63 protein-coding genes (2 of these 63 running past the window's edge) are annotated in these 53,283 nt (G+C 64.4%); 51 read left to right on the top strand and 12 right to left on the bottom strand.

Annotation, left to right across the window (positions count from 1 at the left end; translation table 11 throughout):
• On the bottom strand, nt 1-455 hold the start of the coding sequence (gene hemE, locus AC2TC0_RS02430) for a uroporphyrinogen decarboxylase (RefSeq protein WP_484715896.1). The gene continues 568 nt to the left of window position 1, outside the view; only the first 455 of its 1,023 coding nucleotides appear in the window; the start codon lies at nt 453-455; the stop codon falls past the left edge of the window.
• 329 nt (nt 456-784) lie between these two features.
• Here hemE and AC2TC0_RS02425 point away from each other — a divergent pair, with 329 nt between their 5' ends.
• The 12 genes from AC2TC0_RS02425 to AC2TC0_RS02370 all read left to right on the top strand — a co-directional run bounded on the left by AC2TC0_RS02425 (nt 785) and on the right by AC2TC0_RS02370 (nt 9,039).
• Entirely contained in the window at nt 785-1,603 is an 819-nt protein-coding gene (locus AC2TC0_RS02425) for a pyruvate, water dikinase regulatory protein (RefSeq protein WP_484716460.1), read from the top strand.
• A complete protein-coding gene (locus AC2TC0_RS02420; protein ID WP_484715895.1) occupies nt 1,600-2,199 on the top strand; it encodes a Maf family protein in 600 nt (199 codons plus the stop codon). The genes AC2TC0_RS02425 and AC2TC0_RS02420 overlap by 4 nt, the downstream gene beginning before the upstream one ends.
• Nucleotides 2,196-3,014, top strand: a complete 819-nt coding sequence (locus AC2TC0_RS02415; protein ID WP_484715894.1) for a shikimate dehydrogenase family protein — start codon at nt 2,196-2,198, stop codon at nt 3,012-3,014. Before AC2TC0_RS02420 ends, AC2TC0_RS02415 begins: the two co-directional genes overlap by 4 nt.
• On the top strand, nt 3,014-3,631 hold the full coding sequence (coaE, locus tag AC2TC0_RS02410; protein ID WP_484715893.1) for a dephospho-CoA kinase: 618 nt from the start codon (nt 3,014-3,016) through the stop codon (nt 3,629-3,631). Before AC2TC0_RS02415 ends, coaE begins: the two co-directional genes overlap by 1 nt.
• 22 nt (nt 3,632-3,653) lie before the next feature.
• Nucleotides 3,654-4,349 (top strand): DNA polymerase III subunit epsilon, encoded by a 696-nt coding sequence (gene dnaQ, locus AC2TC0_RS02405; RefSeq protein WP_484715892.1) that lies wholly within the window; start codon nt 3,654-3,656, stop codon nt 4,347-4,349.
• Nucleotides 4,350-4,387: 38 nt separating this feature from the next.
• Nucleotides 4,388-4,951, top strand: a complete 564-nt coding sequence (hpf, locus tag AC2TC0_RS02400) for a ribosome hibernation-promoting factor, HPF/YfiA family (RefSeq protein ID WP_484715891.1) — start codon at nt 4,388-4,390, stop codon at nt 4,949-4,951.
• A 146-nt stretch (nt 4,952-5,097) separates the two neighbouring features.
• On the top strand, nt 5,098-5,562 hold the full coding sequence (locus tag AC2TC0_RS02395) for a PTS sugar transporter subunit IIA (protein WP_484715890.1): 465 nt from the start codon (nt 5,098-5,100) through the stop codon (nt 5,560-5,562).
• A complete protein-coding gene (locus AC2TC0_RS02390) occupies nt 5,559-5,885 on the top strand; it encodes a DUF1491 family protein (protein ID WP_484715889.1) in 327 nt (108 codons plus the stop codon). Before AC2TC0_RS02395 ends, AC2TC0_RS02390 begins: the two co-directional genes overlap by 4 nt.
• Before the next feature lie 194 nt (nt 5,886-6,079).
• The gene (locus AC2TC0_RS02385; RefSeq protein WP_484715888.1) at nt 6,080-6,730 is read left to right on the top strand and encodes a cell wall hydrolase; all 651 of its coding nucleotides are present in this window, start codon (nt 6,080-6,082) and stop codon (nt 6,728-6,730) included.
• 72 nt (nt 6,731-6,802) lie between these two features.
• Nucleotides 6,803-7,402 (top strand): DUF4136 domain-containing protein, encoded by a 600-nt coding sequence (locus AC2TC0_RS02380; RefSeq protein ID WP_484715887.1) that lies wholly within the window; start codon nt 6,803-6,805, stop codon nt 7,400-7,402.
• 51 nt (nt 7,403-7,453) lie between these two features.
• Nucleotides 7,454-8,575: a M14 family metallopeptidase gene (locus tag AC2TC0_RS02375; RefSeq protein WP_484715886.1), complete on the top strand. Its 1,122-nt coding sequence runs from the start codon at nt 7,454-7,456 to the stop codon at nt 8,573-8,575.
• On the top strand, nt 8,575-9,039 hold the full coding sequence (locus AC2TC0_RS02370) for a GNAT family N-acetyltransferase (protein WP_484715885.1): 465 nt from the start codon (nt 8,575-8,577) through the stop codon (nt 9,037-9,039). The genes AC2TC0_RS02375 and AC2TC0_RS02370 overlap by 1 nt, the downstream gene beginning before the upstream one ends.
• A 62-nt stretch (nt 9,040-9,101) precedes the next feature.
• Here AC2TC0_RS02370 and AC2TC0_RS02365 read toward each other — a convergent pair whose 3' ends face one another.
• On the bottom strand, nt 9,102-9,563 hold the full coding sequence (locus AC2TC0_RS02365; RefSeq protein ID WP_484715884.1) for an Hsp20 family protein: 462 nt from the start codon (nt 9,561-9,563) through the stop codon (nt 9,102-9,104).
• Between the two features lie 186 nt (nt 9,564-9,749).
• On the opposite strand from AC2TC0_RS02365, the gene gpmA reads away from it, so the two are divergent.
• On the top strand, nt 9,750-10,436 hold the full coding sequence (gene gpmA, locus AC2TC0_RS02360) for a 2,3-diphosphoglycerate-dependent phosphoglycerate mutase (RefSeq protein ID WP_484715883.1): 687 nt from the start codon (nt 9,750-9,752) through the stop codon (nt 10,434-10,436).
• Here the strand turns inward: gpmA and AC2TC0_RS02355 are convergent.
• The 3 genes from AC2TC0_RS02355 to AC2TC0_RS02345 all read right to left on the bottom strand — a co-directional run bounded on the left by AC2TC0_RS02355 (nt 10,433) and on the right by AC2TC0_RS02345 (nt 14,191).
• The gene (locus tag AC2TC0_RS02355) at nt 10,433-12,526 is read right to left on the bottom strand and encodes a TonB-dependent receptor plug domain-containing protein (RefSeq protein WP_484715882.1); all 2,094 of its coding nucleotides are present in this window, start codon (nt 12,524-12,526) and stop codon (nt 10,433-10,435) included. The genes gpmA and AC2TC0_RS02355 overlap by 4 nt on opposite strands.
• A 138-nt stretch (nt 12,527-12,664) precedes the next feature.
• Nucleotides 12,665-13,507 carry a 2,3,4,5-tetrahydropyridine-2,6-dicarboxylate N-succinyltransferase gene (dapD, locus tag AC2TC0_RS02350; protein ID WP_484715881.1) on the bottom strand — a complete coding sequence of 281 codons (843 nt, stop codon included), beginning with the start codon at nt 13,505-13,507 and terminating at the stop codon, nt 12,665-12,667.
• Nucleotides 13,508-13,525: 18 nt separating this feature from the next.
• A complete protein-coding gene (locus AC2TC0_RS02345) occupies nt 13,526-14,191 on the bottom strand; it encodes a pyrimidine 5'-nucleotidase (protein WP_484715880.1) in 666 nt (221 codons plus the stop codon).
• Between the two features lie 109 nt (nt 14,192-14,300).
• On the opposite strand from AC2TC0_RS02345, the gene AC2TC0_RS02340 reads away from it, so the two are divergent.
• The 33 genes from AC2TC0_RS02340 to AC2TC0_RS02180 all read left to right on the top strand — a co-directional run bounded on the left by AC2TC0_RS02340 (nt 14,301) and on the right by AC2TC0_RS02180 (nt 38,432).
• Nucleotides 14,301-16,664, top strand: coding sequence for a S8 family serine peptidase (locus AC2TC0_RS02340; RefSeq protein ID WP_484715879.1), 2,364 nt, complete (start codon nt 14,301-14,303; stop codon nt 16,662-16,664).
• A 50-nt stretch (nt 16,665-16,714) separates the two neighbouring features.
• The gene (locus AC2TC0_RS02335) at nt 16,715-17,674 is read left to right on the top strand and encodes an isoaspartyl peptidase/L-asparaginase family protein (RefSeq protein WP_484716459.1); all 960 of its coding nucleotides are present in this window, start codon (nt 16,715-16,717) and stop codon (nt 17,672-17,674) included.
• A 17-nt stretch (nt 17,675-17,691) separates the two neighbouring features.
• A complete protein-coding gene (locus AC2TC0_RS02330; RefSeq protein ID WP_484715878.1) occupies nt 17,692-18,585 on the top strand; it encodes an alpha/beta hydrolase fold domain-containing protein in 894 nt (297 codons plus the stop codon).
• Nucleotides 18,582-19,868, top strand: coding sequence for an amidohydrolase family protein (locus AC2TC0_RS02325; RefSeq protein WP_484715877.1), 1,287 nt, complete (start codon nt 18,582-18,584; stop codon nt 19,866-19,868). Before AC2TC0_RS02330 ends, AC2TC0_RS02325 begins: the two co-directional genes overlap by 4 nt.
• Before the next feature lie 9 nt (nt 19,869-19,877).
• Nucleotides 19,878-20,837, top strand: a complete 960-nt coding sequence (locus tag AC2TC0_RS02320; protein WP_484715876.1) for a septation protein IspZ — start codon at nt 19,878-19,880, stop codon at nt 20,835-20,837.
• A gap of 218 nt (nt 20,838-21,055) precedes the next feature.
• Complete coding sequence (gene rpsL / locus AC2TC0_RS02315; RefSeq protein ID WP_484715875.1) at nt 21,056-21,427, top strand: 30S ribosomal protein S12; 372 nt, start codon at nt 21,056-21,058, stop codon at nt 21,425-21,427.
• Nucleotides 21,428-21,497: 70 nt separating this feature from the next.
• A complete protein-coding gene (rpsG, locus tag AC2TC0_RS02310; protein ID WP_484715874.1) occupies nt 21,498-21,968 on the top strand; it encodes a 30S ribosomal protein S7 in 471 nt (156 codons plus the stop codon).
• 84 nt (nt 21,969-22,052) lie between these two features.
• Nucleotides 22,053-24,125, top strand: coding sequence for an elongation factor G (gene fusA, locus AC2TC0_RS02305; protein ID WP_484715873.1), 2,073 nt, complete (start codon nt 22,053-22,055; stop codon nt 24,123-24,125).
• 132 nt (nt 24,126-24,257) lie between these two features.
• The gene (tuf, locus tag AC2TC0_RS02300) at nt 24,258-25,451 is read left to right on the top strand and encodes an elongation factor Tu (RefSeq protein ID WP_484715872.1); all 1,194 of its coding nucleotides are present in this window, start codon (nt 24,258-24,260) and stop codon (nt 25,449-25,451) included.
• Between the two features lie 158 nt (nt 25,452-25,609).
• Nucleotides 25,610-25,921, top strand: a complete 312-nt coding sequence (rpsJ, locus tag AC2TC0_RS02295; RefSeq protein WP_484715871.1) for a 30S ribosomal protein S10 — start codon at nt 25,610-25,612, stop codon at nt 25,919-25,921.
• Between the two features lie 234 nt (nt 25,922-26,155).
• On the top strand, nt 26,156-26,923 hold the full coding sequence (rplC, locus tag AC2TC0_RS02290) for a 50S ribosomal protein L3 (RefSeq protein ID WP_484715870.1): 768 nt from the start codon (nt 26,156-26,158) through the stop codon (nt 26,921-26,923).
• Nucleotides 26,924-26,925: 2 nt separating this feature from the next.
• A complete protein-coding gene (rplD, locus tag AC2TC0_RS02285) occupies nt 26,926-27,549 on the top strand; it encodes a 50S ribosomal protein L4 (protein WP_484715869.1) in 624 nt (207 codons plus the stop codon).
• On the top strand, nt 27,542-27,850 hold the full coding sequence (locus AC2TC0_RS02280) for a 50S ribosomal protein L23 (protein WP_484715868.1): 309 nt from the start codon (nt 27,542-27,544) through the stop codon (nt 27,848-27,850). The genes rplD and AC2TC0_RS02280 overlap by 8 nt, the downstream gene beginning before the upstream one ends.
• A 16-nt stretch (nt 27,851-27,866) precedes the next feature.
• Entirely contained in the window at nt 27,867-28,703 is an 837-nt protein-coding gene (gene rplB, locus AC2TC0_RS02275) for a 50S ribosomal protein L2 (RefSeq protein WP_484715867.1), read from the top strand.
• 3 nt (nt 28,704-28,706) lie between these two features.
• On the top strand, nt 28,707-28,979 hold the full coding sequence (rpsS, locus tag AC2TC0_RS02270) for a 30S ribosomal protein S19 (RefSeq protein ID WP_484715866.1): 273 nt from the start codon (nt 28,707-28,709) through the stop codon (nt 28,977-28,979).
• On the top strand, nt 28,979-29,359 hold the full coding sequence (gene rplV, locus AC2TC0_RS02265) for a 50S ribosomal protein L22 (RefSeq protein ID WP_484715865.1): 381 nt from the start codon (nt 28,979-28,981) through the stop codon (nt 29,357-29,359). The genes rpsS and rplV overlap by 1 nt, the downstream gene beginning before the upstream one ends.
• Nucleotide 29,360: 1 nt before the next feature.
• The gene (gene rpsC / locus AC2TC0_RS02260; protein ID WP_484715864.1) at nt 29,361-30,068 is read left to right on the top strand and encodes a 30S ribosomal protein S3; all 708 of its coding nucleotides are present in this window, start codon (nt 29,361-29,363) and stop codon (nt 30,066-30,068) included.
• Nucleotides 30,069-30,079: 11 nt separating this feature from the next.
• Nucleotides 30,080-30,511 carry a 50S ribosomal protein L16 gene (gene rplP / locus AC2TC0_RS02255; RefSeq protein WP_484715863.1) on the top strand — a complete coding sequence of 144 codons (432 nt, stop codon included), beginning with the start codon at nt 30,080-30,082 and terminating at the stop codon, nt 30,509-30,511.
• A gap of 11 nt (nt 30,512-30,522) precedes the next feature.
• A complete protein-coding gene (gene rpmC / locus AC2TC0_RS02250) occupies nt 30,523-30,726 on the top strand; it encodes a 50S ribosomal protein L29 (RefSeq protein ID WP_484716458.1) in 204 nt (67 codons plus the stop codon).
• A gap of 11 nt (nt 30,727-30,737) precedes the next feature.
• Nucleotides 30,738-31,016, top strand: coding sequence for a 30S ribosomal protein S17 (gene rpsQ, locus AC2TC0_RS02245; RefSeq protein WP_484715862.1), 279 nt, complete (start codon nt 30,738-30,740; stop codon nt 31,014-31,016).
• Nucleotides 31,017-31,087: 71 nt separating this feature from the next.
• On the top strand, nt 31,088-31,456 hold the full coding sequence (rplN, locus tag AC2TC0_RS02240; protein ID WP_484715861.1) for a 50S ribosomal protein L14: 369 nt from the start codon (nt 31,088-31,090) through the stop codon (nt 31,454-31,456).
• Between the two features lie 2 nt (nt 31,457-31,458).
• Nucleotides 31,459-31,773: a 50S ribosomal protein L24 gene (gene rplX, locus AC2TC0_RS02235; protein ID WP_484715860.1), complete on the top strand. Its 315-nt coding sequence runs from the start codon at nt 31,459-31,461 to the stop codon at nt 31,771-31,773.
• Nucleotides 31,773-32,351, top strand: a complete 579-nt coding sequence (gene rplE, locus AC2TC0_RS02230; RefSeq protein ID WP_484715859.1) for a 50S ribosomal protein L5 — start codon at nt 31,773-31,775, stop codon at nt 32,349-32,351. The genes rplX and rplE overlap by 1 nt, the downstream gene beginning before the upstream one ends.
• Nucleotides 32,352-32,406: 55 nt before the next feature.
• The gene (gene rpsN / locus AC2TC0_RS02225) at nt 32,407-32,712 is read left to right on the top strand and encodes a 30S ribosomal protein S14 (protein ID WP_484715858.1); all 306 of its coding nucleotides are present in this window, start codon (nt 32,407-32,409) and stop codon (nt 32,710-32,712) included.
• A gap of 12 nt (nt 32,713-32,724) precedes the next feature.
• The gene (gene rpsH, locus AC2TC0_RS02220; RefSeq protein WP_484715857.1) at nt 32,725-33,129 is read left to right on the top strand and encodes a 30S ribosomal protein S8; all 405 of its coding nucleotides are present in this window, start codon (nt 32,725-32,727) and stop codon (nt 33,127-33,129) included.
• Between the two features lie 2 nt (nt 33,130-33,131).
• Nucleotides 33,132-33,665, top strand: coding sequence for a 50S ribosomal protein L6 (gene rplF / locus AC2TC0_RS02215; RefSeq protein ID WP_484715856.1), 534 nt, complete (start codon nt 33,132-33,134; stop codon nt 33,663-33,665).
• A 3-nt stretch (nt 33,666-33,668) separates the two neighbouring features.
• Nucleotides 33,669-34,022 (top strand): 50S ribosomal protein L18, encoded by a 354-nt coding sequence (gene rplR, locus AC2TC0_RS02210; protein ID WP_484715855.1) that lies wholly within the window; start codon nt 33,669-33,671, stop codon nt 34,020-34,022.
• A 3-nt stretch (nt 34,023-34,025) separates the two neighbouring features.
• Nucleotides 34,026-34,712, top strand: coding sequence for a 30S ribosomal protein S5 (rpsE, locus tag AC2TC0_RS02205; protein ID WP_484715854.1), 687 nt, complete (start codon nt 34,026-34,028; stop codon nt 34,710-34,712).
• A gap of 6 nt (nt 34,713-34,718) precedes the next feature.
• Nucleotides 34,719-34,898 carry a 50S ribosomal protein L30 gene (gene rpmD, locus AC2TC0_RS02200; protein WP_484715853.1) on the top strand — a complete coding sequence of 60 codons (180 nt, stop codon included), beginning with the start codon at nt 34,719-34,721 and terminating at the stop codon, nt 34,896-34,898.
• A gap of 55 nt (nt 34,899-34,953) precedes the next feature.
• Nucleotides 34,954-35,436, top strand: a complete 483-nt coding sequence (rplO, locus tag AC2TC0_RS02195; protein WP_484715852.1) for a 50S ribosomal protein L15 — start codon at nt 34,954-34,956, stop codon at nt 35,434-35,436.
• 147 nt (nt 35,437-35,583) lie between these two features.
• The gene (gene secY / locus AC2TC0_RS02190; RefSeq protein ID WP_484715851.1) at nt 35,584-36,957 is read left to right on the top strand and encodes a preprotein translocase subunit SecY; all 1,374 of its coding nucleotides are present in this window, start codon (nt 35,584-35,586) and stop codon (nt 36,955-36,957) included.
• A 55-nt stretch (nt 36,958-37,012) separates the two neighbouring features.
• Nucleotides 37,013-37,666, top strand: coding sequence for an adenylate kinase (locus AC2TC0_RS02185; RefSeq protein ID WP_484715850.1), 654 nt, complete (start codon nt 37,013-37,015; stop codon nt 37,664-37,666).
• 124 nt (nt 37,667-37,790) lie between these two features.
• Nucleotides 37,791-38,432: an SRPBCC family protein gene (locus AC2TC0_RS02180; protein WP_484715849.1), complete on the top strand. Its 642-nt coding sequence runs from the start codon at nt 37,791-37,793 to the stop codon at nt 38,430-38,432.
• Between the two features lie 104 nt (nt 38,433-38,536).
• Here the strand turns inward: AC2TC0_RS02180 and AC2TC0_RS02175 are convergent, their stop codons facing one another.
• Together AC2TC0_RS02175 and AC2TC0_RS02170 are read right to left on the bottom strand one after the other, a co-directional pair.
• Entirely contained in the window at nt 38,537-39,049 is a 513-nt protein-coding gene (locus AC2TC0_RS02175) for a YceD family protein (RefSeq protein WP_484715848.1), read from the bottom strand.
• Nucleotides 39,046-39,570, bottom strand: a complete 525-nt coding sequence (locus tag AC2TC0_RS02170; protein WP_484715847.1) for a ubiquinol-cytochrome C chaperone family protein — start codon at nt 39,568-39,570, stop codon at nt 39,046-39,048. The genes AC2TC0_RS02175 and AC2TC0_RS02170 overlap by 4 nt, the downstream gene beginning before the upstream one ends.
• A 145-nt stretch (nt 39,571-39,715) precedes the next feature.
• Between AC2TC0_RS02170 and AC2TC0_RS02165 the strand changes: the two genes are divergently transcribed.
• Nucleotides 39,716-40,180, top strand: coding sequence for an outer membrane protein assembly factor BamE (locus tag AC2TC0_RS02165; protein WP_484715846.1), 465 nt, complete (start codon nt 39,716-39,718; stop codon nt 40,178-40,180).
• A 45-nt stretch (nt 40,181-40,225) separates the two neighbouring features.
• Here AC2TC0_RS02165 and AC2TC0_RS02160 read toward each other — a convergent pair whose 3' ends face one another.
• Complete coding sequence (locus AC2TC0_RS02160; protein ID WP_484715845.1) at nt 40,226-42,490, bottom strand: NADP-dependent malic enzyme; 2,265 nt, start codon at nt 42,488-42,490, stop codon at nt 40,226-40,228.
• Between the two features lie 129 nt (nt 42,491-42,619).
• Between AC2TC0_RS02160 and mutS the strand changes: the two genes are divergently transcribed.
• Nucleotides 42,620-45,265: a DNA mismatch repair protein MutS gene (gene mutS / locus AC2TC0_RS02155; RefSeq protein WP_484715844.1), complete on the top strand. Its 2,646-nt coding sequence runs from the start codon at nt 42,620-42,622 to the stop codon at nt 45,263-45,265.
• Nucleotides 45,262-48,018, top strand: coding sequence for a [protein-PII] uridylyltransferase (locus AC2TC0_RS02150; protein WP_484715843.1), 2,757 nt, complete (start codon nt 45,262-45,264; stop codon nt 48,016-48,018). The genes mutS and AC2TC0_RS02150 overlap by 4 nt, the downstream gene beginning before the upstream one ends.
• On the opposite strand, the gene pheT is transcribed toward AC2TC0_RS02150, so the two are convergent.
• From pheT to rpmI, 4 genes are all read right to left on the bottom strand, one after another.
• A complete protein-coding gene (gene pheT / locus AC2TC0_RS02145; protein WP_484715842.1) occupies nt 48,015-50,399 on the bottom strand; it encodes a phenylalanine--tRNA ligase subunit beta in 2,385 nt (794 codons plus the stop codon). The two genes, AC2TC0_RS02150 and pheT, sit on opposite strands and share 4 nt — an antisense overlap.
• The gene (gene pheS, locus AC2TC0_RS02140; RefSeq protein ID WP_484715841.1) at nt 50,396-51,475 is read right to left on the bottom strand and encodes a phenylalanine--tRNA ligase subunit alpha; all 1,080 of its coding nucleotides are present in this window, start codon (nt 51,473-51,475) and stop codon (nt 50,396-50,398) included. Before pheS ends, pheT begins: the two co-directional genes overlap by 4 nt.
• A gap of 97 nt (nt 51,476-51,572) precedes the next feature.
• Nucleotides 51,573-51,938: a 50S ribosomal protein L20 gene (gene rplT, locus AC2TC0_RS02135; RefSeq protein WP_484715840.1), complete on the bottom strand. Its 366-nt coding sequence runs from the start codon at nt 51,936-51,938 to the stop codon at nt 51,573-51,575.
• A gap of 13 nt (nt 51,939-51,951) precedes the next feature.
• Complete coding sequence (gene rpmI / locus AC2TC0_RS02130; protein WP_484715839.1) at nt 51,952-52,155, bottom strand: 50S ribosomal protein L35; 204 nt, start codon at nt 52,153-52,155, stop codon at nt 51,952-51,954.
• Nucleotides 52,156-52,397: 242 nt separating this feature from the next.
• Here rpmI and AC2TC0_RS02125 point away from each other — a divergent pair, with 242 nt between their 5' ends.
• Together AC2TC0_RS02125 and AC2TC0_RS02120 are read left to right on the top strand one after the other, a co-directional pair.
• A complete protein-coding gene (locus AC2TC0_RS02125) occupies nt 52,398-53,150 on the top strand; it encodes a DUF4129 domain-containing protein (RefSeq protein WP_484715838.1) in 753 nt (250 codons plus the stop codon).
• Nucleotides 53,147-53,283, top strand: the beginning of a protein-coding gene (locus tag AC2TC0_RS02120) for a DUF4350 domain-containing protein (protein WP_484715837.1). Its footprint extends 1,123 nt past the window's final position; 137 of the gene's 1,260 nt are visible here — the first part of the coding sequence; the start codon lies at nt 53,147-53,149; the stop codon falls past the right edge of the window. Before AC2TC0_RS02125 ends, AC2TC0_RS02120 begins: the two co-directional genes overlap by 4 nt.

The following is a 53,283-nucleotide window of genomic DNA, read 5'->3' as shown; positions in this document are numbered from 1 at the left end:
CCGGCCACCATATAGGTCGCCACGGTCCACGGGCTGCCCGCGAAACCCAGAAAAGTCGTGCTGGGCGGCAGGGCCGCCGCAACGCGCCGCACGGTTTCAATCACCGGGGCGAGCCGCTCGGGCACCGCGGTCAGGTCCGACAATGCTGCTTGAGCCAACGGCGGGGCCAGCCGCGGTCCTTCACCCGCTTCGAACCACAAATCCTGCCCCAACGCGTGGGGGATGACCAAAATGTCGGAAAACAGGATGGCACCATCAAACCCGAACCGGCGGATCGGCTGCAACGTCACCTCGGTTGCCGCCTCGGGATCATAGCATAGCTCGAGGAAACCGCCTTTCTGCGCACGCAGTTCGCGATACTCGGGCAAATAGCGCCCTGCCTGACGCATCAGCCATACAGGGGGTGGATCGCGGCGCTCACCCTTGAGCACCGCCAACAAGCTCTTTTCCGTCACGCGCTCCGTTCCCCTATTTCCAATATCATTATAATGTCCTTGTGGTGGATAGTTGGGGGCCGCGCCAGCGGGGATTTAGCGCGCGACCCCGCCTTTGCCAACAACTTGACTCTGGCGTGCGGAAGCAAGCTTCGCGAGTCGAAGGATTGCTGCAAACTTATCCACATGCCGGGGATGATTCCGCCTGGCTGTGGAAAAAGCTGCGCGGGGAATCGGTGCGGCGGTGGAGGATTGTGCCATGCCTGACCTATCCACAGCTTTGCCCGCCAGCTTGCCCCCACCCGCAAAGGTGCTTGCCAGCGCGTCCGGCGCGGGCAAAGACGGGGCGTATCATGCGCTTGCACGTTCATCTCATATCCGATTCCACCGGCGAAACGCTTGAAAATCTGGCGAAGGCCGCGATTGCGCAATTCGATGATGTCGAAGTGGTGCGCCATTTCTGGCCAATGGTGCGCTCCGAAGCGCATCTCGACCGGATTATGGCCGAAGTGAAGGCAAGCCCCGGGTTGATCCTGTTCACGCTGGTCAACCTTGATTTGCGAGCCAGTCTTGAACGCCGGACCGCTGCGCTTGACCTTCCCGCCGTGGCGGTGCTCGACGCGGTCACCGACGCGCTGTCACGGATGCTGGGCCAGAAGGCAAAGGCGCGCCCCGGTCGTCAGCACCAACTCGACGCTGCTTATTTCGCGCGCGTCGAGGCGATCCAGTTCACTGTCGCGCATGACGACGGAATTGCCTGGGAAGATTGGGAGGAAGCCGACATCATTCTTGCTGGCGTGTCGCGCACGTCGAAGACGCCAACCAGCATTTATCTTGCCAACCGCGGTTTCAAGACCGCGAACATTCCGATCGTTCCTGAATCGCCGCCGCCACCGGCGCTGTTCCGGCTTGAACGTCCGCTGGTCGTCGGACTGACGACGGGTGTGGATCGCCTTGTCCAGGTACGGCGCAACCGCCTGTTGTCGCTTAACCAGGCCCCCGAAACCGCCTATGTCGAAGAGGCTGCAGTGAAGGCCGAGCTGGCCTTTGCGCGGCGGATGTTCGCCGACAATGGCTGGCCGGTCATCGACGTGACCCGCCGGTCCATCGAGGAAACCGCGGCGGCGATTATCAAGCTAGCCGAAGACCGGGCGGGTTCCAGCGCATGACACGCTTGCTGCTTGCCTCGCAAAGCACTGGGCGCGCGCAAATGCTGCGCGATGCGGGGCTTGATTTCGCGGTCGAAGCGGCCTCGCTTGACGAGGCTGCGCTGACCGATGCCTTGCTCGCCGAAGGGCAGTCTCCGCGGCAAATCGCCGACGCACTGGCGGAGGCAAAGGCGCTCAAATTGTCGGCCCGGCGGCCCGGCCAACTGGTGATCGGCGCCGATCAGTTACTCGCGCTCGACGACGGTAGTATTCTAGCCAAACCGGCAACGCCTGCCGAAGCCGAGGCTCAACTCGCGCGCCTGTCGGGCCAGCGCCACCGCTTGCTCAGTGCAGTGGTCGTTGCGGAAAATGGCGTGCCCCAGTGGCGGCACATTGGCGAGGCGCAGCTGTGGGTACGCGCGTTGAGCCAGACCTTCATTGCCGCCTATGTTGCGCAGCACTGGGAGCGCATTCGCTGGACGGTCGGCTGCTACGAAATCGAAGGCGCGGGCGCGCAACTGTTCGCGCGAACCGAAGGCGACCGTTGGACGATCATCGGGCTGCCGTTGCTGCCGCTGCTTGGCTGGCTGCGCGAGCGCGGGGAGATCGCATCATGACCAGCGCGCGGCCCTTTGCCGAAGTCATCGGCGATCCCATCGCCCATTCCAAATCGCCCCTCATCCATAATTTCTGGCTCAGCCAGCTGGGCATCGCGGCCGACTATCGCGCCTGCCATGTGCGACCCGACGGTCTCGCCGAATATGTTGCGTCGCGACGCGATGACCCGCTTTGGCGCGGCTGCAACGTCACCCTGCCCCACAAACAAGCGGTGCTGGATCTGGTGGCCGATCCGGGCAATATCCGGGCCAGCATCGGCGCTGCCAACACCCTGTTCCGCCAGGGTGAGGCACTTGCCTGCACCAACACCGATGCGGCGGGCTTCTATGCTCCCATTTCCGATGCTGACCTTTCTGGTGCGCCGGTGGTCGTGGTGGGCAGCGGCGGTGCGGCACGCGCGGTGCTGTTTGCGCTGGCGCAAATCGGTGTGGGACCGGTAACCATCCTGGCCCGAAGCGTGCTCAAAGCCAGCGCCTTGCTGGCCCATTTTGGGCTGAAGGGGCAGGCGCTGATGTTGGATGCAGCGTTGCCGCCGGCCGCGCTGTTGGTCAACGCGAGCAGCCTTGGCATGGCGGGTCAACCGGTGTTCGCGCCTGATCTGGCGCCGCTGCCCAAAGACGCGCTGGTTTATGACATCGTCTATGCCCCGCTTGAAACGCCCTTGTTGGCGGCAGCGCACGCGCGCGGTCTTGAGACCATCGACGGGCTCGAAATGTTGGTCGGGCAGGCGGCGGTGGCGTTCGAGCTTTTCTTTGGTGCGCCGCCGCCCGACGATCCCGAGGGACGGCTGCGCGCCCTCTTGCTGGCAGCCTGATGCATTATCCGCGCCCTGCCTCGCGCCTGCGCCGCCCTTTCCTGCTCGGGCTCACCGGTTCGATCGGGATGGGCAAGTCGACGGCTGCGGCGATGTTCGCTGCCAACGGCGTGCCGGTGTTCGACGCTGATGCCGAAGTGCACCGATTGCAATCGCGCGGCGGTGCGGCGGTGACGGCGATTGCGGCGCGGTTCCCCGGCACGACCGGGACGCAGGGGGTTGATCGGGCCAAACTGGGGGCGCTGGTGCTCGCGAACCGGGCCGAGCTTGCAGCGCTAGAGGCGATCATCCACCCGCTGGTCGCGCGCGCGCAGCGGCGATTTCTCCTGCGCCATCGCGCGCGACCATTGGTGGTGCTCGATATTCCTTTGCTGTTCGAAAAAGGTGGCTGGCGGAAAGTTGGCGCCATTGCGGTGGTGAGCGCGCCGCAATGGGTTCAGCGCCGCCGCGTGCTGGCGCGGCCTGGCATGACCCCCACTAAGCTGCGCGCGATCCGCCACCTCCAGACGCCCGACCGCGTCAAACGCGCGCGCGCCGACTTTCTGATCGACACCGGGCGGCCCAAAGCGACGATGCGGGCACAAATAAAGTCTATCGTCTCTTGTTTCCAAAGCTGAACGGGTGAATATTGCAGGTTCGATGCGTGAGATTATTTTCGATACCGAAACCACTGGCCTCGATCCCAAGAGCGGGCACCGACTGGTCGAGATCGGCTGCATCGAACTGGTTGACCGGCGGGAGACCGGGCGCAGCTTTCACGCCTATTTCCATCCTGAACGCGACATGCCGACCGAAGCCGAAGCAGTGCACGGGCTGTCGCTGGCCTTTCTGTCGGACAAACCGCGCTTTTCCGAGCGGGCGGGTGAACTGATCGACTTTCTGGGCGACGCCCCTTTGGTCGCGCACAACGCGGCCTTTGACTTCGGCTTTGTCAATGCCGAGTTGGCACGGGTTGGGCTGGGCATCCTCGACCTCGACCGGATGATTTGCACAGTCCAATTGGCGCGCAAGCTCCATCCGGGCGCGAAACACAGTCTTGACGCGCTGTGCGTCCGCTATGGCATCGACCGGTCGCACCGCGTGAAGCACGGGGCCCTGCTCGACGCCGAACTGCTCGCGCATCTCTATATCGAAATGACTGGCGGGCGGCAGATTGGTCTGGGTCTCGGGGCTGGTTTGCGCAGCGGCGATCGGGCGGTCGGGCCGAACGAGGCCAGGCCGGCGCGGCGACCGTTTCGCGAACCACGCCCGCACACCGCTTCGCCGCTCGAACAAGCGCGCCATGCCGAATTTGTTGCCATGCTAAAGCAGCCGCTCTGGCACGACGGCGCCTGATCAAGCGCCGGTATCCGGCAAAGCCGAGGAGAAAAAATATGGAGATTCGCGTTTCGGGCCATCAAATGGACACCGGCGAAGCGTTGCAGACGCATGTCGGCAACCGCATGAACGCGATCGCCGAGAAATATTTTGCCCGGGCAATCAGCGCGCATGCCACCTTTGGCAAAGGTCCGCACGACAGCTTTACCTGCGACATTGTGGCGCATGTCATGCAGGGCCTGGTGCTCAAGGGACATGGCGAGGCGCAGGATGCGCATGTGGCATTCGAAGGCGCCGCTGACCGGATCGAGAAACAGCTTCGCCGCTATATGCGCCGCCTCAAGGATCGCAGCGGCATTGGCGAAATACCCGCACCCGCACCGGACAATGCCGCCTACGTCGTTTTCGACGGTGGTGATGAGGAAGGTGAAGTTGGCGAGGCGCCGGCGATCATCGCCGAAACGCGGGTCGATATTCCCACCGCCAGCGTTTCCGACGCGGTAATGATGATGGATTTGCGCAATACCAATGCCCTGCTGTTCGTAAACAGCCGGTCGGGCACCCATAATATGGTCTATCGCCGCGGTGATGGCACGATCGGCTGGGTCGAGCCGCAATAAAGGGCTGGATTTTTGTCCCAATGCCGACTATCCGGCCCGCCTTTCCGGGGCTGTCGCAAAAGGCAGCTCGCCTGTTGTTTCCTGCGTAGTTGGCCCGCCGCCCCGATCGGGTAGCCCGCCGCCTGCGCCGACCGATCTGAACCGTCATGACTCTCGACACGCTTGTCTATCCCGCCTCGGTGCGTGCGCATGTTGCGATTGATTCGAAAAAGGCGCTGTTCGCCTATTTCGGCGATCTGGCCAGCCGCACGCTGGGCCTTGATGCTGGGCAAGTGGCAGAAGCCCTGCTCGAACGCGAACGGCTGGGGTCTACCGGCTTCGGGCGTGGCATAGCTTTGCCGCACGCCAAGCTTGAAGGGCTGGGCGGGGTGCGCGGCCTGTTCGTGCGCTTGCAGCGGCCAATTGATTTTTCCGCGGTCGATGGCCTCCCGGTCGACTTGTTTTTCGTGCTTTTGTCGCCGCTCGATGCCGGGGCCGATCATTTGAAGGCGCTGGCCAGCGCATCGCGTATGCTGCGCAATGAAGCTGTCGCTGACCGGCTGCGCGGTGCGGGCAGTGACGAGGCGCTTTATGCGCTGCTCGCCGACGGTGAGGCGCGCGACGCCGCGTGACGCGGCTTCCGGCGCGGCTGTTGGTTGATTTGTTGCTGCGCTCGGCAGTCGCTGGCGGAGGCTTTGCGACTGTGCTGGCGCGCGGCGATGACCATGGCGGCGCGGTGTTGATCCAGTGCCGCGATCGCGGCGCCGAAGGCCCGCTGCTGGAACGCCTGTTTGACGGTTTGTGGCAGCCGGTCGGGCCCGAATCCGCTGCGGGGTCGGCCGAGCGCGACGCCTATATTGCCCGCCGTCGCCGCGCCGATCCGGACCTATGGTTAATCGAACTGGATATCCCGGATGCGCCACAGTTCGTCGCGGAGTTGACGCACGGGGCTTGACTTTTGTGCGCTGCACAAAGATAGGCGCCGCACGAAATCGCGGAGGTCGCTTTGCATCGTTGCCGGTCCGGAACGGACGGTACGATGTTGACGAAAGTGGACACGCAGACGGACGAAATCCGCCCGGGCCGCTGATCTTTCAGCACTTTCCTGCCACGGACACGGACCTTCGGCCGCATTTGTTGACGGATTGAATGAGTCGCATTTTGAACGTTGCCAGCCTGGCGGCGGTCGCCTTGACTGCCACCGCCATGTTGGCGTTGACCGAACCCGGTCAGGCCAGCGATCTGGCCGCCGCCTCGGTTGCTCCGGTGGTGCTTGCCCCGCAGCCCACCGCGCCGGTTAACCCTGTTGATTCCCCGGAAACCCCTGCAGACCCAGCCCTCGCGGCCGAAGTTGCCGAACCGGTTCCAACCCCTGAGCCCGTCCGTGCCGCGTCGTTGGCTGAACTGGTCGCGGCAACGGCGATGCCCGAAACCATGGACGAAGAGTTGCACTGCCTCGCCGGCGCGGTTTATTTCGAATCGCGCAGCGAGTCGCTGGCCGGCCAGCTGGCGGTTGCCCATGTGGTGATCAACCGCGCCGAATCGGGCCGCTTTCCGAGAACAATGTGCGGCGTGGTCTATCAGAAAAGCCAGTTCAGCTTCGTGCGCGGCGGGCAAATGCCGCCGATCAACACCGCGCATCGCCAGTGGCGCAACGCGGTTGCCATCGCGCAAATCGCCCGCGACGGCAGTTGGCAGAATGCCGCGCCGGGCGCGTTGTTCTTTCACGCGCGCCATGTGTCGCCGGGCTGGAACCGTCCGCGCGTCGCGCAGATCGACAATCATATCTTTTATCGCTGATCCGCGGCGGCGTATCGGCCGCACGACGGGTCAATGATTGCCAAGGCGGCGGGGCTGGCGCATGGTGCGCCAATGTCTCGCCGCCTTTCGCATTTGCGCACGATCGCACTTACCGTCCCACTGATGCTGCTGATGGGCTGTGCCACCGCCGTGCCGCCGGTAGAGGTAACGCGCTTCCATACCCCCGCCCTTGCCAGTCTGGCCCCCGGCACGGCCTATCGCTTTGCCGATGCGCCAGCGATGGTCGGCGAAACCCTGACTTATCGCACCGCCGTCGATACCGAGCTGCGCCAGTTGGGCTTTGTTCCAGCCGCGACAGGCGCGCCCGCGCCATTGACCATCCGCATCTCGATCGCTCGCAATGAACGGCGCGGCGACGGCGCATCGCCGGTCAGCGTCGGGGTGGGCGGCAGTACGGGCAGCTATGGTTCGGGCGTAGGCGTGGGGCTGGGCTTCAACCTCGGCGGTGGACCGCGGCGCTGGGTTGATCTGACCCTCGGCGTGCGCATCGATGACACGGCAACCGGAACTGCGCTGTGGGAAGGCCGCTCCGCCACGGCGATTCCGGCCAAGGCGCCAGGCGCCCAGCCGTCGCTGGCAGCGGCAAAACTGGCCGATGCCTTGTTCGGGGGCTTCCCCGGCGAATCGGGAACGACTATCAGCGTCCCCTGATCACATTGGCAGGGCGCGCCGCGCTCGCGCGCTCAGGGGATTTTCATACGCATGACCATCGGCATCAACGCTGCCTTCGACAGCGGCAACATTATCGTGGACGAACTGGCGGGCACGCGCGCGCGGCTGTCGATCCGCAAGGACCGCGAATCCGAATTTTTCCAATGGTTCCATTTTCGCGTCGATTGCGCGGTCGGCGATGATCTTGAACTTGCCATCACCGGCCTCGCCAGCGCCGCCTATCCCGATGGTTGGCCGGGCTATGCGGCTTGTATCAGCGAGGACCGCGAAAATTGGACCCGCGCTGACACCAGCTACGACGCCAGGCTGGGTGGCGGCACGCTGATCATCCGCCACAGTGCCGCGACGCCGATCCTGTGGGTCGCCTATTATGCGCCCTATTCGATGGAACGGCACCATGATCTGATCGCCTCGGTCGCTGCGTGCGACGGGGTCGCTTATCGCTGCCTTGGCACCAGTCTGGAGGGGCAGCCGATCGACTATCTGACGATGGGTGATGGGCCGAAGCAGCTGTGGCTATATGCACGCCAGCATCCGGGCGAATCAATGGCCGAATGGTGGATGGAAGGCGCGCTCGAAAAGCTCACTGACCCGCACGACCCGCAGGCGCGGCTGTTGCGCCAAAAAGCGACGCTGCACATCGTCCCAAACATGAACCCTGATGGGTCGCGGCGTGGCCATTTGCGCACCAATTTTGCGGGCGTGAACCTCAACCGCGAATGGCACGAACCCTCTGCCCAACGTAGCCCCGAGGTCCTGTGCGTGCGAAACCGCATGGATGAAACTGGGGTCGATTGGGCGATGGATGTGCACGGCGACGAAGCCATTCCGGCCGTGTTCCTCGCCGGATTCGAAGGTATTCCGTCGATGCGCCCGGGCCAGATTGAAACCTTCCGCGCCTATCGCGACCGGCTGGCGCAGCGTACTCCCGATTTTCAGACGGCATTGGGCTATGTCGAAAGCGCGCCGGGACAGGCCAATCTTTCCATGTCGACAACGCAACTCGCCGAACGATTCGGTGCGATCGCGATGACGCTGGAAATGCCCTTCAAGGACAATCAGGACCTGCCCGATCCGGTGGCGGGCTGGTCTCCCGAACGCTGCAAATTGCTGGCCCACGCCTGCATCGACACACTGGCGGAAATGATCTGATGTCCCAATGGATCATTGTCGAAGATGATCTGTCTGGCGCTCCTGTGCGCGCGCTGCTGGAACAGCATTTTGCCGGGATGCTTGCAAATTCCCCCGAAGAAAGCTGCCATTTCCTCGACTTTTCCGGATTGCGCAGGCCTGATGTGACTTTCTGGTCGATCTGGGATGGCGACACGCTCGCAGGTTGTGGTGCGCTCAAACGCATTGATGCGACCCATGGTGAAGTCAAATCCATGCGGGTTCACGATGATTACCGGGGCCGAGGTGCGGGGCATGCCATGCTCCGCCACATCATCGTCACGGCGCAAAATCTGGGCCTGAGTCGCCTCAGTCTGGAAACCGGTACCGCGCCTGCTTTCGATGATGCAGTGCGCCTTTATACGCGCGCCGGCTTTTCGCCTTGCCCGCCCTTCGCTGATTATGGGGAAGATCCCTTCAGCCGGTTCATGACGCTGGCCTTGTAGCGCACCCGCAAAAATGGGCGCGGCACCCGCAAGTGCCGCGCCCCCTTTCGGCCAGCTACAAATCAAGCAGCCTTCTTTTTCCCTTCAATCAGCGGGGTCGGTTCGCCGCCGATGTTGATCTTGTGCGGCTTCATCGCCTCCGGCACTTCGCGCACCAGTTCGATGGTGAGCAGGCCGTCGGCTAGGTCGGCGCCGCTCACCCGCACAAAGTCGGCCAGTTGGAAACGACGCTCGAACGCGCGCGTCGCAATGCCGCTGTAGAGCAGGTTGCGCGGGGTCTCGCCCTCGGCGACCGGTGCCTTGCGTGCAGCGACGGTCAGCGAATTCTGATGCGCAGTGATTTCGATTTCCTCGCGCTTGAACCCGGCGACCGCGATGGTGATGCGATACTGGTCATCACCCGTGCGCTCGATGTCGAAAGGCGGATAATTCTCTGCAGCCGTGCTGCTGTTCTCCAGGAATTCGAACAGGCGGTCAAAACCGACGGTGCTACGGCGATAGGGGGTCCAGTCAAGATTACGCATAATGATATTCCTTCTGTTGAAGCGAAACATGCGCGCGCCGTGCCATATGGCCACGGCGGCATCCGGTCCCATGCTGGCAACCGGACGGCGATGATTTAGGAAGGCGCAGCGGCGGTTCAAGGGGGTTGGCCGACCGCTCCGGCATCGCTACGGCGAGGGCGAACTTGCCCAACGAAAGGCCTTTCGATGCCCACCCTCATCCTGCTGCGCCACGGCCAGTCACAATGGAATCTGGAAAACCGCTTCACCGGCTGGTGGGATGTCCTTGTGACCGAAAAGGGGGCTGAAGAGGCGCGCGCGGCGGGTGCGCTGATGGCGGCCAAGGGGGTGCTGCCCGATGTTGCCTTCACCAGCGTCCAGACGCGCGCGATCCAGACGCTGCACCTGGCACTCGAAGCCATGGGACGGCTGTGGATTCCCGAGATCAAGGACTGGCGCCTTAATGAGCGTCATTATGGCGGCCTGACCGGGCTCGACAAGGCCGAGACAGCCGCGAAGCACGGCGACGAGCAGGTAAAAATCTGGCGGCGCAGTTTCGACATCCCGCCGCCGGTGCTCGAACCCGGCTCGGCTTATGACCTCGCCGCCGACCCGCGCTACGCCGGCATCGCCATCCCGCAAACCGAAAGCCTTAAAGACACCATCGTGCGCGTGCTGCCCTATTATGAAAGCACGATTGTGCCGCAGCTGGCGGCGGGCAAGGTTGTGCTCGTCGCAGCGCACGGCAACAGCCTGCGCGCGCTGGTAAAACATCTTTCGGGCATTTCGGATGCCGACATTACCGGGCTTGAAATCCCGACGGGGCAGCCGATCATCTATGACCTGGATGAAAACCTGAACGCGCGCGAGCGTTACTATCTCGCCGAACGCTAAAGCGTCCCCGTCACCGTCAGCTTGAACAAATGGCCAAAGCCGCGGCGGCGGCTTTCAAAACCCGCCACTGGTCCATCGCGGCGATCGACATAAATGGTGCGGTCCAGCGCATCCTCCATCTTGGCGATGTTGCGCATTTCGGCCCGCACGGTGAAACCGCCGACATTCTTGTGCTCGACAAAGGCGGTAACAAAGGGCCCCGCCGTGAATTCATTGTTGATCTCGTCGAGTCGCAATTCGGGGCTATAACGTTCGTCAAAGAAATTCGCGCCCCACGCGAACGGCGTGCCCTTCACATCGTGGCGCAGGCCAAGATCGACGACATATTCCTGTCCGTAGCTCTGGTTGCGCCAGCCCCCAGTGAGCGGATCGCGCACACGGTTGCGGCGCAGTGTGATGTCGCTGTTGATGCGCACGCCGGCCAGCCCGATGGGGTCAAGTTGCAACGTCGCGCGCGACGACAGGCGGTAAAGGTGCGCATTGGGCAGGTTGCCGCGCCCCTCGGTCGTCGGCGACAATGGCACCTGGTCGACCAGATCCTGCGCGAGCGCATAGGCGACCGCGACCGAGACATTGCCCCACGCCCCAAGATCGCGGACAACCTCCAGCTCGGTCCGGTTGACGATCGGCGGCACCAGCAACCCGTTGCCGCCGTTGCCATTGTTGTTGGCAACATCGACGCTGCTGGCAAAGTCAAAGAAGTTGAGCTGATCAACGCGGCGTTGCAGCACATAATTGACGGTGGTTTTGGCGCCCGGTTTCCATGCCAGCGCCAGCCGGCCTTTCGGGCGAATAAAGCTGCGGGTCAGCCCGCCGGGTCCCGACGAGGCGAGCTGGCTATACTCGGCACCCAAGTTAAGCTGCGCAGTCAGATTGCTGGCCAGCGCGCGACCCCAGGTCAGCGACAGCTCGGCCCGTTTTTCGTCGACCTTGGTGCGCTCGCCGCCAAAAGTGACGGGCAAATAGCTACCGGTCGGCTGCAACAGGGCAAGCTCGGCCTCGACATCAAGCAGATTATACGCCCCCTCGAGTGCCACTTGCCAATCGGTTCCGCCGCCGGTGCGCCAGCCATATTCGCCGCGCAGGATGGATTCGCTTTCATCGGCAGTCTGGCGGAAGCGCGACCCTGTGGCGGGCGATGCTTCTGGCGTCACCGTAAAACTGCTGATCACCGGGCTATGTTCCATCCGGTGCTGGCCGATCAGCTTGAGCCGCCCCGTGCCAAGGCTGAATTCATAATCGCCGCCAATATTGGCGTTCCATTCGTCTTCGGTCTGCCGAAACAATTCGTCGACCTGTCCGATACCCGGCTGAATGGACGTGCCGGTCACGCTGTTGCGGATATCGACGAGCTGGCCGGCGAGGTTGAGGTTGAGCTTGTTGCCGTTCGCCGCGGTGCGCGCCAGCGCGACGGCAAGGCGCGGACGATCACCGAAATAGCGCCCGAATTCGTCGCGCACATACAGCAAATCGCCATTGCCATCGAACACCTGCTCGGGTCCCCAATGCCCTTGCCGGTTGGCCTCGTTCGACAGGCTGATGGTAACCGTACTGCCGCCGATCGGGCCGGTGGTTGAAACTTCGCCCCACAACCAATTGTTGGGCAGCCGCGGGCGGGCCTCGGGCGTCCAGCGCAGCGTGGTGGTGAATTTGCGGCTGGCACCGCCTTGCAGCACGATGTTGGCCACCTGCCCGGTCAGGCCGGGAACATTCAGGCTGGCCCCATCAACGACGTCGATGTGAAGCACCGATGCAGCGTTGATACGCGCCAGCGCGGTGCGCGCGTCGGTCGATTTGTCGGCAATGCGTTCGCCGTTGATCAGGATGTTTTCGCGCGCTGCGCCCAGCCCGCGGGTATTGCCGCCGGCGTTGGCGATGATGGCAAAGCCGGGCAGCTGATCGACCATGTCGAGCGCGGTGCGCGGGGCAAAGCGGGCGAAATCGGCGGGGGTATAGCGCTGGCCGCTGGCCGGGGCCGTGTCGGCTGCCGCTTCGGGCAGCGCAGGCGGCGGCGCGGTCTGGGCAGTGGCGGGACCCGCCACCAGCGCCGCTGACATCGCTGCCAGCGACAGGCCGTGAATGATACGCAAAATTATCCTCCCCTCAGCCACCCCCGGCTGGGGCGGCTGCTGGCGCAGCGCGGCAAGATTGGAAACTTTGCTGCTACCAGCGGCCCCTGCGCATCGACCAATGACAAGTGTAGTCCGCGGACCGGGGCCAGGCTGCGATCAGTCGCGCAGCAGTTCGTTGATGCCCGTCTTGGCGCGGGTTTGCGCGTCGACCTGTTTGACGATGACCGCGCAATAGAGCGACGGGCCGGGCGATCCGTCGGGCAGCGGCTTGCCTGGCATCGCGCCGGGCACCACCACGGCATAGGGCGGAACCTCGCCGATATGCACCTTGCCAGTCGCCCGATCGACAATCTTGGTCGATGCGCCCAGATAAACGCCCATCGACAGCACCGCGCCTTCGCGAATGATGACGCCCTCGACCACTTCCGAACGCGCGCCGATGAAGGCCCCGTCTTCGATCACGACCGGCCCCGCCTGCACGGGTTCCAGCACGCCGCCAATCCCGACCCCGCCCGACAGATGGACATGGGCACCGATTTGCGCGCAGCTGCCGACCGTGGCCCAGGTATCAACCATCGTACCTTCGCCGACGCGCGCGCCGATGTTGACGAAACTGGGCATCAGCACCGCGCCCTTGGCGATATGCGCGCCGCGCCGCACGATGCTGCCCGGAACGGCACGGAATCCGGCGGCTTGAAAGCGATCGGCGGTCCAGCCAGCAAATTTCGAAGGCACTTTGTCCCACCAGTGCGCGCCGCCGGGACCGCCTGGAATCAATTCCATATCATTCAGGCGGAACGACAGCAGCACCGCTTTCTTCAGCCACTGGTGCACCTGCCACGACCCAGCCGCATCGCGCTCCGCCACGCGGAGGCTGCCGTTATCCAGCCCCGCGAGCGCCGCCTCAACCGCATCGCGCACGGACCCTTGCGTCGTAACGGTCAGCGTGTCGCGCGCGTCCCAAGCGGTATCAATGGTGGATTGCAGGTCGGTGGTCATGGCGGCCCCTTTTTCGCGTCAGGCAAACAGCGTGTCGAGCCAGTCCGCCAGATCGCTGGCGCGGTAATCAATATGCGCTGGGTTCAGGTCGCGATGACCGCTTTCGGCGCCATTGTCCAGCCACAGGGTGGTCATCCCCAGCACCTTGGCCGGGCTCAGGTTGCGCGCCATATCTTCCACAAACAGGCTGCGCGCAGGGTCGATACGATGCGCGGCGAGCAAATGCTGATAGGCCGCTGGTTGCGGCTTGGGGACATAGCCGGTCGCCCGAATGTCGCAGATGTCCTCGAACAGACCACCAAGCCCGCGCGCGGCGAGCACGCGCTCGGCATAGTCGGCGTTGGCGTTGGTAAAGATCAGGCGGCGGCCGGGTAAAGCCGCGATCCGATCCGCCAACCGCGCGCACGGCGCCAACCGGTCCAGCTCGATCCGGTGCACATCGATCAGAAACTCCTCCGGTTCGACACCATGATGGTGCATTAGTCCGGCAAGCGTTGTCCCGTGATCATGGAAAAACTGCTTCTGTACGCGCCGCGCCTCGGCGGTGTCGCAATTCAGCAAACGCGCGATATACGCGCCCATCCGCTCGTCGATTAAGTCAAACAGCCGCGATGATGGCGGATAGAGCGTGTTGTCGAGATCGAAGATCCAGGTGTCAATGCGGGCGAGCAGCTCAGCAGTCATGCGATTTGCCTAACCGCACGCTGCTTGCCCGGCAAGGACGATGGCCTTAACCCACTGGCAAGGCGCAACGGCGACAGTCGGGGGCCCGGTCGCAATCAGGGGAAGAGAAATGGTCCCGACCCGAAAATCATTGAAACTTGGGGCGGCACTGGCTGCCGTGGCACTGCTTGCCGGCTGCGGAGGCAGCGGCGGCGGGGTTAGCTCGACACCGCCCATTGCCTCGGCCCCGACCCCGGCACCGGCCCCCACGCCGGTCCCGACGCCCACGCCGACACCGCCTGCCACCAATTTCAACACCGCCGAGGCGCGGCGCACCGACAGCTTTGCTTTTCACAATGCGCTGACGGCGTACAACCGCAACATCACTGGTGCGGGCGTGATTGCGGGCGTGATCGACAGCGGTATCGACATCGATAGCCCCGAATATGCAGGGCGCATCCACCCACAATCCTTTGATGCCACCGGCGGCGGGCGCAGCATCGATGCCGAGGGCAGCCACGGGACGCAGGTGGCGCAGATATTGGCCGGCGCCAAAAATGATGTCGGGACCTTTGGTATAGCCTATGACGCCAGCCTCTTGGTGCTGCGCGCCGACCGCGCGGGCAGCTGCGCGGGCACTTCGCCCGATGCCGAAGCCGACGGTTGCCGCTATCCCGAATCGGCCATTGCCGCGGGCCTTGACCGTGCGGTCGCGGCGGGTGCGCGTGTGGTCAATATTTCGCTGGGCGGTGATACGCCGCCAGGCTTCACGCTGCGCCAGGCGGTGGCGCGCGCAACGGCGGCGGGGGTGATCATTGTCGCCTCGGCGGGCAATTCGGGCGATACGACCGCTGACGGCAATGATCCGAACAACCCCGAACCCTTTGCCCAGGGACTGCGCGATGCGGGCGGCGATCTGGTCATCATCGTTGGGTCGGTGGACGAAAATCGGGCGATTTCGGATTTTTCAAACCGCGCGGGCAATTATGCGGGCAGCTATCTGACCGCGCTCGGCGATTCGGTGTGCTGCGTTTATCAAAACGGTGTCCTGCAGACCGAAACCACCCCCAGTGGCACTTTCGTCTTTCTCTTGAATGGTACCAGCTTTGCCGCGCCGCAAGTTGCCGGGGCCATTGCGCTGGTGGCGCAGGGCTTTCCCTCGCTGACGCCGCAGCAAATTGTCGCGCTGCTCTACCAGAGTGCACAGGACGCCGGGGCAGCGGGGAATGATGCCGTGTTCGGGCGCGGTATTCTGGACGTGGGCCGCGCCTTTTCGCCGATCGGCGCAACGTCGCTGGCCGGGACCAGTACGCGTGTCGCGCTGAGCGACCCGTTGGGCACCCTGGGCGCACCGATGGGCGATGCGCGCGGCAGCGCGCTGGGCGTCATCACCGACGGTTTTGGCCGCGCCTTCAATGTCGACCTGGCCCCAGGGCTGGTGGTGCGGGGTCCGGCGCTGCGGCTGCTCCCCGCGCTCGACCAGCAGGGCGTGTCGCGCGTCGCAGCCCGGGGCCCGACCGCGCTGTCGCTGACCGTTGTGCCGCAGCCCGGCGAGTGGGCGGCATCGCCGCTATCCTTCACCGGCGATCGCCGCACCCGCGCGCTCGCGGCCTCGCTGGTGACCAAATTGGGTGCGCGCGACCGGCTGGGCTTTGCCGCCGGGCGCGCGCTCGACGGCCTGCTCGCGGGCGAGCGCGGTCTGCGCGACACCGGCCACCTGATCGCACACCGTGCTGGAGATGCAACGGCGCCGCTGCTCGATCCCAGCCTTGCCGCGCTTTGGCGACACGATGCGCGGCGCTGGGGGCAAATCACGTTGCTGGCGGAAAATGGCTGGGTCGCAGGGCGCGGGCTGGAGGATGATCCGCGCCGCAGCACCAGCGACCCGCGCGACAGCCGCTATACCAAATTGGGCGTTGGCTGGGACCGGCGCTTCGGCGCGCTGGCGCTCGCGTTGACGGCGCAGCGGCTGCGCGAAGACGGCAGCCTGCTCGGCGCACGCTTCGGCCCGCTGTTCGGCGCCGGCGGCGCGACCAGCCATGTTGCAAATGCTGGGGTGACGCTGCAGCTGCCCGGTGGCTGGTCGCTGGCGGGCGAATGGACCGGACTGACGGCGCGGCCTGACCGGGCGGGCCTTGTTGCCGGAGGGACGCTGCGGGCTCGCGCGCTTTCGATGGATGTTGCGCGCAGCGGATTGGCTTGGCCCGGCGACCGCTTGGCCCTGCGCTATGCCGAACCGCTGCGGGTAACGGCCGGCGGGCTGGGTCTTGATCTGCCCATCGCCTATGACGAATTTGCACGGACCGCAGACTTTGGCCGCCGCATCCTGGCGCTCTCGCCATCCGGGCGCGAAAAGGTGGTCGAGCTTGGTTACCACTTGCCGCTGGGCGATGCCTCGCTTGGCTTCAACGGTTGGTGGCGGCAGGATCCAGGGCATTTTGCCGCTATCGACGATGACCTTGGCGCGGCGGTGCGATTCACGCTAGGCTATTGACCATGACCTTTCGCCTGACCGCGCTTGCCCTTGCAGGAATGCTTTTCACCATGGCCCAGCCCGCCGCCGCCAAAAACTGGACGCTCGTCATCCACGGCGGCGCGGGCACCATCGACCGCGACCGCATCACCCCTGAACAGGACAAGGCAATCCGTACGGCGCTCGATGCCGCGCTGGCGGCGGGCGAAAAGGTGCTCGCCGGGGGTGGCGACGCGCTTGATGCGGTGCAGGCGGCGGTGGTGGTGCTGGAGGATGACCCCAATTTCAACGCCGGGCGCGGCGCGGTCTTCACTTATGAGGGCGTCAATGAACTCGACGCCGCCGTGATGCGGGGCGACACGCGCGCGGCAGGGGCGGTGACGGGCGTAACGGCAACAAAAAATCCGGTAAAGCTGGCGCGCGCGGTGATGGAAAAAAGCCCGCATGTGTTTTTGAGCCGCACCGGGGCCGACCAGTTCAGCCGCGAACAGGGGTTGGAACAGGCTGGTCCCGAATGGTTCGCCACCCCCGAACGCTGGCGGCAGCTGGAGGAGCTGAAGTCCAAGCAGTTCGGCTGGTATGACGTCGATCTTAAATATGGCACCGTCGGCGCGGTTGCAGTCGATCAGTCGGGCAGCGTCGCCGCCGCCACCTCGACCGGCGGGCTCACCGGCAAACGCTGGGGCCGCATTGGCGATTCGCCGCTGATTGGCGCTGGCACCTATGCCGACGATCGTGCCTGCGCGGTGTCGGCAACAGGCGCAGGCGAATTTTTCATTCGGGTTGGTGTGGCGGCAGAAATTTGCGCACGGGTGCGGCTCGGCGGCATGGGCCTGCAAGCCGCGGCCGACAGCGTGATGGCCGAGGTAAAGGCACTCGGCGGTTCGGGCGGCGTCATCGTCGTCGCACCCGACGGCACCCACGGCTTCAGTTTCAACACGCCGGGCATGTATCGCGGGCGCGCCAGCAGCAGCGGGCAGCGCGAGGTTGCGATTTACGGCGACGAAGGGCAGAACCCCCCGCAACAATAACAGGCGGGGAGCATTCAATGGCGAGTTTTGCGGCGCGGTTGACCGGGTTCATATTGCGCAGGACCGGCGTTTACCGCCGCATGTTCGCCGGGGGAGATGCCTTCGCCCGCACCCGCACCAAACTGACCGCCGACGGCATCGGCCCCACGCAGAAACAAGAAAGCGGCTTGGCGGTCCGCCATGACGAATTTCAGGGCCGCTGCGTGTGGACCATCGCCCCCGAACGCGGCGAGGTGACGGCGACCGTGCTGTTCTGGCACGGCGGCGGCTATGTCTATCCGCCCATGTCGGGGCATTGGGACTTTTTCGGGGTGATGGCGCGCCAATATGGCTGGCGCATTGTTGCCCCGCTTTATCCGCTTGCGCCCGAAAGCGAAGCGTTGGCCACAACGCGCTTTGCCACCGATTTCTACGCCGACTTCGTTGCGCGCGAAGGCGCGCCGACCCTGATGGGCGGCGATTCGGCGGGCGGCGGATTGGCTGCGGCAACGGCGTTGGCGCTACGCGATGCAAAGGCTCCGATGCCGTCGGGGCTGCTGCTCATCTGCCCCTGGCTCGACGCTGATCCGGCGCACGCCGACCAGCGCAGCATCGAGCCGCGCGACGCCATCCTAACCATCGCAGGTATCCGCGATGCGGGTGCGCTTTATGCCGGGTCGGCGGGGGTGCGCGATTGGCGCGCCAGCCCGATCAACGGCGACTGGAGCGGCCTGCCGCCGATCCTCGCCTTCGGCGGCGGCGACGACATCCTCGTCACCGACGCACGGCGGCTGAAGGAAAAATTGCCTTCGGTCGATTATGAGGAACAGGCGGGCCTGATCCACGACTGGCCGATGTTTACCTTCCCCGAATCAAAGGCCGCGCAAGCCCGCATGGCCGGGTTCGCCGCCAAAACAGGATTCAAACCATGATGCTGCGCTTGCTTGCTGCCACTGCCGCCATCGCGTTCGCCGCGCCGGTGCAGGCCGAAACCACCGTCATCCACGCGGGCAAGCTGCTCGATCAGCCGGGCAAGGCCCCGCGTGGTCCGGCGACGATTGTCGTCGATGATGGCAAAATTGTCAGTGTCAGCGACGGGCATCAGCCGGGACCAGCGGGCGCGCGGTTGATCGACCTTAAGGACAAATTTGTGCTCCCCGGTCTGATCGACAGCCATGTCCACCTCACCAGCGACGCGGGCGGGCTGGCGGGGCAGCTCGAAAGCGTCACCCTGTCGCCCGCGGCGCAGGCGTTCAATGCGCAGGCGAACGGGATGAAGACGCTGCGCGCGGGCTTCACCACCGTGCGCAATCTGGGCGATGGCGACGGCGCGGTCATCGCGCTGCGCGATGCGGTCAATGCGGGGAAAGCGATGGGGCCGCGCATCCTCGATGCCGGCTCGTCAATCTCCGGGACATCGGGGCACAGCGACGACGCGCTGGGTTTCCGTGACGAGCTGCGCCCGCTGTTTGCCGGCCAGGGCAATATCTGTGACGGCGCCGATGCCTGCCGCGCGGCGACGCGGCATCAGATCGGGCGCGGCGCCGATGTCATCAAAATGACCATCACCGGCGGCGTCAACAGCCGCATCGGCGCCGGGCTGGGCAGCCAGATGTTCGACGACGAAGCCGCCGCGGTGGTCGCCACGGCGCGCATGTTCGGGCGCAAGGTCGCGGTCCATTCGCACGGGGCTGATGGCACGCTGCAGGCGCTGAAACTGGGCGTGGATTCGATCGAACATGGCACGATGCTGACCGAAGAAGTCATCGCGCTGTGGGCCAAATCGAAAACCTATTATGTCCCGACGCTGTCGACCGTGAACGGCTATAAAGAACGGCTCGCCGCCAACCCCGACGCCTATGAACCCGATGTGCTCGCCAAGATTAAATGGCGCATCGACATCACGGGAAAAACGCTGCAGGTGCTTGTCCCGCGCGGCGTGAAGATCGCCTTCGGCACCGACGCGGGCGTTTCGAAACATGGCCGCAACGCCGATGAATTTGAACTGATGGTCGCCAATGGCATGACCCCGATGACCGCAATTCAGGCGGCCACCGTCAATGCCGCCGACCTGCTGGGCCTGTCCAAGGACATTGGCACGATCGAACCTGGCAAAAGCGCCGACATCATCGCGGTCAGCGGCGATCCGCTGAGCGATGTGAAGGTGCTGACGCAAATGGACTTTGTTATGGTGCGCGGGACGGTGGTCGACTAGACGCAGGCGATGGATTCACCGTCATCGGGTCTCCGGATTTGGACCTATCGCCGCAACTTCATGGCGGATGGTCTGGCGTGCACGCTTGTTTATCGCGCCGGCTTTAAGGGTATGACCAGCGTGCTGACCATCGCCGGGGTGGAGCATGGCTGGGATTTCACGCCGATGACCGGTCAGGAAGCGGTGCGCAACCACCGCATAACAGCGCGGTTGCCCAGCGGACGCATGCTGACGGTCGAGTCCGGCTACTATAATTGGTGGAACGTCGCGGTGGCGGCGCGGGTGGACGACCAACTTGTTTACGAAAGCCATCCGGGCACGCCAATCATCCTGCCAGAACGGGCGCGCCGAATGATCGCTGGGCAAGCGGCAGATGGTCAATCGGCCTATGACATGGAAAAGCTGCGTGCCAACCGGGTCCCCATCATGGTCGATATCGCATTGGGGCTGATGTTTTTTGTTGTCGGCAAATATGTCGGGCTGACCGAGGCCGCGCTGGGCGGCGCGGCAGCGGGAATCATCCTGCTGGTAATCCAGCGCATTACCCGCATCGATCTGCTAGGCGGCTTGGCGAGTTTCGGCATCATCATGCTGCTGTTGTCTGCCGCGTTCGCCTGGTTCTTTCAGGACGAGGAATGGGTCAAGCAACGCTCGACGATCATGGGCCTGATCGCGGCCTCCGCCTTTCTGACCGATGGTCTGCTCGGTGGCCGCTGGCTGGGTCAGGCTTTGTCGCGATATATGGCCTACCGCGATATCGTCCCGGCGCGGCTATCCTTGTCGATGGGCATGGTCGGTCTGGCCATGGCTGGTGCCAATTGGACTGTGGCGCGCACTACATCAACCGACGTCTGGCTGTTCTATACCACCTTTCTTGACGTGTTTGTCGCATTCCTGCTGGCACTGGTTGCCATTCAATGGTCACGGCAAAGCCCGGGCGGTGCCGCAGGAGCCAACCCCACCCCTTGACCCCCGCGCGAATCCCCGCTAACGGCCCCCACGTCCGGAAACAGCGGGTTCCCGCCATTTCCTGACACAACAGCGCTTGAACATTGTTGGCGCTTTACGAAGCCTCCGGGGTCCTTTGGACTATCCGGGGTCTTTTTGCTGTTTTTGGACCGCGCTTCGTAAGGGCTGGCACAGTAACCGTTCGCTCCGATGGGCGGACAATTTAAGGTGAAGCATTCATGCCCACGATCAACCAGCTGGTCCGCAAGGGCCGGGACCCGCAGAAGGCGAAGTCCAAAGTGCCCGCGATGGAAGCGAACCCGCAAAAGCGCGGCGTTTGCACCCGTGTCTATACCACGACCCCGAAAAAGCCCAACTCGGCGCTGCGCAAGGTGGCCAAGGTCCGCCTGACCAATGCGCGCGAAGTGATCACCTATATTCCTGGCGAAGGCCACAACCTGCAGGAACACAGCGTTGTGCTGATCCGCGGCGGGCGTGTGCGCGACTTGCCCGGCGTGCGCTATCATGTGCTGCGCGGCGTGCTCGACACGCAGGGCGTTAAGGATCGCAAGCAGTCGCGTTCGAAGTACGGCGCCAAGCGCCCGAAGTAATCGGCTTATTCGCAGTTGATCGTCCCTAGAGCGCCATGCGTCGGGACGCTGTTAGACAAAGGAATTACCCATGGCACGTCGTCGCCGTCCTGAACGCCGCGAAGTCCTTCCCGATCCCCGCTTCGGGGATGTGGTGCTGACCAAATTTATGAACTCCGTCATGCTCGACGGGAAAAAGTCGGTGGCCGAAAGCATCGTTTACGGTGCACTTGAAGCTGTCGAGGCCCGCGCCAAGAAGGAGCCGCTCGGCGTGTTCCACGATGCGCTGAATAACGTAAAGCCGAACATCGAAGTGCGCAGCCGCCGCGTCGGCGGGGCGACCTATCAGGTGCCGGTCGAAGTGCGCGACGTGCGCGCGCAGGCGCTCGCCATTCGCTGGCTGATCACCGCGGCGCGCAACCGCAGCGAGCCGACGATGGCCGGCCGTCTGTCGGGCGAACTACTCGACGCCTCGAACAACCGCGGCAACGCGGTGAAGAAGCGCGAAGACACCCACCGCATGGCCGAAGCCAACCGTGCCTTCAGCCATTACCGCTGGTAATTGTTTTTCCTCTCCCCGCGCTTGGGGAGAGGGGCATTTTTTCGACACCACCCGCCCGGTCGCCGGGCAATTGGAGTAACTATCATGGCCCGCAGCCATCCGCTTGAGCGTTACCGGAATATCGGCATCATGGCGCACATCGACGCCGGCAAAACGACGACGACCGAGCGCATCCTTTATTACACCGGCAAGTCCTACAAGATCGGTGAAGTCCACGACGGTGCGGCCACCATGGACTGGATGGAGCAGGAACAAGAGCGCGGGATCACGATCACCAGCGCGGCGACCACCTGTTTCTGGAATGACCACCGCATCAACATCATCGACACCCCCGGTCACGTCGACTTCACCATCGAAGTCGAACGCTCGCTGCGCGTGCTCGACGGCGCGGTTGCCTGTTTCGACGGCGTGGCCGGCGTGGAGCCGCAGTCGGAAACGGTGTGGCGCCAGGCCGACAAATATAAAGTGCCGCGGATGTGCTTCATCAACAAGCTCGACCGCACCGGCGCCAACTTCGAATATTGCGTCCAGTCGATCATCGACCGCTTGGGTGCGACCCCGGCGGTGCTCTATATCCCCATCGGCATCGAAGCCGACCTCAAGGGCCTCGTCGACCTCGTCGAAAACCGTGCGATCATCTGGAAGGATGAATCGCTCGGCGCCGAATTCTTCTATGAAGAAATCCCCGCCGACCTTGCCGACAAGGCTGCCGAATATCGCGAAAAGCTGATTGAGCTTGCCGTCGAGCAGGACGATGACGCGATGGAAGCCTATCTGGAAGGCAATCTGCCCGACACCGCGACGCTGAAGAAGCTGATCCGCAAGGGCACGCTGGCACAGGCCTTTGTGCCGGTGTGCTGCGGCTCGGCGTTCAAGAACAAGGGCGTGCAGCCTTTGCTCGACGCGGTGGTCGACTATCTGCCCTCGCCGCTCGACATCGAAGACGTGCAGGGCATCAACCCCGACACCGATCAGCCCGACAGCCGTCCCACCGACGACGCCGCGCCCTTCTCGGGCCTGGCATTCAAGATCATGAACGACCCGTTCGTGGGCAGCCTTACCTTCGTGCGCATCTATTCGGGTACGCTGACCAAGGGCAGCTATCTGAACTCGGTCAAGGACAAGAAGGAAAAGGTTGGCCGCATGCTGCTGATGCATGCCAACAGCCGCGAAGACATTGACGAGGCGCATGCGGGCGACATCGTTGCGCTGGCGGGTCTGAAGGAAACCACCACCGGGGACACGCTGTGCGCCGAACGCGCGCCGATCATCCTCGAGCGGATGGAATTCCCCGAACCTGTGATCGAGCTGTCGGTCGAACCCAAGACCAAGGCCGACCAGGAAAAGATGGGCGTTGCGCTCAACCGTCTGGCTGCCGAAGACCCTTCGTTCCGCGTTTCGACCGACCATGAATCGGGCCAGACGATCATCAAGGGCATGGGCGAATTGCACCTCGACATCCTTGTCGACCGCATGAAGCGCGAATTCAAGGTCGAGGCCAATGTCGGCGCGCCGCAGGTGGCCTATCGCGAATCGCTCGCCCGCGCGGTCGAGGTCGATTACACCCACAAGAAGCAGTCGGGCGGCTCGGGCCAGTTCGGTCGCGTCAAGGTGCAGGTGGCCCCAGGCGAGCGTGGTTCGGGCATCAGCTTCATCGACGAGATCAAGGGCGGCAACATTCCGCGCGAATATATCCCGGCGGTGGAAAAGGGTTTCCGCGAATCGGCCGAAAACGGTCACATGATCGGCTTCCCGATCATCGATTTCGAAATCAAGCTGGTGGACGGCGCCTATCACGACGTCGACTCCTCGGCGCTGGCGTTCGAAATTGCGGGCCGCGCGGCAATGCGCGAAGTCGCGGCCAAGGCCGGCATTAAGCTGCTCGAACCAGTGATGAAGGTCGAGGTCGTGACGCCCGAAGACTTCATGGGCGACGTCATCGGCGATTTGAACAGCCGCCGCGGGCAGATTCAGGGCACCGACAGCCGGGGGAACGCCCAGGTCGTCGAGGCGCTGGTCCCGCTCGCCAATATGTTCGGCTATGTGAACCAGCTGCGCTCCTTTACGCAGGGGCGCGCGCAGTACACGATGCAATTCTCGCACTATGAAGAAGTGCCGACGAACGTTGCCGAAGAAGTGAAAGCGAAGATGGCCTGACGCGCGCCGCCGGTTTTGGCGCGCACAGGGCTTGCTTCACCATAGAAAGCCGACTAAGGGCGGCGCCTTGTTTCAGCAGGCGCTCGTCCGTGTCTGAACATCAATCAATCCAAAGTTGAGGGTTTAACGAAAATGGCCAAGGCTAAATTTGAGCGGACGAAGCCGCACTGCAACATCGGCACCATCGGTCACGTCGACCATGGCAAGACCTCGCTGACCGCAGCGATCACCAAGGTGCTGGCCGAAAACGTCGCCGGCAACGCGGCCGTCGACTTCGCCAACATCGACAAGGCGCCCGAAGAGCGCGAGCGCGGCATCACCATTTCGACCGCACACGTCGAATATGAAACCAACGCGCGCCACTATGCGCACGTCGACTGCCCGGGCCACGCCGACTATGTGAAGAACATGATCACCGGTGCCGCCCAGATGGACGGCGCGATCCTGGTGGTGTCGGCCGCTGACGGCCCGATGCCGCAGACCAAGGAGCACATCCTGCTCGCCAAGCAGGTTGGCGTGCCGACCATGGTGGTCTTCCTGAACAAGGTCGACCAGCTGGACGATCCTGAACTGCTCGAACTGGTTGAGCTGGAAATCCGCGAAGAACTGTCGAAGCGCGATTTCGACGGCGACAATATTCCGATCATCCCGGGTTCGGCGCTGGCCGCACTCGAAGGCCGCGACGACGCCATCGGCAAGGACGCGATCCTGAAGCTGATGGACGCTGTCGACAGCTGGATCCCGCAGCCCGAGCGTCCGCTCGACAAGCCGTTCCTGATGCCGATCGAAGACGTGTTCTCGATCTCGGGTCGCGGCACCGTCGTTACCGGCCGTGTCGAAACCGGCATCGTCAAGGTGGGTGAAGAAGTCGAAATCGTCGGCATCAAGGACACCAAGAAGACCGTCGTTACCGGCGTCGAAATGTTCCGCAAGCTGCTCGACCAGGGCCAGGCTGGCGATAACATCGGTGCGCTGATCCGCGGCGTCGGCCGTGAAGAAGTGGAGCGTGGTCAGGTGCTGTGCAAGCCCGGCTCGATCAAGCCGCACACCGAATTCACCTCGGAAGTTTATGTGCTGTCGAAGGATGAAGGCGGCCGTCACACGCCGTTCTTCGCCAACTATCGTCCGCAGTTCTACTTCCGCACCACCGACGTGACCGGCGAAGTCGTTCTGCCCGAAGGCACGGAAATGGTGATGCCGGGCGACAACGTCCAGCTGAGCGTGAAGCTGATTGCCCCGATTGCCATGGACCAGGGTCTGCGCTTCGCTATCCGCGAAGGTGGCCGCACCGTTGGTGCAGGGGTTGTCGCGGACATCACGAAGTAATATAGGGCCGCGAGCCGCGCGATTCGCCTGATTCGGCAAAATCGCGCGGCCCGTAGCTTTTGGGATTTTGAATGGCCTCACCGGCCTCCCTCATTGGGGGTCGGCGCGGGCCATTTCGGCTCTTTCGCATCGTCAGACGGGATTCGACTGGAATAGTCATGGAAACGCAGAATATTCGCATCCGCCTCAAGGCTTTTGACCACCGCGTGCTGGATCAGGCCACTGGCGACATCGCCGACACGGCCCGCCGCACCGGCGCGCTTATTCGCGGTCCCATCCCGCTGCCGACGCGCATTGAAAAATTCACCGTGAACCGCGGCCCGCATATCGACAAAAAGTCGCGCGAGCAGTTTGAGGTGCGCACCCACAAGCGGCTGCTCGATATCGTGCAGCCCACGCCGCAGACGGTCGACGCGCTGATGAAGCTCGATCTGGCCGCCGGTGTAAATGTTGAGATCAAGTTGGCGTAAGCCAACACAGCTCCCGCGAAAGCGGGGGCCTCTATCGGTCAGGCAATAGCCTGACGCCACGATAGGGTGGATACCGCCGGTGCCTCTTGTGAGAGGATTTTCACCGGGCTGCGTCCCCCGTCTTGTCCCTCCGCTGGTGGAGAGGACATTCAGCCCGGACGGGGCGCAGCTAAAATATCGGGTTGGCAAGCCGCGCGGGATGGTCCCGCCCGGCCTCTGTTGAGGAGTTTGATCATGCGTACTGGCGTGATCGCGCGAAAGATGGGGATGACCCGGCTGTTCCAGGAAGACGGCCGCCATGTTCCCGTGACCGTCCTGAGCCTCGAAGGCTGTCAGGTCGTGTCCGTGCGCGAAAAAGATCGCGATGGCTATGTCGCCGTCCAGCTTGGCGCAGGCAGCGCCAAAGCGAAGAATGTTGCCAAGCCGCAGCGCGGCCAGTTCGGCAAGGCCGAAGTGGAGCCCAAGGCGAAGCTTGTCGAATTCCGCGTCGCTGACGATGCCGTGCTCGAAGTGGGCGCCGAAATTTCGGCCGACCATTTCGTCGCTGGCCAGATCGTCGATGTCTCGGGCGTAACGCAGGGCAAGGGCTTTGCCGGTGCGATGAAGCGCTGGGGTTTCGGCGGTATGCGCGCCACCCACGGCGTGTCCATCTCGCACCGTGCGCATGGTTCGACCGGTAACCGCCAGGATCCGGGCCGCGTCTTCAAGAACAAGAAGATGGCCGGTCATATGGGCGCGCGCAACCGCACCCAGCAGAATCTGGAAATCGTGCGCACCGACGCCGAGCGCGGGCTGCTGTTCGTCAAGGGCTCAGTCCCGGGCTCGAAGGGCGGCTGGCTGATGGTCAATGATGCGGTCAAGCTGCCGCGTCACCCCGAAGCGCCCTATCCCGCCGCGATCAAGAGCGCGGCCAACGCCAACAATCACGACGCGCCTGCCGCGACGCCTGCGGAAGACACCGCAGCCGCCGAAGTGGCAGCCGACGGCGCGCAGGAGTCCTGATCATGAAGGTCAAGGTTCAAACCCTTGAAGGCAAAGCCGGCAGCGATGTCGAGCTGAACGATGCCGTGTTCGGTGTCGAGCCGCGCGCCGACATTTTGCACCGCGTCGTCACGTGGCAGCTGGAAAAGCGGCGCGGCCCGGCCCGCGCCGCGCGCGAGCGCAGCGACGTTGCGCGCACCGGCAAGAAGTTCGGTCGCCAGAAGGGCGGCGGTACGGCGCGTCACGGCGATCGCCGCGCCCCGGTGTTCATCGGTGGTGGTAAGGCGCATGGTCCGCGTGCCCGCACCTTTGGCCACAGCCTCAACAAGAAGATCCGCACGCTGGGCCTGAAAATGGCGCTGTCGGACAAGGCGCTGGGCGGCAAGCTGGTCGTGCTCGACACACTGGCGCTCAAGGACGCCAAGACCAAGGCGCTCGCTGGCCAGCTCGACAAGCTGGGCTTTGGCCGGGCGCTGTTCATCGACGGTGACGCCGTGGAAACCAGCTTTGCGCTGGCCTCCGCCAACCTGATCGGGGTCGACGCGCTGCCCGCCATCGGTGCCAATGTTTACGACATCCTGCGTGCCGACACGCTGGTGCTGACCCGCGCTGCGGTCGAAAAGCTGGAGGCACGTTGCAATGGCTAAGGCAAAAACCATCGATGCGCGTCATTACGACGTCATCCTCGCCCCGGTGATCACCGAAAAATCGACGCTGCTCAGCGAAAATAATGCGGTGGTCTTCAAGGTGGCGGACGATGCGACCAAGCCCGCCATCAAGGCGGCGGTCGAAGCGTTGTTCGATGTCAAGGTCACCAAGGTCAACACCATGGTTACCAAGGGCAAGACCAAGCGCTGGAAGGGCAAACCCTATACCCGCAGCGACGTCAAAAAGGCGATTGTGACGCTGGCCGAAGGCCAGTCGATCGACGTCACCACGGGCGTTTGAGCGAGGAAACGGAAAAATGGCACTCAAATCCTATAATCCGACCAGCCCCGCCCAGCGCGGCCTGATTCTGGTCGACCGGTCGAAGCTGTGGAAGGGCAAGCCCGTCAAGGCGCTGACCGAAGGCAAGTCGAAGACCGGCGGCCGCAACAATATGGGCCATGTCACCTCGCGCGGCATCGGCGGCGGACACAAGCAGCGCTATCGCATTGTCGATTTCAAGCGCCGCAAGTGGGACATGCCGGCCACGGTCGAGCGGATGGAATATGACCCCAACCGCACCGCCTTCATCGCGCTGCTGCGCTACGAAGACGGCACCCAGACCTATATCCTCGCGCCGCAGCGCTTGGCCGTTGGCGATACCGTCGTCGCGGGCAAGAAGACCGACGTAAAGCCGGGCAATGCGATGGAACTGGCGCAAATGCCGGTGGGGACAATCGTCCACAACATCGAGATGAAGCCTGGCAAGGGCGGTCAGATCGCACGTGCTGCTGGCACCTATGCACAGGTTGTCGGCCGTGACCGCGGCCTCGTCATCGTCCGCCTCAACTCGGGCGAACAGCGCTATATCCGCGGCGAATGCATGGGCTCGGTGGGTGCGGTGTCGAACCCTGACAACGCCAACCAGACGCTCGCCAAGGCCGGCCGCAATCGCTGGGCAGGCAAAAAGCCGCTGACGCGCGGCGTTGCCAAGAACCCGGTCGACCACCCGCATGGCGGTGGTGAAGGCCGCACCTCGGGCGGCCGCCACCCGGTCACCCCGTGGGGCAAGCCGACCAAGGGTGCCCGCACCCGCAACAACAAGCGCACCGATGGCATGATCATCCGGTCGCGCCATGCGAAGAAGAAGAGGTAAGTCATGGCACGCTCCGTCTGGAAGGGTCCGTTTGTCGACCTGCACCTGCTGAAAAAGGCCGAAGCCGCAGGCGAAGGCAGCACCGCGCCGATCAAGACCTGGTCGCGCCGCTCCACCATCCTGCCGCAGTTCGTTGGGCTCACCTTCAACGTCTACAACGGCCGCAAATTCGTGCCGGTGTCGGTCAACGAAGACATGGTCGGCATGAAGCTGGGCGAATTTGCGCCGACGCGCTTCTTCCCCGGCCACGCTGCTGACAAGAAGGGCAAACGCTGATGTCCAAGCCTAAAGCTCCCCGCCGCGTGGCGGAAAACGAGGCGCTGTCGGTTGGCACGCAGATTCGCGGTTCGGCGCAAAAGCTGAACCTCGTTGCGGCGCTGATCCGCGGCCGCAAGGTCGAAGATGCGATGAACGTGCTCGCTTTCTCGAAGAAGGCGATGGCGGTTGACGTGCGCAAGGTGCTTGCCAGCGCCGTTGCCAACGCGGAAAACAATCACAACCTCGACGTCGATGCGCTCGTCGTCAAGGAAGCGAGCGTCGGCAAGTCGATCTCGATGAAGCGCTGGCACGCGCGTGGCCGCGGCAAATCGACGCGCATCATCAAGCCGTTCAGCCGCATCCGCATCGTCGTTCAAGAACAAGCAGAAGAGGCGTAAGATGGGCCAGAAGAGCAATCCGATCGGCCTGCGCCTGCAGGTCAACCGCACCTGGGACAGCCGCTGGTTCGCCGAAGGCGGCGACTATGGCCGCATGCTGATCGAGGATCTGAAGATCCGCCAGTATATCTTCAAGGAGCTGCCGCAGGCCGCGATCTCGAAGGTGGTGATCGAACGTCCCGCAAAGCTGTGCCGCGTGTCGGTCTATGCCGCACGTCCGGGCGTGATTATCGGCAAAAAGGGTGCCGACATCGAAAAGCTGAAGAAGGCGCTGGGCGCTTTCACCGGCAGCGAAGTGTCGCTCAACATCGTCGAAATCCGCAAGCCCGAAGTTGACGCCAAGCTTGTCGGCCAGGGCATTGCTGACCAGCTCGAGCGCCGCGTGGCCTTCCGCCGTGCGATGAAGCGCGCGGTGCAGTCGGCTATGCGCCTCGGCGCCGAAGGCATTCGCATCAACTGTGCAGGTCGTCTCGGCGGCGCGGAAATCGCGCGGACCGAATGGTATCGCGAAGGCCGCGTGCCGCTGCATACGCTGCGTGCCAACGTCGACTATGCCGAAGCCGAAGCCCACACTGCCTATGGCGTGTGCGGGATCAAGGTCTGGATCTTCAAGGGCGAAATCCTGGGCCATGACCCGATGGCGACCGACCGCCTGATGCTCGACGCGCAGACCACGGGCGTGCGCCCGGCGCGCGAAGACCGCCGGTAAGGACAGCTGACATGTTGCAACCGAAAAAAACCAAGTTCCGCAAGGCGTTCAAGGGCCGCATCCACGGCAACGCCAAGGGCGGTACCGACCTCAACTTCGGCTCCTACGGGCTGAAGGCGATGGAACCCGAGCGCATCACCGCGCGCCAGATCGAAGCGGCGCGCCGCGCGATCAGCCGCGCCATCAAGCGCCAGGGCCGTTTGTGGATCCGCGTGTTCCCCGACCTGCCGGTATCGTCGAAGCCTGCCGAAGTCCGTATGGGTAAGGGCAAGGGTTCGCCCGAATTCTGGGCCGCGCGGGTTAAGCCGGGCCGCATCCTGTTCGAACTCGACGGTGTGCCGGGTCCGGTCGCTGCGCTGGCATTCGAACGCGCTGCAATGAAGCTGCCGATCAAGACGAAGGTCGTTGCCCGCCTCGGCGACACCTCGCATCTGGAGGGTTAAGGGCCATGGCTATGGAAAAAACCACCGACCTGCGCACCAAGACCGACGACCAGCTGGCGGAATCATTGGGCGAGCTGAAGCGCGAGGCGTTCAACCTGCGGTTTCAGGCTGCCACCGGCCAGATGGAAAAAGCGTCGCGGGTAAAAGAAGTCCGCCGCTCGATCGCGCGTATCAAGACCGTCCAGACCGAGCGCGCGCGCTCGGCGGCGAAGTAAGGAGCACCCAGATGCCAAAGCGCATTCTGACCGGCACCGTGGTGTCCGACAAAGGCGACAAGACCGTCGTCGTGAAAGTGGAGCGCAAGGTTAAGCACCCGCTCTATGGCAAAATTATTCGCCAGTCGAAGAAATATCATGCCCATGACGAGGCCAATGAATTCAAGGCCGGCGAGACCGTCCGCATCGAAGAGACGCGGCCGATTTCAAAGCTGAAGACGTGGCGCGTGCTCGACAAGGTCGATACCCGCGCGACGCCGCAAGCCGCCGCCCCCGCTGCCGAAGGCTGATTGCCCCAGGCGTTGATTTTGCTGGAACCGCCGGGATGGCCCGGTAGGCCGAAAAGGAAGGAAATGCATCGATGATCCAGATGCAGTCACAGCTGGAGGTCGCCGACAACAGCGGCGCCAAGCGCGTCCAGTGCATCAAGGTGCTGGGCGGCTCCAAGCGCCGCACCGCGGGTGTCGGCGACATCATCGTCGTGTCGGTGAAGGAAGCCCAGCCGCGCACCAAGGTGAAGAAGGGCGACGTCCACCGCGCCGTCATCGTTCGCACGCGCAAGGATGTGCGCCGCGCCGACGGCAGCGTGATCCGCTTCGACGGCAATGCCGCCGTGCTGATCAACAAGAATGAAGAGCCCATCGGCACGCGTATCTTTGGCCCCGTCGTGCGCGAACTGCGCGGCCGCGGGTTTATGAAGATCATCAGCCTGGCGCCGGAGGTGCTGTAATCATGGGCATGGCCAAAATCAAAAAGGGCGACACCGTCGTCATCCTGTCCGGCAAGGACAAGGGCAAGACCGGCGAAGTGACGAAGAGCCTGCCGAAGGACGGCAAGGTTATCGTCGCTGGCGTCAACATCATCACGCGGCACAAAAAGCCGACCCAGACCAACCCGCAGGGCGGGCTTGAGCGGAGCGAAGCGCCGCTTGCTGCCAGCAAGGTTGCGATTGCCGACCCCAAGACCGGCAAACCGACGCGCGTGCGCTTCGAGGTCAAGGACGGCAAGAAGGTCCGCGTCGCCGTCAAGAGCGGGGAGACCCTGTAATGGCTGACAAATATACCCCGCGCATGAAGTCGCTCTATGATGACAAGATCATCAAGGCGATGACCGAGAAATTCGGTTACAAAAATGCAATGGAAGTGCCGAAGATCGAAAAGATCACGCTCAACATGGGCGTGGGCGACGCGGTCCAGGACAAGAAGAAGGTCGAAACGGCCGCTGCCGAAATGGAACTGATTGCCGGGCAAAAGCCGGTAATCACCAAGGCGAAGAAGTCGATTGCCGGCTTCAAGCTGCGCGAAGGCATGCCGATCGGTTGCAAGGTGACGCTGCGCCGCGAGCGGATGTACGAATTCCTCGACCGGCTGATCACCATTGCGATGCCGCGCATCCGCGACTTTCGCGGCGTGTCGGCGAAGAGCTTTGACGGTCGTGGCAACTATGCCCTCGGCCTCAAGGAACAGATCATCTTCCCCGAAATCAACTATGACCGCATCGACCAGGTGCGCGGCATGGATGTGATCGTGACCACCACCGCGCGGACGGATGACGAAGCCCGCGAACTGCTCCGGCTGTTCGGCTTCCCCTTCCCGATCGAAGCCCAGGAGAAGGAAGCAGCCTGATCCCTAGACGGATCATGCTGGTTCCTCTGACCGACAAGGAAAGAGAACTTAAGTCATGGCGAAACTGAGTTCGGTAAACAAGAATGAGCGTCGCAAGAAGCTGGTGAAGAAATATGCCGGCCGCTATGCGAAGCTGAAGGCGATGGCAAAGGACACCTCGCTCGACGAGGGCGAGCGGATGATCGCGCGCCTGAAGATGGCGGAAATTCCGCGCAACGGTAACCCGACCCGCATCCGCAACCGCTGCGAGCTGACCGGGCGTCCGCGCGCTTACTATCGCAAATTCCGGCTGTGCCGCGTGCAGCTTCGCGATCTGGCCAACAAGGGCCTGATCCCGGGCGTCGTGAAGTCGAGCTGGTAAGGAAGACGCAAGATGGCAATGACCGATCCTCTGGGTGATATGCTCACCCGCATCCGCAACGGCCAGCGCGCGAAGAAGGACAGCGTCCTGACGCCCGCCTCGACGCTGCGCGTCCGCGTGCTCGACGTGCTCCAGCGCGAAGGCTATATCCGCGGCTACAGCGAAGAAGCGCTGGGTGCCAAGGGCCAGCACAAGGGCCTGCGCATCGAGCTGAAATATTTCGAAGGCCAGCCGGCGATCCAGCATGTCGCCCGCGTGTCCAAGCCGGGCCGCCGCGTCTATTCGGGTTCGAAAGAACTGCCGATCGTGCGCAACGGCCTCGGCATCACCATCGTCTCGACGCCGCGCGGCGTGCTTTCGGATGCCGAAGCGCGCGAACTCAACGTCGGCGGCGAAGTGTTGGCGGAGGTATTCTGATCATGTCGCGTATTGGCAAGAAACCCGTGGCATTGCCGGGCGGTGTCTCGGCCTCGATCGAAGCGGGCACGCTGTCGGTTAAGGGGCCGAAGGGCACGCTGTCGCTGCCGCTGTTCGATGACATCAGCTACGAAGTCCGCGAAGGCGAGATTTCGGTCCAGCCCGCCAATGCCACGAAGCGCGCTCGCGCGTTCTGGGGCATGCAGCGCACGCTGGTCCAGAACCTCGTCACCGGCGTGACCGACGGCTTCACCAAGGTGCTGGAAATCACCGGCGTTGGCTACCGTGCCAACGCGCAGGGCCGCACGTTGAAGCTGCAGCTCGGCTACAGCCACGATGTCGATTACGCGATCCCCGAAGGGATCGAGATCAAGACCCCGGACAACACCACGGTCGAAATCAGCGGCATCGACCGGCAAAAGGTCGGCCAGGTCGCGGCGGAAATCCGCCGTTGGCGCAAGCCCGAACCCTATAAGGGCAAGGGCATCAAATATCGCGGCGAGTTCATCTTCCGCAAAGAAGGCAAGAAGAAGTAAGCCATGGCACATCTTACCCCCTTTCAAAAACGCCGCCAGCGGGTGCGCACTGCCCTGCGCCAGCGCGCTGCCGGTCGTCCGCGCCTGTCGGTGCACCGTTCGGGCCGCCACATTTATGCGCAGGTCATCGACGATGCTGCCGGGACGACGCTCGCCGCCGCCTCGACGCTCGACAAGGACGTGCGCGGCGTGGCTGGCGCGACCTCGGCTGCTGCTGCCGAAGTGGGCAAGCGCATTGCCGCCGCTGCCAAGAAGGCGGGCGTGACGCAGGTCGTGTTCGACCGTGGCGGCTTCCTGTTCCATGGCCGCATCAAGGCGCTGGCCGATGCCGCGCGCGAAGGCGGATTGGAGTTTTAAGACATGGCTGATGAAGTAATGAACGCCGAAGTCCCCGCCACCGAAGACGCTGGCGCGCCGCGCCGCGGCCGCGGCGGTCGTGGTGGCCGCGATGGCGGCGGCAACCGTGGTCGCCGCGACGAACGGCGTCCTCCGCGCGATGGCGAAGAAGGCGGCGAAGAGCTGATTGAAAAGCTCGTCCACATCAACCGCGTGTCGAAAACGGTGAAGGGCGGTAAGCGCTTCGGCTTCGCCGCGCTCGTGGTGGTCGGCGACGGCAAGGGCCGCGTTGGCTTCGGCCATGGCAAGGCGCGCGAAGTGCCCGAGGCCATCTCGAAAGCGACCGCCGCTGCCAAAAAGGCAATGATCCGCGTGCCGCTGAAGGATGGCCGGACGCTGCACCATGACGGCCGCGGCCATTTCGGCGCGGGCAATGTTACGGTGCGTTCGGCTCCCGCCGGGACCGGCATCATCGCAGGTGGCCCGATGCGTGCGGTGTTCGAATCGCTGGGCGTTGCCGATGTGGTGACCAAATCGGTCGGCACCTCGAACCCCTATAACATGGTGCGCGCGACCTTTGAGGCGCTGGGCGAACAGACCAGCCCCAAATCGGTGGCGCAGCGCCGCGGCAAGAAGGTTTCGGACCTGCTGAAGCGCGGTGGCGCCTCGGCCAAGGTTGCTGACGCCGAAGCCGCCGCTGTGACGGAGTAAGCAAGCATGGCCAAGATCAAGATTAAGCAGGTCGGCTCGCCGATCCGTCGTCCGTCGAGCCAGCGCAAGATCCTGACCGGGCTGGGCCTCGGCAAGATGCACCGCGTCGTCGAGCTGGAAGACAGCCCCGAAGTGCGCGGCATGATCCGCAAGCTGCCCCATATGGTGGAAGTAGTCGAAGGCTAAGACCTTCGTCGTTCCTGAAATTTAGCGCGAACATAGCGAAAGCGAGTGCAAGACAATGAAACTCAACGATCTTCGTGACAATGATGGCGCCCGCAAGGGCCGGATGCGCGTCGGACGCGGCATCGGCTCGGGCAAGGGCAAGACCGCCGGGCGCGGGCAAAAGGGCCAGAAGGCACGCTCGGGCGTGGCCATCAACGGCTTTGAAGGCGGCCAGATGCCGCTGCACATGCGCATCCCGAAGCGCGGCTTCAACAATATCTTCGGCACCGACTATGCCATCGTCAATCTGGGCATGATCCAGAAGCTGGTCGATGCGAAAAAGCTCGATGCCAAGGCCGTGGTCGATCACGCCGCGCTCAAAGCCGCTGGCGTGGCCCGCGGCGGCAAGGATGGCGTGCGCCTGCTTGCCAAGGGCGAACTGACCGCGAAACTGAACTTTGAAGTCGCGGGCGCTTCGGCGAGCGCGGTGGCCGCGGTGGAAAAGGCTGGCGGCACGGTCAAACAGACCGCCAAGGCGGCTGAGGCCGCTGAAGGTTGACAATCAACGAAGGGGCGGGGCCGCAATGCCACCGCCCCTTTCGCCATAATGCCGCTTCCCCCTTGCAACTGCGCCGTGGCATCCGCATTTAGGCGCAAAGGTCGCGCCGGGGTGGGGCCGCAGCTAAGCTATTAAGGACAAGCGTCGATGGCCTCTCGCGCCGATCAACTGGCAGCCAATCTCAATTTTTCGAAATTCGGGCAGGCGACCGAACTCAAGAACCGCATCTGGTTCACCATCGGCGCGCTGATCGTTTTCCGCTTTTTGTCGTTCGTGCCGTTGCCGGGCGTCGATCCGGTCGCGCTGGCGCGGCTTTATCAGCAAGCAGCCTCGGGCGGCGTGCTCGACATTTTCAACACCTTTTCAGGCGGCAGCCTCGAACGCATGAGCATCATTGCGCTCGGCGTTATGCCCTATATTACCGCCTCGATCGTGGTGCAGCTGGCCTCGGCGCTGTCGCCAACGCTCGCGGCGCTTAAGAAAGAGGGCGAAAGCGGGCGCAAGAAGCTCAACCAATATACCCGCTACGGCACCGTCGCACTGACCGCGATCCAGGGCTATTTCGTCGCGCTCAGCCTCGAAACATTGGGTCAAACCTCGGGCATCAATGCCGTCATCGATCCCGGTATGATGTTCCGCATCTCGGCGGTGATCAGCATCGTCGGGGGCACCTTGTTCCTGATGTGGCTGGGCGAACAAATCACCAGCCGCGGGATCGGCAACGGCGTGTCGCTGATTATCATGGCGGGCATTTTGGCTCAGCTGCCGCGCAGCTTTGCCCAATTGTTCGAACAGGGCCGTTCGGGCGCCACCGGCGGCGGCACCATCCTCGCCGTGCTGATCGGCGCGGTGGCGATCATCGCCTTCATCAGCTTCATGGAACGCGCGCAGCGCCGCGTGCTGGTGCAATATCCCAAGCGCGCGACGCAGAACGGCGTCATGCAGGCCGACCGCAGCCACCTGCCGCTGAAGGTCAACACCGCCGGCGTCATCCCGCCGATCTTTGCCAGCTCGCTGCTGCTGATGCCGCTGACCATCACCCAGCTGATGGGACAGGGCGTCGATGGTGACACGACCTCGGGCAGCTTTCTCATTACGCTCAACCAGCTGCTTGCCCACGGCCAGCCGCTCTACATGCTGCTCTATGGGCTTGGTATCGTCTTCTTCTGCTTCTTCTATGTCGCGGTGGTCTTCAATCCTGAAGAAACCGCCGACAATCTGAAGCGCCAGAACGGCTTTATCCCCGGCATCCGCCCGGGCAAAAACACCGCCGCCTATCTCGACCATGTGCTCACCCGCATCACCGTGCTGGGTTCGGCCTATCTGGTCGTTATCTGCCTGGTGCCCGAATATTTCATCGCGCAGGCCGGTCTGCCCTTCTACCTTGGCGGTACCAGCCTGCTGATTGTGGTCAATGTCACCATCGACACCATCACCCAGATCCAAAGCCATTTGCTCGCGCACCAATATGCCGACCTCATCAAGAAATCGAAGCTGAAGGGCGGCGCGGTCCGCCGTTGACGGCGGCGGCGCAGCGCGGCAGGACGGCATTGGGGTTCTTGGGGGCGCATAGGGCATGACCATCGACATCATCCTGCTGGGTCCGCCCGGCGCGGGCAAAGGGACGCAGGCAGCGCGGCTGGTCGATGAGCATGCCATGGTCCAGCTGTCGACCGGCGACATGCTGCGCGCCGCGGTGAAGGCGGGCACGCCCATCGGCCTCCAGGCCAAAGCGGTGATGGACGCAGGCGAGCTGGTCTCCGACGAAATCGTCTCGGGCCTGATCGGGGAAAAGCTCGATGGCCTGCCCCCCGGCACCTCGGTGATTTTTGACGGTTACCCACGCACGGCGGCGCAGGCAGAGGCGCTCGACGCCATTTTGAAATCGCGCGGGCGCAAGCTTGACCATGTCATCGAATTGGTGGTCGACGAAGACGCGCTCGTCGACCGCATTACCGGCCGCTTCACTTGCGGTACTTGCGGCGAGGGCTATCACGACCGCCACAAACTGCCGGCTAAGGCGGGCACGTGCGACAAATGCGGCGGCACCGACTTCAAACGTCGCCCCGATGACAATGAAGAAACCGTGCGCACGCGCATGGCCGAATATCGCGCCAAAACCGCGCCAATCCTGCCGATCTATGAGAGCCGCGGCATTGTCGCGCGCGTCGACGGTATGGCCAGCATGGATGCGGTGGGCGAAGCCATTGAGGCCATTATCAAAAAATAACCTCGTCATTCCCGCGCAGGCGGGAATCCATCTCCGGCTGTCGCCTTTCCTCCAAACTTGCGTTAATCGGCGCGCTTGGGAGATGGTTTCCCGCTTTCGCGGGAATGAAAAGGGGGGCTTGAGAATGCGCAAATCGAGATGGTTCGCTATGGCGTTGGGTCTCGCCCTTGCCCCACTCCCCGCCGCCGCCAAGGTCATCGACCAGAGCGACGCCGGCTTCACCGCTGCGCACAGCGCGCGCGTCGCGGCCAGTCCTGCCGACGTTTGGAAAATGCTGCGCGCGCCCCAAAGCTGGTGGTCGGGTGATCATAGCTGGTCGGGCGATGCCGCCAATTTCTGGATGGACGCCCAGGCGGGCGGCTGCTTCTGCGAAAAGCTGCCCGGCAGCGAAGGCATGATGGGCAGCGTCCAGCACGCGCGCATTCTCTTTGCCAAGCCCGGCGAGCTGCTCCGCCTGTCGGGCGCGCTTGGCCCACTGCAGGGGGAGGCGGTCACCGGCACGCTGACCATCCAGATCAAAGCGGTCGAGGGCGGCAGCATCATCCGCTTCGACTATGTTGTCGGCGGCTATATGCGCTTCAAGGTTGCCGACATCGCCCCCGCTGTCGACGGCGTGATTGGCCAGCAGCTCGCTGGCCTTGCTAAGGCACTGGGTGGCGCGCTGCCCGCCGAGAGCGCGGCGGCAAAAGAGGAAGGCGATCTGGCCGCTACCGCCAAGGCGCTGGCAGAGGACGCGAAAAAGGAAGAGGAAGCGCCGGAAGATTGACGGCGGTCGCTGATTTCGTTCCCTCTTTTCGTCATCCTGAACTTGTTTCAGGATAACGAACCACAGCCAGTTGTCCTGAAACAAGTTCCGGACGACGAACTATCCTATATCTTCTTCAACCCCGCCAGCGCCGCAAACGGCCCGGCCTGATCCTCGCGCAGCACGCCGCGCTCGGCCAGAATGCGGTCGGCATCGGGATGGCGCGGAAAAGGATCGAGCGCCAGCGCCAGTGACTGGACCGCGGCTTCGCCAACATCGACCCCGCCGGGCTCGAGCGGCATGATATCCAAATCGGCATCGCCAAGCTCAACCTCGGCATCGGCCTCGTCGGGAAGGCTGAGCGCCGCGACATAGCGCAGCGCAAAGGGTTCGGTCAGCGTGGCGGCCACGGGCAGGCTTGTCGCGGCGCAGGCCTGAACCACATCAGCGGCTACCGTGCCCTTCAGCAGCGCCCCGCCGGCCACCGGCTCGAGCGTAGCGGTAACCTCGAACCGGTCCAGCGCCTCCAGCCCCAGCCGCGCTGCCACCCGCGCCCGCGCCTCGGCATCGGCGACGACCGCAATCGGCCCCGTCCGCCCGATCGCATCCTGCGCCACCAGATGCGAAAATTCGCTCATGCAGGCAGCCGCTCCGCCGCGACCAGTTCGGCCACCGGCATCGCCGCCAGTGCGGCGCGCAGCGCGGTCACTTCCGCCAGCACATGCGCCATCGCTTCCGGCTCGGGCGCTTCGCCGCGATACAGGTTGCGCAGCAGCGCCGCCTCCATCGCCGCCGGGTCGCTCGCGCCATCGCGATACGCCCCCAGCCGGCCCCCCAGCGCGCTCATAATCTGGCCGATCTGTTTGCCGACGATCAGGTCGCCAAAGCCGATCTGGCGCATCTGTCCGTCCATATCGTCGACGAATATCTCGGTCAGCAACACGCCGTCGCGCCCATGCTCGGGCGCTTCCTCGATGCGCAGCAGCACTTGGGCCAGCACCAGCGCGACCATGTCAAAGCGTCCGTCGAGCGTGTCGGCGACGCCGCCGCGCCGATACCAATGCTCCTCGCGCGCGCGCGCCACAACGGCGTGCCACAAGGGGCGCAGGGCATCGCGCGGGTCGGCGGCGCGGCGAAACAGTCGATCAAACAGGGCCATGGCCCGCGCATAGCGATTTCCGCGCGCCAGCGAAAGCCGTCCACAAAGCCGTTCACCGGGGCGACAAGCGGCTTGTGCGAGGGAAGCGCTTGCGGCTAAGCGGGGCGGTACCGCAGCGCGCCGCGCCGCACGGGAGAATTTGTTGATGCATGCCAGCCGTTTTCGCACCGCCATCGTCGGCGGCCTGATCGTCACCACCTTGCTCAGCGGCTGTGCGCAATTGCGCGGGCGGCAGGGCTATGTCGTCGATCCGGTGCTCGCCGATTCGGTGACCGCTGGCGTCGACAACCGCGAATCGGTGGAAAAAACGCTGGGTCGCCCGACGTTCGTGGGGCAATTTTCGGACCGCGACTATTTCTATGTCGCGCGCGAAACCCGCCAGCTTGCCTTTGCCAATCCGCGCCCGGTGGCGCAGATTGTTATGCACGTGAAGTTCGACGCGGCGGGCAATGTCACCGCGGTCGAGCGCACCGGCCTCGAAAACGTCGTGCGTTTGAGCCCCGAGGGCGACAAAACGCCGACGCTGGGCCGCGAACGCAGCTTCTTTGAGGATATCTTCGGCAACATCGGCGCGGTCGGCGCGCCGGGCGCTGGAGCGCCGCAGCAGTAACCGCTGTCCTGAGCCCGTCGAAGGGTCCGGGACGACAAGGCGGACCTAAACCGCAATCCCGCCCGCCGCCAGCACCGCCAGTGTTACCAGTTCTGAGGCGGGCGACGCCATCGTTGCGATCTGCACCGGATATTTCATGTTCAGCAGCATCGGGCCGATAATGGTTCCGCTACCCAGCTCGCGCAGCAGCTTGGCGGACAGGTTCCCCGATTGCAGCCCCGGCATGATCAGCACGTTTGCTGGCCCCGACAGGCGGCAAAAGGGATAATTTTTCATCACATTGGGATTGAGCGCGACGTCGGGGGCCATTTCGCCTTCATATTCGAATGCACATTCGCGCGCGTCGAGCGCGCCCACCGCGCCGCGGATGCTGTCGAGCCAATTGCCCTCGGGATTGCCAAAGGTCGAATAGGACAGGAACGCCACGCGCGGCTCGTGCCCCATCGCGCGCGCGACCATTGCCGTGCGCTCGGCAATGTCGGCGAGCTGCTCGGACGTCGGCCGTTCGTTGACCGTGGTGTCGGCCAGGAAGATGGTCTGGTGCTGGCCGACAAAAATATGCACGCCCAGCGGCGTCTTGCCCGCGGCGGGGTCGATCACGCGCTTCACCTCGCGCAGCGTCTGGGCATAGGTGCGCGTCACCCCGGTGATCATCGCATCGGCCAGCCCCATTTTCAGCATCAGCGCGGCAAAGGTGTTGCGGTCGCGGTTGACCATCCGTTCGCAGTCGCGGCGCAGATAGCCGCGCCGCTGCAGCCGCGCATACAGCATCTCGACCATTTCGGGCACGTGCGGCGAATTGGTGCTGTTGTGAATCTCGAATTCGTCGGCGTTGGGCACCCCCATCTCCACCAACCGCTCGCGCGTCCAGTCGCGCCCGACCAGCACGGGGATGCCATAACCGCCATCGCGGAACTGGATCGCGGCGCGCAGCACCACCTCCTCTTCGCCTTCGGCAAACACCACGCGCTTGGGGTTCGCCTTGGCGGCGTCATAGGCCAGCGTCAGCACCGATGTCGTGGGGTTGAGCCGCGCGCGCAGCGACCGCGCATAGGCCTCGAAATCTTCGATCGGCTTTTGCGCGACGCCCGATTCTATCGCCGCCTTCGCGACCGCGCAGGGGACAATTTCCATCAGCCGCGGGTCAAAGGGCGACGGGATGATATAATCGGGGCCAAAGCTCGACGCCCGCCCGCCATAGGCCGCCGCGACCTCCTCGGGCACCTGCTGGCGCGCCAGCTCGGCAATGGCGTGCGCGGCAGCGATTTTCATTGCATCGTTGATCGTGGTTGCGCGCACATCCAGCGCGCCGCGAAAGATGAAGGGGAAACACAGGACATTGTTGACCTGGTTGGGATAATCCGACCGCCCCGTCGCGATAATCGCATCGGGCCGCGCCGCACGCGCGTCGGGGGGTGAAATTTCGGGGTCGGGGTTGGCCATCGCAAAGATGATCGGCGCGGCCTTCATATCCCGCACCATCTCGGGCTTCAGCGCGCCTGCCGCCGACAGGCCCAGGAAGATATCGGCATCGACCAGCGCCTCGGTCAGCGTGCGGGCCTTGGTCGGAATCGCATGCGCCGATTTCCACTGGTCCATGCTTTCGGTGCGGCCCTGATAAATCACGCCCTTGCGGTCGCACATCGTCACATTTTCGTGTCGCACCCCCATCGCCTTCATCAGCTCGGTGCAGGCAATCGCGGCGGCGCCCGCGCCGTTGACCACCACCTTCACTTCGTCGAGCTTGCGCCCGGTCAGGAAACAGGCGTTGATGATCCCGGCGGCGGAAATGATCGCCGTGCCATGCTGGTCGTCGTGGAACACCGGAATGTTCATGCGCTCGCGCAGCGCTTGCTCGATGATGAAGCAATTGGGCGCGGCAATATCTTCCAGATTGATGCCGCCAAAGCTCGGCTCGAGCAGCGCGACGGCGTCGATAAACGCCTGCGGGTCCTCGGTCGCAACTTCCAGATCGATGGAATCGACGTCGGCAAAGCGCTTGAACAGCACCGCCTTGCCTTCCATCACCGGCTTCGACGCCAGCGCGCCCAAATTGCCCAGCCCCAAAATCGCGGTGCCATTGGAAATCACCGCCACCAGATTGCCCTTGGCGGTATATTCATACGCCGCCGCCGGGTCTTCGGCGATCGCGCGCACCGGCACCGCGACGCCGGGCGAATAAGCCAGCGACAAATCGCGCTGCGTCGCCATCGGCTTCGACGCAATAATCTCGATTTTCCCTGGCCGCCCCATGGAATGAAACAGCAGCGCCTCGCGGTCCGAAAACTGCACCTTGCTCTCGTCGCTCATCGCCCCGCTCCCGTTTAACGCGCCGTAAGACGTCCCTATGACCGGGGCGTGGCAAGGGCAAGGGGGGCGGGGCGATACTGGCGTGCGCCCCTTGCGGACCTATGGCTCTGCGCCCTAAGCAGATGGCGCATGTCATCCGCCCCCGCCTTTGCCCCTACAGCCACGCCCGCCACCCCGATGATGGCGCAATATTGGGCGCTGAAGGCCGAAGCCCCCGATTGCCTGCTCTTCTATCGCATGGGCGATTTTTTTGAGCTCTTCTTTGACGATGCCAAGGCTGCCGCCGCGACGCTCGACATCGCGCTCACCTCGCGCGGCGAGCATGGCGGCGAAGCGGTGCCGATGTGCGGGGTGCCGGTGCATGCTGCCGAAAGCTACCTCGCGCGCCTCATCCGCGCCGGGCACCGCGTCGCGATTGCCGAACAGGTCGAAACCCCCGCCGAGGCCAAAGCGCGCGGCGGGTCGAAAGCGCTCGTCGCGCGCGCCATCGTGCGCTTTGTCACCGCGGGCACGCTGACCGAAGAGACGTTGCTCGAGGGGCGCAGCGCCAACCGCCTCGCCGCGCTCGCGACCATTGCTGCGACCGGCGAGACCGCCATCGCCGCCGCCGATATCTCGACCGGGCGCTTCGAGGTGGTGCTGACCGACGCGGGCCGGGTAGAGGCCGAACTCGCGCGCCTCGCCCCCAGCGAAATTTTGGTGGCCGCGGGGAGCGCGGTCCCCGCCCTCTTCGCCGCGCGCGCCATCGAACGCCCCGCCGCCGACTTCGCCAGCGCCGCCGCCACCAAGCGGCTGCAGGCGCGCTTCGGCGTCGCCACGCTCGACGGCTTCGGCGATTTCTCCCGCGCCGAACTTGCCGCGATGGGCGCGCTCGACGCCTATCTCGGCCATGTCGGGCGCGGCAGCGCGGTGTTCTTGCAGGCGCCCGTGCGCGCGGCGGCCGGCGGCGTCATGGCCATCGATGCCGCGACGCGCGACAGTCTGGAGCTGACCCGCACCGCCGACGGGCAGCGCGGCGGCAGCCTGCTCGCCGCCATCGACCGCACCGTGACCGCGGGCGGCGCGCGCCAGCTCGCCGACGATATCGCCGCGCCGCTCACCGATAGGGCCGCCATCACCGACCGGCTCGACCTCGTCGACTGGTTCGCGCGCAATGCCTTGCTGCGCGCCGAGGTGCGCGATGCCCTGCGCGCGCTGCCCGACGCAGCGCGGGCGCTCGGGCGGCTGGTGGCAGGGCGCGGCAGCCCGCGCGATCTCGCCCAGCTGCGCGATGCGCTCGGCGGCGCGCGGCGGCTGCGCGAACGGCTCGGCGCCTTGGCGCAGCGCCCTGCATTGCTCGATGCCATCCTCCCCGCGCTCGACGGGCACGGTGCGCTTGTCGATGAACTCACCCGCGCGCTGGTGGAAAGTCCGCCGCTCGATGCGGCCCAAGGCGGCTATATCGCCGAAGGTTACGACCACGCGCTCGACGCGCTGCGCCACACAGCGCGCGACGGGCGGCAGGCGATTGCCGCGCTCGAGGCCGATTACCGGGCGCGCACCGGCATCGCGGGGCTCAAAATCCGCCATAACGGCGTGCTCGGCTATCATGTCGAGGTGTCGGCGAAGGCCGCCGATGCGCTGATGGCGCCCACATCGGGCTTCACGCACCGCCAGACGCTCGCCGGGGTGGTGCGCTTCAATGCGCCCGACCTCCATGAAGCCGCGCTGCGCGTGACGCAGGCCGGCGCGCACGCGCTGGCCGCCGAAGCGGCGCATCTGGAGGCGCTGACCGCGCTTGCCGTCGCCCGCCGCGAGGCCATTGCGCGCAGCTGCGATGCGCTCGCCCGCATCGATGTTGCCGCCGCGCACGCCGACCATGCCATGACCCACGGCTGGTGCCGCCCCGGGCTGACCGATGACAATGTGCTCGCCATCACCGGCGGTCGTCACCCCGTGGTCGAAGCGGCGCTGGCGGCGCGCGGCGAACAGTTCGTCCCCAACGATCTGGCTTTGTCGCCAAGCGACCGGCTGTGGCTGGTCACCGGCCCCAATATGGGCGGGAAATCGACCTTCCTGCGGCAAAATGCGCTGATCATAGTGCTCGCGCAGGCGGGCGCATTTGTGCCCGCGTCGGCGGCCACCATCGGTCTCACCGACCGGCTGTTCAGCCGCGTCGGCGCCAGCGACAATCTGGCACGCGGACGCTCGACCTTCATGGTCGAAATGGTCGAAACCGCTGCGATCCTCGCGCAGGCGACGCCGCGCAGTTTCGTGATTTTGGATGAAGTCGGTCGCGGCACGTCAACTTACGACGGCCTCGCGCTCGCCTGGGCGGTGGTCGAGGCGGTGCACGAGGTCAACCGCTGCCGCTGCCTGTTCGCGACCCATTATCACGAATTGACGCGCCTTGCCGAGACGCTGGACGCGCTCTCGCTCCACCATGTCCGCGCGCGCGAATGGCAGGGCGATCTGGTGCTGCTCCACGAACTCGCCGATGGCCCCGCCGACCGCAGCTACGGCCTCGCCGTCGCGCGCCTCGCCGGGGTCGCCCCGCGCGTCGTCCAGCGCGCCGAAGCGGTGCTCGCCAAGCTCGAGGCCGGGCGCGCCGCCACCGGCGGGCTCGCAGCGGGGCTCGACGATCTGCCCCTCTTTGCCGCAACCGTCGCTGAGGCGCCCGCGCCACCAACCGACGCGCTGCGCGACGCGCTCGCGGATATTCAGCCCGACAGCCTGACCCCGCGCGACGCGCTGGAACTGCTCTACCGGCTTAAGGGTCTGGCAGACGGGGCATGACCGACCGCTTCGCCAGCCTTGACGACCGCCGCGCCATCATCGACCGGCGCGCGCTTGCCGATGCGCTTGACACAGCGATGGCGAATGCGCGGCACGGCAGCGCGCGGCGGCGCATTTTGGTGCTCATGCTCAAAGATGCGCTGGACGCGGGGCGGGCCGAGGTAGCGCGGCGGCTGGCCCTCCACCCTACCGCCGGACGCGCGGCGGCGCTGGCGCAAACCTTTCTGATCGACCAGATCATCCGGTTGGCGCACGATGTCGTGACCGACCACCTCTATCCTTCGGGCAACAAATCATCGGGTGAACGCCTCGCATTGATCGCAGTCGGCGGTTATGGCCGCGCCGAGCTGTGCCCGCACAGCGACGTCGACATCGGCTTCATCACCCCGTTCAAACAAACCAGCTGGACCGAGCAGGTGATCGAGGCGATGCTCTACACCTTCTGGGATCTGGGGCTGAAGGTCGGCCATTCATCGCGCTCGGTTGACGAGATGATCCGCGCTGCGCGCGACGATCTGACCGTGCGTACCGCGCTCTTGGAAGCGCGCTTCATCTGGGGCGATCGTGCGCTTTACGAAGCCGCCTCGGCGCGCTTTGCTGCCGAGGTGGTGGCGGGCAATGCCAAGGCGTTCGTCGCCGACAAGCTCGCCGAACGTGACGAGCGCCACGTCAAAATGGGCGATTCGCGCTATGTCGTCGAACCCAATGTGAAGGAAGGAAAAGGCGGCCTGCGCGATCTCCACACGCTGTTGTGGATCGGCAAATTCATTCATCAGGTGCGCGCCGCCCCCGAACTGGTCGACGCCGGGCTGCTGACGGCGGGCGAATTGCGGCAATTTGCCCGCGCGGAAAATTTCCTGCTCGCGGTGCGCTGCCACCTTCACCTGATCACCGGGCGCACCGAGGACCGGCTGACGTTTGACGTCCAGCGCGAGATCGCCGAACGGATGCGCTTTGCCGCGCGGCCGGGCAAGAGCGCAGTCGAACGTTTCATGCAGCTATATTTCTTGCATGCCAAAGCGGTGGGCGACCTCACCGGCACATTCCTTGCGCACCTCGATGACCAGCAGGCCGCGCGCGGCCGGCGATTCCTGCCGACGATGTTCCGCCGTCCGGCCAAACTCGGCAGCTTTGTGCTCGACCGCGGGCGGCTGGCGCTGCCTTCGGACAAACATTTTATCGAAGACCCGGTGCGCCTGCTCGAAATTTTTGCGCTTGCCGACAAGCACGGGCTGGAGGTCCATCCCACCGCGATGCGCCAGGCGCGCCACGATGCGCGGTTGATTGATCAGACGGTGCGCCGCGATCCGCGCGCCAATGCGCTGTTTCTTGACGTACTGACGTCACCGCGCGACCCCGAAACCGTGCTGCGCTGGATGAACGAGGCGGGGGTCTTCGGTCGTTTCATTCCCGATTTCGGCCGTGTCGTCGCGCAGATGCAGTTCGACATGTATCATCATTACACCGTCGATGAACACACTATCCGTGCCATCGGGCTGCTCGCGCGGATCGAGGCGGGCAAGCTTAAGGGCGATCATCCGCTGTCCAGCGTCATCATGGCGCAGATCCAATCGCGCCGCGTGCTGTACGTCGCGGTGCTGCTACACGACATCGCCAAGGGGCGCGGCGGCGACCATAGCGTGCTGGGGGCCGAACTCGCGCTCACGCTCTGTCCGCGCCTCGGCATGACGGCGGCAGAGACCGAAACCGTATCCTGGTTGGTGCGCTATCACCTGCTCATGTCGGCGACCGCCTTCAAGCGCGACCTCGCCGATTTCAAAACCATCCTGGATTTTGCGGGCGCGGTGCAATCGCCCGAACGGCTGCGCTTGCTGTTGGTGCTCACCGTGGTCGATATCCGTGCGGTCGGCCCGGGCGTGTGGAACGGCTGGAAGCGCCAATTGCTCAGCGAACTCTATGATGCCGCCGAAGAAGTGCTGCGCCTTGGCCACAAGCAGCGCGGGCGTGAGGCCCGCATCGCGGCCAAGAAAGAAGCGGCGGCGGAGCGGCTGGCGCTTGCTCCTAGCGCCTTTGACGCGCTCGCCCGGCGCTTGCCCGAAAGCTATTGGATCGCCGAATCGGTCGATGTAATCGCCGCCAACCTGCGTCACATGCTCGCCCATCCCGGCGCGGCACTCGCGGTCAGCGCCATCCCCGACGCCGATCGCGGCGCGACCCTTGTGATGGTGCTCGCCGCCGACCATCCGGGGCTCTTCTACCGCATTGCGGGCGGCATCCATCTGGCCGGCGGCAACATCATCGACGCACGCATCCACACCACGCGCGACGGCATGGCCCTCGACAATTTCCTGGTGCAGGATCCTTTGGGGCGGCCCTTCGCCGATGATCGCCAGATCGAACGGCTGTCGCGCGCGATCGACGATGCGCTCGCCAACCGCCAGAAATTGCTGCCCAAGCTCGCAGCCCGCCCCTTGCCGCGCACCCGTGCCGAAACCTTTCGCATCGCGCCCAATGTGCTGATCGACAACAAAGCGTCGAACCGGTTTACGGTGGTCGAGGTGAATGCACAGGACCGCCCGGCGCTGTTGAACCAGCTCGCCTATGCGCTGTTCCAGTCGAAGGTCACCGTGCACAGCGCGCATGTCGCTACCTATGGCGAACGCGCGGTCGACGTCTTTTACGTCACCGACCTGCTCGGCGGCAAAATCGACAGCGCCGCGCGCGTGCGGGCGCTGGAAAAGCGCTTGCTTGAGGCGGCTGCCGGCGAAGTGGCCGGCGCGGTCGCGGCCTAACTGCGCAGCACTGCCCCCAGCTTCGCCGCTGCTGCCACCACGGCGTCGCTGATGGCTTTGAGATCCGCATCGGTGAAGCTCTTATCGCCGGGCTGCAGCACCACCTCGACCGCCAGGCTGACCTGACCATCGGGCACACCCGCGCCGACAAAGCGGTCGAACAGCCGCGCCGCGACGATATGCGCCTTGTCCGCGCCTTTGACCGAACGCACCAGCTCGCCCGCCGTCAGGCTGTCGGGCGCGAGGAAGGCAAAGTCGCGGGTCACCGCCTGCAAGGCGGGCGGGGCGAAGGGCGCGCGCATGAAACCTGACGCGCGCTTGGCCGGAATGGCGTCGAGATGAATCTCCGCGACCGCAACCGGCCCATCCAGATCGAACGCCTTAGCCGTCGCGGGGTGCAGCATGCCGAACGCCGCGAGCACCGTCTTGGGCCCCAGCCGCAGCGTCGCCGACTGGCCGGGGTGATAGTGCGCGCCTGCTTCGCCCATGACCTGCAGATTGTCGGTCGGGGCGCCGGCTGCTGCCAGCAAAGCCAGCACTTCGGCCTTGGCGTCGAACGCATCGAAGCGCGCGGCTTTACCGCTCGCCCAACCGCGCGGCGTTTTTTCGCCGCCCAGTAACAGGCCCAGCGTCGGCCGTTCGATGCTGGTGTCGTCGGCGCTGCGAAAATAACGCCGCCCGATTTCAAACAGGCGGACACTGGGCGCGCCGCGATCCATATTGCGCTGCGCCGCCATCAGCAGCCCAGGCAACAGCGACGGCCGCATGACCTTCAAATCCTCGCTGATCGGATTGGCAAGCGTCCAGTCGCCGTCCCCGAACGCCGCCGCCGCACTTTCGGGCAGGAAGGACCAGGTGATCGCCTCGTTCAGCCCGCGCGCCGCCGCCGTGCGCCGCACCCGCCGCTCGACCTTCTGCATCGGCGTGGCTGTCGGCTTGGCGACCCCGTCTGCGCGCGGCAGCGGGGCGCTGGCGATATTGTCGAAGCCGATGATCCGCGTCACTTCTTCGACCAGATCGGCAGGCCCATCAATATCACGCCGCCAGCTGGGGATGGTAACCGTCCAGTCGGGTGCCACGGCAAAGCCAAGCGAAGCCAAAATGGCGGCCTGCTGCTCGGCGGGAACTTCAATCCCGCCCAGCCGCGCACAATGTGCCGGATCATAGGTCAGCGACCGCGCAGCGAGCGGGGGTTCACCGGCGCGCACCACCTCACTCGCTGTCCCGCCGCAAATATCGATGACCAGCGCCGCAATAATCTCGACCGCATCGTCCAGAAACGCCGGATCCACCCCCCGCTCGAACCGCGTGCGTGCATCGCTGGTCAGCCCCAGCGCCTGCCCCGTCCGCGCAATATGTTCGGGGGTGAAATAGGCGACCTCCAGCAGCACATCGGCGGTGGTCTCGCTGCACCCCGAATGCTCGCCGCCCATGATGCCCGCGATGTCGTGGACGCCGCTGTCGTCGGCGATCACGGTCATCGCCGACGTCAGCGCATATTGCTTGCCATTCAGCGCGGTGACGGTTTCGCCGTCCTGCGCCCGCCGCGCCACGACCGCACCGGTCAGCTTGGTCAGGTCATAGGCATGGCTCGGCCGTCCATGGTCAAGCATCACATAGTTGGTGATATCGACCAGCGCCGAAATCGGTCGCTGCCCGGCGCTCTTCAGCCGCGCCTGCATCCAGGCGGGCGACGCGCCATTGGTCACGCCTTTGATAACGCGGCCATAGAAAGCGGGGCAGCCTGCAGGATCGTCGGTGCGAATTTCGGTCGGGCAGGGATAGCTCGCTGCCACCGACGGCACTTCCAAGGGCCTCAGCGTCCCCAGCCCGGCTGCCGCCAGATCGCGCGCGATGCCGCGCACGCCCATGCAATCCTGCCGGTTGGGGGTCACCGACACATCGATCACCGGATCGTTCAAATCGGCATAGTCGCAGAACGCCATGCCCACCGGCGCATCAGCGGGCAATTCGATGATGCCGTCATGGTCATCGCCCAGCTCCAGCTCGCGCGACGAACACATCATGCCGTTCGATTCGACGCCGCGGATCGCGGCCTTGCGCAGCACCATGCCGTTCGCCGGCACCACCGCGCCCTCGCGCCCGAACACCCCGACCAGGCCGGCGCGCGCATTGGGCGCGCCGCACACGACCTGCAGCGGCACGCCTTCGCCCGGATCGACGGTCAGCAGCTGCAATTTGTCGGCCTGCGGATGCGGCGCGGCGGTCAACACGCGCGCAACGGTGAAGCCCGCAAGGCGCTCGGCGGGGTTCTCGATGCCCTCAACCTCCAACCCGATGCGGTTCAGCGTGTCCGCAACGGCCTGAATGTCGGCGTCGGTATCAAGGTGGCTCTTCAACCACGAAAGGGAGAATTTCATGCGCCGACTCCCCCGCTCAATGTGGGCACATCGAGCGCGCCAAAGCCATAATGGCCCAGCCAGCGCATATCGCCGTCAAAGAAGGCGCGCAGGTCGTCCATGCCATATTTCAGCATCGCCAGTCGGTCGACGCCCGTGCCAAAGGCAAAGCCCTGCCACTCGTCGGGATCGAGCCCGCAGGCGGCAATCACCTTGGGGTGCACCATGCCGCTGCCCAGCACCTCCATCCACCCTTCGGCCCCACCGATCACGCGCTTGCCGTTCACCAGGCTATAGCCAACATCAACCTCGGCGCTTGGCTCGGTGAAGGGGAAATAGCTCGGCCGCAGCCGCAGCACGACATCGTCGCGCTCGAAAAAGGCTTTCAGGAACGTCTCGAGCGTCCATTTGAGATGCCCCAATGTGATCCCGCGATCGATGACCAGCCCCTCGATCTGGTGGAACATCGGCGTGTGCGTGGCGTCGCTGTCCGACCGATAAACGCGCCCCGGCGCGATGATGCGAATGGGGGGTTGCTGCGACATCATGGTGCGGATCTGCACTGGCGACGTGTGGGTGCGCAGCAACATCTTGTGGTTGCTGCCTGCGATGTCCGGGAAATAGAAAGTGTCGTGCATCGCCCGCGCCGGGTGCGTATCGGGGATATTGAGCGCGGTGAAATTGTGCCAGTCGTCCTCAACCTCCGGCCCTTCGGCGACGGCAAAGCCCATGTCGGCGAAAATTTCGGCCAGCTCGTCCATGACTTGGCTGACCGGATGCACCGATCCGCGCGGCGCTTCGGGCGCGGGCAGCGTCAGGTCGACGCGCTCGGCTGCGAGCCGCGCGGCCAGTGCTTCGCTTTCCAGCGCGGCTTTGCGTGCAGCCAGCGCGGTGCTCACCGCTTCGCGCAGACCGTTGATGCGTGGGCCTTCGCTGGCGCGCTGCTCGGGGGTCATCCCGCCCAGCGTTTTCAGCAGCGCCGACACGCTTCCGGCTTTGCCCAGCGCTTCGATGCGGATCGCCTCGACCGTGTCGAGATCGGAGGCGGTATCGATCCGCGTCAGCAGGTCGGATTGCAGGGTATCGAGGTCACTCATCATCATTTTCCCGGTAGAGCCGGTTTGCCCATAAGCGAAAGGGCGCGAACGGCAACTGCCGTCCACGCCCTTCTCGCGCATTCCAACAAAGTTTGCGTTATGCCGCTTTCGGCAACGCAGCCTTCGCCTGCGCGATGATGGTGGTAAACACCGCGCCTTCGTTCATGGCCAGGTCGGCCATGACCTTCCGGTCCAGCTCGATACCTGCCAGCTTCACGCCGTGCATGAACTGCGAATAGGTAAGGCCCTCGGCGCGGACCGCAGCGTTAATCCGCTGGATCCACAGCGCGCGGAAGTTCCGCTTCTTAACCTTGCGGTCGCGATAGGCATATTGCCCGGCCTTCTCGACGGCCTGGCGGGCGATGCGGATGGTGTTCTTGCGGCGGCCGTAAAAGCCCTTCGCCTGATCCAAAATCCGCTTGTGCTTGGTGCGCGTCGTGGTGCCGCGTTTGATGCGTGACATGGGTGCGCGCTCCTTACTTCAGGCCGTACGGCGCCCACAGGCGCACATGACCCGCATCGGCATCGCTCAGCACACTGGTGCCGCGGTTGGTGCGGATATATTTGGAATTGTGGCTGATCAGGCGGTGACGCTTGCCGGCGACGCCGTGCTTCACCTTGCCCGTCGCGGTGAATTTGAAGCGCTTCTTCACACCGCTTTTGGTCTTCATTTTGGGCATTTCGGTCTCCTTGTTCTGGGACAATCTCGACCGGCCCTGGCAGCCCTTGTAGCCAGGCAGGTCATCACGCGATCGTCGGCGAAGCGGGGCCGTTAGCGAAGCACGCGCCGAAATGCAAGCGATTCGGCGCTTTGTGACTATTTCAAGCGCGGCTTGTTACCATTTCAAGCTCGGCGCTTGCTTACACCGACGCCTGCGTTAGGACAGGAGGCAATGCCACCGTCCTCCCCGCGCGCTTTTGCATGACAGCTAAGGCTCCCACGCCTGTCAATGGGCCGCTGCCGCAACCGCTGCCCAATGGTCCTGCGCGCGCGGAAGTGGACAGCGGCGCGCTGGCCGATCCTTGGCTCGCCGACGCCGATCTGGTCGACCCCGCCTATGCCGAAACCATGGCCAAGGAAGGTTTGCAGACCAACCTTCCCGAAGCGCCCCCGCCACCCCCTACGCCGCGCTGGCTGGAGGACTTTTTTGACTGGCTGGGCGACGTCTTCAATGCCATCGGCAACTTCTTTGAAGCCACCGGCGTCGGCTTCACCTATGTGCTGTGGGGCCTCGCCGCGCTGCTCATCTTGTTCATCGCCTATCGCCTGTTTCCGGGCTTTGCCGACTGGATTAACGCGCTGCTCGGGCGCAAGGTCGACGAAGCCGAACCCGAGCAAGGCTTGGCCGAAGCCAGCGCGGCGCGCGCGCGGCTTGCCGATGCCGACGCCCTCGCAGCCGAAGGGCGCTACGCCGAAGCCGTGCATCTGCTGCTCTATCGCAGCGTCGATGACATCGCTGCGCGCCGCCCTGGTCTCGTCAAACCCGCCATCACGTCGCGCGATCTTGCGGGGTCGCGCGACCTGCCCGGTATCGCACGCGCCGCTTTTGCCCGCATCGCGCGCGCGGTTGAAGTCAGCCTGTTCGGCGGCCAGCCGGTTGATGCCAATGTGTGGGGTGAATGCCGCGCCGCCTATTCGGAATTGACCGTTCCCAAGGCATGGGCCACGGCATGAGCGCCGATACCGTCCGCACCCCGTTCGACCCGCGCGTCATTGGCGCGGTGATCGTCATCGGCGTCATCGGCTTCATCGCCATGTGGGCACTGATGGCGCTCGGCCCGCAATTGTCGGCGGGCAATAATGCGCA

This window comes from Sphingopyxis sp. sgz302558, from assembly GCF_057220455.1.
The sequence above is the reverse complement of the archived record's forward strand: the minus strand, read 5'-3'. Positions and strand labels throughout refer to the sequence as shown.

What these genes read in the sequence shown, in the direction of transcription:
- AC2TC0_RS02420 (WP_484715895.1), top strand. Translation starts at nt 1,600, where the DNA reads ATGACACGCTTGCTGCTTGCCTCGCAAAGCACTGGGCGCGCGCAAATG.
- AC2TC0_RS02415 (WP_484715894.1), top strand. Translation starts at nt 2,196, where the DNA reads ATGACCAGCGCGCGGCCCTTTGCCGAAGTCATCGGCGATCCCATCGCC.
- coaE (WP_484715893.1), top strand. Translation starts at nt 3,014, where the DNA reads ATGCATTATCCGCGCCCTGCCTCGCGCCTGCGCCGCCCTTTCCTGCTC.
- dnaQ (WP_484715892.1), top strand. Translation starts at nt 3,654, where the DNA reads ATGCGTGAGATTATTTTCGATACCGAAACCACTGGCCTCGATCCCAAG.
- hpf (WP_484715891.1), top strand. Translation starts at nt 4,388, where the DNA reads ATGGAGATTCGCGTTTCGGGCCATCAAATGGACACCGGCGAAGCGTTG.
- AC2TC0_RS02395 (WP_484715890.1), top strand. Translation starts at nt 5,098, where the DNA reads ATGACTCTCGACACGCTTGTCTATCCCGCCTCGGTGCGTGCGCATGTT.
- AC2TC0_RS02385 (WP_484715888.1), top strand. Translation starts at nt 6,080, where the DNA reads ATGAGTCGCATTTTGAACGTTGCCAGCCTGGCGGCGGTCGCCTTGACT.
- AC2TC0_RS02380 (WP_484715887.1), top strand. Translation starts at nt 6,803, where the DNA reads ATGTCTCGCCGCCTTTCGCATTTGCGCACGATCGCACTTACCGTCCCA.
- AC2TC0_RS02375 (WP_484715886.1), top strand. Translation starts at nt 7,454, where the DNA reads ATGACCATCGGCATCAACGCTGCCTTCGACAGCGGCAACATTATCGTG.
- AC2TC0_RS02370 (WP_484715885.1), top strand. Translation starts at nt 8,575, where the DNA reads ATGTCCCAATGGATCATTGTCGAAGATGATCTGTCTGGCGCTCCTGTG.
- AC2TC0_RS02365 (WP_484715884.1), bottom strand. Translation starts at nt 9,563, where the DNA reads ATGCGTAATCTTGACTGGACCCCCTATCGCCGTAGCACCGTCGGTTTT.
- gpmA (WP_484715883.1), top strand. Translation starts at nt 9,750, where the DNA reads ATGCCCACCCTCATCCTGCTGCGCCACGGCCAGTCACAATGGAATCTG.
- dapD (WP_484715881.1), bottom strand. Translation starts at nt 13,507, where the DNA reads ATGACCACCGACCTGCAATCCACCATTGATACCGCTTGGGACGCGCGC.
- AC2TC0_RS02345 (WP_484715880.1), bottom strand. Translation starts at nt 14,191, where the DNA reads ATGACTGCTGAGCTGCTCGCCCGCATTGACACCTGGATCTTCGATCTC.
- AC2TC0_RS02340 (WP_484715879.1), top strand. Translation starts at nt 14,301, where the DNA reads ATGGTCCCGACCCGAAAATCATTGAAACTTGGGGCGGCACTGGCTGCC.
- AC2TC0_RS02335 (WP_484716459.1), top strand. Translation starts at nt 16,715, where the DNA reads ATGGCCCAGCCCGCCGCCGCCAAAAACTGGACGCTCGTCATCCACGGC.
- AC2TC0_RS02330 (WP_484715878.1), top strand. Translation starts at nt 17,692, where the DNA reads ATGGCGAGTTTTGCGGCGCGGTTGACCGGGTTCATATTGCGCAGGACC.
- AC2TC0_RS02325 (WP_484715877.1), top strand. Translation starts at nt 18,582, where the DNA reads ATGATGCTGCGCTTGCTTGCTGCCACTGCCGCCATCGCGTTCGCCGCG.
- AC2TC0_RS02320 (WP_484715876.1), top strand. Translation starts at nt 19,878, where the DNA reads ATGGATTCACCGTCATCGGGTCTCCGGATTTGGACCTATCGCCGCAAC.
- rpsL (WP_484715875.1), top strand. Translation starts at nt 21,056, where the DNA reads ATGCCCACGATCAACCAGCTGGTCCGCAAGGGCCGGGACCCGCAGAAG.
- rpsG (WP_484715874.1), top strand. Translation starts at nt 21,498, where the DNA reads ATGGCACGTCGTCGCCGTCCTGAACGCCGCGAAGTCCTTCCCGATCCC.
- fusA (WP_484715873.1), top strand. Translation starts at nt 22,053, where the DNA reads ATGGCCCGCAGCCATCCGCTTGAGCGTTACCGGAATATCGGCATCATG.
- tuf (WP_484715872.1), top strand. Translation starts at nt 24,258, where the DNA reads ATGGCCAAGGCTAAATTTGAGCGGACGAAGCCGCACTGCAACATCGGC.
- rpsJ (WP_484715871.1), top strand. Translation starts at nt 25,610, where the DNA reads ATGGAAACGCAGAATATTCGCATCCGCCTCAAGGCTTTTGACCACCGC.
- rplC (WP_484715870.1), top strand. Translation starts at nt 26,156, where the DNA reads ATGCGTACTGGCGTGATCGCGCGAAAGATGGGGATGACCCGGCTGTTC.
- rplD (WP_484715869.1), top strand. Translation starts at nt 26,926, where the DNA reads ATGAAGGTCAAGGTTCAAACCCTTGAAGGCAAAGCCGGCAGCGATGTC.
- AC2TC0_RS02280 (WP_484715868.1), top strand. Translation starts at nt 27,542, where the DNA reads ATGGCTAAGGCAAAAACCATCGATGCGCGTCATTACGACGTCATCCTC.
- rplB (WP_484715867.1), top strand. Translation starts at nt 27,867, where the DNA reads ATGGCACTCAAATCCTATAATCCGACCAGCCCCGCCCAGCGCGGCCTG.
- rpsS (WP_484715866.1), top strand. Translation starts at nt 28,707, where the DNA reads ATGGCACGCTCCGTCTGGAAGGGTCCGTTTGTCGACCTGCACCTGCTG.
- rplV (WP_484715865.1), top strand. Translation starts at nt 28,979, where the DNA reads ATGTCCAAGCCTAAAGCTCCCCGCCGCGTGGCGGAAAACGAGGCGCTG.
- rpsC (WP_484715864.1), top strand. Translation starts at nt 29,361, where the DNA reads ATGGGCCAGAAGAGCAATCCGATCGGCCTGCGCCTGCAGGTCAACCGC.
- rplP (WP_484715863.1), top strand. Translation starts at nt 30,080, where the DNA reads ATGTTGCAACCGAAAAAAACCAAGTTCCGCAAGGCGTTCAAGGGCCGC.
- rpmC (WP_484716458.1), top strand. Translation starts at nt 30,523, where the DNA reads ATGGAAAAAACCACCGACCTGCGCACCAAGACCGACGACCAGCTGGCG.
- rpsQ (WP_484715862.1), top strand. Translation starts at nt 30,738, where the DNA reads ATGCCAAAGCGCATTCTGACCGGCACCGTGGTGTCCGACAAAGGCGAC.
- rplN (WP_484715861.1), top strand. Translation starts at nt 31,088, where the DNA reads ATGATCCAGATGCAGTCACAGCTGGAGGTCGCCGACAACAGCGGCGCC.
- rplX (WP_484715860.1), top strand. Translation starts at nt 31,459, where the DNA reads ATGGGCATGGCCAAAATCAAAAAGGGCGACACCGTCGTCATCCTGTCC.
- rplE (WP_484715859.1), top strand. Translation starts at nt 31,773, where the DNA reads ATGGCTGACAAATATACCCCGCGCATGAAGTCGCTCTATGATGACAAG.
- rpsN (WP_484715858.1), top strand. Translation starts at nt 32,407, where the DNA reads ATGGCGAAACTGAGTTCGGTAAACAAGAATGAGCGTCGCAAGAAGCTG.
- rpsH (WP_484715857.1), top strand. Translation starts at nt 32,725, where the DNA reads ATGGCAATGACCGATCCTCTGGGTGATATGCTCACCCGCATCCGCAAC.
- rplF (WP_484715856.1), top strand. Translation starts at nt 33,132, where the DNA reads ATGTCGCGTATTGGCAAGAAACCCGTGGCATTGCCGGGCGGTGTCTCG.
- rplR (WP_484715855.1), top strand. Translation starts at nt 33,669, where the DNA reads ATGGCACATCTTACCCCCTTTCAAAAACGCCGCCAGCGGGTGCGCACT.
- rpsE (WP_484715854.1), top strand. Translation starts at nt 34,026, where the DNA reads ATGGCTGATGAAGTAATGAACGCCGAAGTCCCCGCCACCGAAGACGCT.
- rpmD (WP_484715853.1), top strand. Translation starts at nt 34,719, where the DNA reads ATGGCCAAGATCAAGATTAAGCAGGTCGGCTCGCCGATCCGTCGTCCG.
- rplO (WP_484715852.1), top strand. Translation starts at nt 34,954, where the DNA reads ATGAAACTCAACGATCTTCGTGACAATGATGGCGCCCGCAAGGGCCGG.
- secY (WP_484715851.1), top strand. Translation starts at nt 35,584, where the DNA reads ATGGCCTCTCGCGCCGATCAACTGGCAGCCAATCTCAATTTTTCGAAA.
- AC2TC0_RS02185 (WP_484715850.1), top strand. Translation starts at nt 37,013, where the DNA reads ATGACCATCGACATCATCCTGCTGGGTCCGCCCGGCGCGGGCAAAGGG.
- AC2TC0_RS02180 (WP_484715849.1), top strand. Translation starts at nt 37,791, where the DNA reads ATGCGCAAATCGAGATGGTTCGCTATGGCGTTGGGTCTCGCCCTTGCC.
- AC2TC0_RS02175 (WP_484715848.1), bottom strand. Translation starts at nt 39,049, where the DNA reads ATGAGCGAATTTTCGCATCTGGTGGCGCAGGATGCGATCGGGCGGACG.
- AC2TC0_RS02170 (WP_484715847.1), bottom strand. Translation starts at nt 39,570, where the DNA reads ATGGCCCTGTTTGATCGACTGTTTCGCCGCGCCGCCGACCCGCGCGAT.
- AC2TC0_RS02165 (WP_484715846.1), top strand. Translation starts at nt 39,716, where the DNA reads ATGCATGCCAGCCGTTTTCGCACCGCCATCGTCGGCGGCCTGATCGTC.
- AC2TC0_RS02160 (WP_484715845.1), bottom strand. Translation starts at nt 42,490, where the DNA reads ATGAGCGACGAGAGCAAGGTGCAGTTTTCGGACCGCGAGGCGCTGCTG.
- mutS (WP_484715844.1), top strand. Translation starts at nt 42,620, where the DNA reads ATGTCATCCGCCCCCGCCTTTGCCCCTACAGCCACGCCCGCCACCCCG.
- AC2TC0_RS02150 (WP_484715843.1), top strand. Translation starts at nt 45,262, where the DNA reads ATGACCGACCGCTTCGCCAGCCTTGACGACCGCCGCGCCATCATCGAC.
- pheT (WP_484715842.1), bottom strand. Translation starts at nt 50,399, where the DNA reads ATGAAATTCTCCCTTTCGTGGTTGAAGAGCCACCTTGATACCGACGCC.
- pheS (WP_484715841.1), bottom strand. Translation starts at nt 51,475, where the DNA reads ATGAGTGACCTCGATACCCTGCAATCCGACCTGCTGACGCGGATCGAT.
- rplT (WP_484715840.1), bottom strand. Translation starts at nt 51,938, where the DNA reads ATGTCACGCATCAAACGCGGCACCACGACGCGCACCAAGCACAAGCGG.
- rpmI (WP_484715839.1), bottom strand. Translation starts at nt 52,155, where the DNA reads ATGCCCAAAATGAAGACCAAAAGCGGTGTGAAGAAGCGCTTCAAATTC.
- AC2TC0_RS02125 (WP_484715838.1), top strand. Translation starts at nt 52,398, where the DNA reads ATGACAGCTAAGGCTCCCACGCCTGTCAATGGGCCGCTGCCGCAACCG.